Source organism: Kribbella sp. CA-293567 (genome assembly GCF_027627575.1).
In the GTDB taxonomy this organism is placed as follows: Bacteria; Actinomycetota; Actinomycetes; order Propionibacteriales; family Kribbellaceae; genus Kribbella.
Genome location: NZ_CP114065.1, coordinates 4,223,267 through 4,278,711, shown reverse-complemented (window position 1 = coordinate 4,278,711; position 55,445 = coordinate 4,223,267). Strand labels below are relative to the sequence as shown.

Here is a 55,445-nt window from a genome sequence, read left to right as displayed (position 1 = left end):
CCTCCAGCGACCCCAGGTCGACCACCAGGTGGATCGCCGGGTCGTAGCTCCAGATGTTCGGCCCGCGGTAGACGCGGGTCTCGATGATCTTCAGGTCGGGGCTCGGAGTTCCGAGGGTCTGGTCGGGGGCGGTGTCCGTCATGCGTTCCCACTGTCTGGTTGCGGCCCTGTTGCGGCATCGGTGTCTGGTCGGCTGAGTTCGGCGCCCGCGCTCAGAGGCTCGGTCGCCTCCGGTCTGGACTGACTCGCCGCCGACGATCTGGCCTTCTTGACGGCCGCCTTCCTCGGAGCCGCCGTCTTGCTGCCCGGTTCACCCGCCTTCGCCGTACGCCGGCCCGCCCGCCGCTTGCGCTCGGCGTAGTACGCGGGTGACACGCCCTCGGCGGCGATCTCCTTGGCCAGCTTGCGCAGATCGGCCTCGGCCGCCTCGATCGAGGCGATCTCCTCGGCCGGCGGCTGCGGACCGTAGGACAGCAGCACCCGGGCCTTGAGGTCGAAGGTCGCGGTCGCGGGCAGGACGTGCAGGACGACGCCGGAGGCGAGGATCGCCTCCGACCGGCTCGCGTAGTGCGCGTTGGAGGTGATCCGGCTGCCGTCGAAGATCGTCACGGCACCCCGGCCGACGACCTCCAGGTGGGAGCCGCGGACGACGGCCGCGGTGTCCTCGTCGACGCCGATGCCGAGTAGACCGGGGGACTGGGCCACCAGCGACAGCAGCCGGCCGTACCGGTTGCGCTGGGCGAAGTGCTGGTCGACGATCGCGCCCTGGACGAGTCCGAGCCCGCCGGCCAGTTGGCTCATCCGCTGGCGCGGGGTGGCGCCGGAGCGGCCGAACGCGATCATGTGCTCGGCCAGGATGCTCGCGCCCGCCGAGGTCCCACCGACGGCCGCGCCCCGGGCGTGGGCCGCGGTGACGGCCTGGCCGAACGCGGTACCGGTGACCACGCCGCTCAGCTTGAGCTGGTTTCCGCCGGTCATGAAGATGCCGGTGGCCTCGGTGAGCGGCTCGATGAAGGCCGGGTCGTCGGCGTCCTCGCGGTTCTCCGGCCGGACCCCGACCACGCTGGCCGCGCCCAGCGCGGCGAACAGGGCGGAGTACACGTCGATCACGTCCGGCCCGAGGGCGGACGCGGTCGGCACGATCACGATCCGTGCCTTCGGCCCACCCGCCGCCTCGACGAACTCCTGCAGAACCAGCCGCTTCTTCAGCTTGTCCTCGGCCCCACCGATGGCGAACAGGGCACCAGGCCCGCTCGTCGTCACCCCACCCTGCTGTTCAGACATAGCCGAAGAATAAGCGCTGGACCCCGCGCGGCCCGCTTCGGTCGCTCGGTGAGGCGTCCCATGGCCGGGGTGGCGCCGGGTCGGGACAGACCCGGCACCACTGCCGTCAATGACCGAAGGTGAACCAGTTGACGTTGACGAAGTCGGCCGGCTGGCCGCTGGTGAAGGTCAGGTAGACGTTGTGGACACCGGTCACCGCGCCGATGTTCGCGGGCACGCTGCGCCAGGACTGCCAGCCGCCGGTGTTGCCGATGGCGAAGCTGCCGATCGGGGCGTTGGATCTGCTGTCCAGGCGGACCTCGACCAGACCGCTGACTCCGCCCCCGGCTCCCGACGCCACCCGGGCGACGAACTGGCGGGCCGCGGAGCTACCGAAGTCGACGTTCGGGTAGAGCGCCCAGTCGCCGTTGCCGATCTGCCTGACGTTCTGCCCGCCACCGGAGTCGGTGGTCGTCTCGACGCTGACCCCACCCTGCTGGCTGTACGACTCGGCCTGGATAGTGCTGTACGCGCTGCCACCGGGCGGGTTGATCGGCGGGGTGGTGGGAGGCGTGGTGGGCGGGGTGGTCGGGTCGCCGCTACCGCCACGGGTGGAGACCGACACGTAGTCGACCACCATCGGATGACCGGGGACGGTCTCCGGGCGAGGCGTCGGGCCGTTGAGCGCGTCCGGGAAGGCGCCGCCGATGGCCAGGTTCAGCAGCAGGAAGTACCCCGAGTGCGAGGTCATGCTGTTCCAGGTGTCGGCCGGGAGCTGCGCCTGGCTGATGGAGTGGAACTGCTGACCGTCGACGTACCAGCGGAACTGGTTCGGCGAGATGCTGGTGTCCCACTCGAAGCGGTAGGTGTGGAAGCCGCTCTGGCAACTGCTGCCGGGGCAGGCGCGGCTGTTCGCCAGGCCGCTCGTCTCGTTGCAGGGACCGCCCGGGTTCACGCCGCAGTGCAGCACGCCCCAGACCGAGTTGATCCCGTTGACGTTCTCCATGATGTCGAACTCGCCGATCCCCGGCCAGTTCCAGTAGTTCCCCCGGTACGGCGAACCGAGCGCCCAGAACGCCGGCCAGTAGCCGAGGGCCGCGTTGCCGGTCACGTTCGGCATCTGGAGCCGGCTCTCCATCGCGACCACTCCGCCGGCCGGCGGCCTGAAGTTGCTGCGCTGGGTCTCGATCCGGGCCGAGGTCCAGTTGCCGGCACCGTCGCGCAGCGGCGTGATCCGCAGGTTGCCGGTGCCGTCGAGACGGAGATTGTTGGTGCTGTTGGTGTAGTTCTGGATCTCGCCGGTGCCCCAGTTGCCGGGGCCGCCCGGGTAGCCGTGGCCGGTGTCGATGATCCAGTTGGCGCTGGACGGCAGGGTGCCGTTGGCGCCGTCGAAGTCGTCGCTCCAGACCGTCGTCCAGCCGGCGGCCGGGGGCGGCACGCTGGCTTGAGCCGCGACCGTGAGTGCGGTGACGACCAGTACGGGGGCGAGCAGAGCGCTCAGGAGAGTTCGGCGGCGATTGGACGGTTTGGCGGGGCGGGAACGCATGGATGACCTCCACGGGCGGGCGGCGCCGTCACCAGAGCGGCACCGAGTGGGGTGAAGACTCCATGGGAGCGCTCTCATCGGTCAGTGTCAACCGCTCGCCGCCCTACCGGTCCGAGGGAACGTTCCCGCCAGTCAGAGATCGCGGCTGAAGACCGTCGTACTCCGGCGGACGCTCATCCCGAGCCGTTCGTACATCGCCAGCGCGCCGGTGCCCGAGTGGGTCCAGAGGGTGAGGTTGGGGCGCCCTTGCTGGAAGAAGCCGAATGAGGCGTGGGCGAGGACGGTCCGGGCGAGCCCCTTGCCCCGATGGTCCCGGCGTACGGCGAGTTGCTCGACGTGGCCCTCTTGGGAGTCGGGAAGCGCCAGACACATCGCAACCCCGACCAGCTCGCCGTCGGCGTACGCCACCTGCGACAGCTCCGGCGCGAAGCTCGAGCGGCCGATCGTCATCCGCGCCCACTCGTCGTACGGCCAGCGGCGCGGCTGCCACTCGTCGAAGGCGTCCTGAATCACCGTGTACGCCGCCGGCGCGTCCTCGGCGCCGAACGGGCGGATCGAGACATCAGCCGGCAGCGCAGCCAGGGCCGGTACGCCGGTCGCCCGCAGCTCGAGTTCCCAGTTGGTCGCGAGCACCTCGTAGCCGCGAGCGCGCAGGATCGCCGTACCGGCCAGGTCCTCGTCCTCGACGGTCTGCGCGAGCGTCGGGCTGCCGATCTCGATGGCTCTCTGCTCGGCCCATTCGACCAGCGCGGTGCCCAGCCCCAGCCCCCGGTACGCCGTACCGACGTCGACCTGCGAGCGGCGCCCACGGACCCACGCCCAGGCCGCGATCCCACCGGCAGGCTCCAGCACTACCAGGCTGTCGGCGGAGGCGTCCAGCCCAGGACGCTCCAGTGCAGCCTCGACCTCGTCGACCGCGAGTCCGGCCATCGGGCCGATCGCCGTGGCATCAGCGGTTTCGGCGGGGCGGCAGCGGAATCCGGCGGGCAACTCGGGGAAAGGAGGCACAAGGATCGATCCTCGACCCGGAACTCCGCGTGGGCAAGCAAATTTTGCCCAAGTTGTGGCGGTGAGCGGTACTCCGGGCTGGGGTGCCGTGCAACTATCTGCTGTGCACAGTGCCCTGCCGCGTCTGATCGCCCTGACCGCGGTCCTGCTGATCCCGGTTTCTTGTGGGCAGCAGCAGCCCGGCAGCACTCCGGCGGCGGTCACCAGCACCAGCCCGGCAGCGGTTCCCGTGCCGACAGCGCCCGCTACGACGCGGCAGCCGGCCGATCTCACGCAGGCCACCTTCGCGCCGAAGGTGCTCGGTGCGTTGACGGCCAGGGGAGGCTTCCGGGTGTCGGCGGCGGTCCAGGAGGGGCGGAAGGCGCCGAAGCTGACCAACGCGCTGGTCTACTTCAAAGGCCGCTCGGTCGACGTGGCGACGAAGGCGCAGGGTGGCGGCGGGCTGGTGAGGGTCGGCCGCTCGATCTACCTCCAGGACGCCAAGCTGACCGGTGACGCCCAGAAGCCGTGGGCCGAGCTTGATCTCGACAGCACCGCGGGCGAGGAGAAAGCCGCGGCGGCGGCCGCCGACTCCTGGGTCTCCGATCGCCTGGTCCACCAGCTGATCGGCGGGGCGCCGTACGCGACCTTGTTCCAGCCGGCCGGTGAGCAGGTGATCGACCACGTCACCACCCAGCAGTACACGATGCGGATCGACCTGCAGAAGGCCGTCGCCGCCGGAGCGCTGGGGGAGTACGTCGGGCGCGCCGACCTCAAGTCCCTTCCGAAGCAGCTCAGCGTCACGGTCTGGGTCGACCCCAACGCGCTGCCCCGCAAACTCGAGTTCAACCGCGCGGACACCGCGGCCGGCAGCGTGACCGTCTCGGCGCGGTTCGGTCAGTTCGGGCGGCGGTCGCTGGTGCTGCCGCCCAAACCGGCGAAGCTGGGCACGGCCGACTTCAGCTGAGGTCGGACGCCTCGTCGGCGGCCTCGACCTCTTCGCGGCTGATGCCGAGCAGGTAGAGGATCGTGTCGAGGTAGGGGACGCTCACGTGGGTGTCGGCTGCCGCACGGACGACAGGCTTGGCGTTGAAGGCGATGCCGAGGCCGGCCGCGGCCAGCATGTCGAGGTCGTTGGCACCGTCGCCGATCGCGACGGTCTGCGACAGCGGCGTACCGGAGGTCTTCGCGAAGCGGCGCAGCGCGACCGCCTTGCCGGCCCGGTCGACGATGTCGCCGATCACCTTGCCGGTGAGCTTGCCGTCGACGATCTCCAGCACGTTGGCGGCGGCGAAGTCGATCCCGAGATCGGCCGCTAGCTTGTCGGTGATCTGGCTGAAACCGCCGCTGACGATGGCGAACTGGTAGCCGAGCCGTTTCAGCGTGCGCACCAGTGTCCGTGCGCCCGGTGCCAGCTGGATCGCCTGGTAGACCTCGTCGAGCGCCGACGCCGGCAGTCCTTCGAGGGTCGCGACCCGGCTGCGCAGCGAGTCGGAGAAGTCCAGTTCGCCCCGCATCGCCTGCTCGGTGACGGCGGCGACCTCCTCCAGCCGCCCGGCGTGCGACGCCAGCATCTCGATCACCTCGCCCTGGATCAGGGTCGAGTCGACGTCCATCACGATCAGCCGCTTGGCCCGCCGGTACAGGCCACCGGGCTGGACCGCGACGTCCAGGCCCTGGACGACGCCCTCCAGCGCGAGCACCTTGCGCAGCGAGTCCGGGTCGGCGCCGGACACGGCGATCTCCATCGCGGTCACCGGATAGCGCGCCATCCGGCTGATCCGGTCGATGTTGGCACCGGTGTCGGCGATCCGGCCGGCGATCGCGGCGAAGCCCTGCGCGGTCAGCGGACTGCCGATCACGGTCACCTGGGTGCGGCCCTTGCGCCGCGGCTCGTTGTCGCCGAAGCCCTTCTTCAGGTCGATGTCGACCTCGAGGTTCTCGGCGAGGGCCTTGAGCTCCTTCTTGAGCTCCTTGTGGTCGCGGGGCGCCGACAGCAGGACGCCGAGCACCAGCCGGCCCCGCAGGACGACCTGTTCGGCGTCGATCACGTCGAGCCCGCGCAGCGCGAGGGTCGACAGTACGGCGGAAGTCAGACCCGGCCGATCCGTACCGGTCAAGGTGACCAGCAGGGTGGGGCGATCCAACATGGGCGTCTCGTGCTCAGCCTGTCCTGTCATCTCAAGGGCTCAGGCTACCGATCAACCCTCAACGAAGGACGGGCGGTCCACATGCCGCGACGAGAGCGCGCCGGGCGGCGGCGGCCAGGTCGGTCAGGGCCCGGCGACGGGCGTCGGCCTCGGCGCCGGTGACAGCGGCGCCGTCGTCGTCCAGGGCCGCGTCGGCGATCGCCAGGCAGCGCCGGGCGGTTGCCGCGGTCTTCACCGCACGGGCTTCGTAGCCGGGGGCGAGGTCGTCGCCCTGGCCCAATCCGATCCGGCGGATGTCGATCAGCGCGTCGGCCACCTCGGGCTTCCATTTGGCGACGTCAAGCGCGGCCAATGACTCCGCCGCCTCGATCAGCGCCGCGCGGAGCCCACGGTCGGCCTCGCCGATGTCGGCCGGCGGCGGACCGGTCGCGGGCAGGACGGTCCACTGCACCGCCGGCCCGACGTACGCCGGTACGAGTCCGAGGTCCACGCCGGTCAGTACGACGGCCTCGCCGCTCTCCAGTGCGGCCTCGTTGAACTTCGGCGGCCCGGCCAGCCCGATCGGGTCGCCCGGGATCGGCAGCGCGAGATGGGCCTGGGTGGCACCGGCCGCGCGCAACAGGTTGAGGGCCACCGGCAACGTGGTCGGCAGCGGATGCCCGGCCAGACCGGACACCTGGTGCCCGACGTCCGCACCGAGGATCTTCGCCGCGGCGGTGTCCGGGTCGCAGGCGCCGGTCAGCATCGCGTTGGTCCACACGGTGAAACGCACCGAGGCGGCAGTGGTCAGCACACCGGCGATTGTTCCATTCGCACGACCAGGACCCGAAACCAGCAGGGTCGGCGTACGCCGGTTCGGCCGGCACCACTAGGTTTTGGCCTATGACTGCGGTGGCGGAGCTGGCTGGTGTCTCGATCGTGCGCGGTGACGCGCGTCTCCTCGACGGTGTCGACTGGTCCGTCGAGGAGACCGACCGCTGGGTCGTGATCGGCCCGAACGGCGCCGGCAAGACCACCCTGCTGCAGATCCTCGCGGCCCAGATCCACCCGACGACCGGCGTGGTCGGCCTGCTCGGCGAGGTGCTCGGCGCGATCGACGTCTTCGAGCTGCGGCCGCGGATCGGGCTGACCAGCGCGGCGCTGGCCGACAAGCTGCCGAGGTCCGAGCGGGTCGCGGACGTGGTCGTCTCCGCGTCGTACGCCGTCGTCGGCCGGTGGCGCGAGGAGTACGACGAGCTGGATCACCAGCGGGCCAAGGAGTTGCTGTCCGAGCTGGGCATCGGCCACCTGAGCGAACGCACCTTCGGGACGTTGTCGGAGGGGGAGCGCAAGCGGGTGCAGATCGCGCGGGCGCTGATGACCGACCCCGAACTGATGCTGCTGGACGAGCCGGCCGCGGGGCTGGACCTCACGGGTCGCGAACAGCTGGTCCGGTCGCTGAGCGCGATCGCGGCCGCGGAGGGTTCGCCGGCGATGGTGCTGGTCACCCACCACGTCGAGGAGATCCCGCCCGGCTTCACTCACGCGATGCTGCTGAAACAGGGCCGCGTGGTCGCTGCCGGGCCGATCGAGCAGGCGCTGACGGCCGAGACCCTGAGTGACACCTTCGACCTGGCGCTGAGCCTGGATCACCACGACGGCCGGTACTTCGCCCGCGCTCTCTGAGTCCCGCGGCCGGTTCCGCGCGTCACACTGGTGCCTGGACCTGCCTGAGGTCCCTTCCGCGGATAGAGTTGTCAGATGATGGATTGGTTGCGCGAGAACATCTGGGCCGCTTGGGCGGGAATCGCTGTCGTGCTCGGTCTGGCGGAGCTCGCCTCACTGGACTTCACCTTGCTGATGCTGGCCGCCGGAGCTCTGACCGCGGCCGGCGTCGGGGCCTTCTTCCCGCACCTGCTCTGGTTGCAGATCGTCGTCGGCCTGGTCACCACCGCGGCGATGCTGGCCGCGATCCGCCCGCTGCTGGTCCGCAAGATCCACCACGGGGTCGAGCTGAAGACCGGCTCCGCCCACGTGATCGGCCGCAGCGGCGTCGTCGTCAAGGCGATCCATCCCGACGGCGGCGGCTCGATCAAGCTCAACGGCGAACTGTGGACCGCCCGGCCCTACGACGAGGTCTCCACCATCGAGCCCGGCACCCGCGTCGAGGTGATGTCGATCGACGGCGCCACCGCGGTGGTCTATCCGATCGGCCACCCGATCGACCACACCATGCCCGAGCTGCCGAAGGACTCCGAACCGCCCCGCTGATCGTGGTCAGCGCTCGACGTAGTCGCCGGGCAGCGGCGGCCGGACGTCGTCGATGGCCGCGTTCGGCTCGAACAGCGCAAGATCGGCAAGAGGGGCGGCACCCGGCAGTTCGGACGGGGGAAGTGGGATGGGCGAAGTACTGTCGGCAGTACGGCGTCGTGCCGTTGACGAGGTTCCTGGATCGTGAGGGAACCGTTGCCCACTGTGGCCCGTCGATAGGAAAGACTGTCCGTCCTGAGGTTCTGTCGAGTGGGAGGGTCATGTGACCGCGTTCCTTGTTGTGTTGGCATTGGTCGCCTTGCTGGTGGTCGTCACATTGATCAAGTCAGTCCGGGTCGTGCAGCAGCAGACCGTCGGCATCGTGGAGCGGTTCGGGAAGTTCAAGGTGGGGCTGCAGCCCGGCCTGAACCTGCTGACCCCGTTCGTGGACAAGGTCCGCTACACGATCGACATGCGTGAGCAGGTGGTCGCGTTCCCGCCGCAGGGCGTCATCACCGAGGACAACCTGATGGTGTCGATCGACTCCGTCATCTACTTCCAGGTCAACGACCCGGTCCGGGCGACCTACGAGATCTCGAACTACATCCAGGCGATCGAGCAGCTCACCATGACCACCCTGCGCAACATCATCGGTGGGATGGACCTCGAGCAGACGCTGACCAGCCGCGAGGAGATCAACGAGAAGCTCCGGTACGTGCTGGACGAGGCGACCGGCAAGTGGGGGATCCGGGTCAACCGGGTCGAGCTGCGCTCGATCGACCCGCCGCCGTCGATCCAGGACTCGATGGAGAAGCAGATGCGCGCGGACCGCGACAAGCGCGCGGCGATCCTGACCGCCGAAGGTATGCGCCAGTCGGCCGTGCTGTCGGCCGAGGGCCAGAAGCAGTCCGCGATCCTCACCGCGCAAGGTGACCGGGAGTCCCGCATCCTGCGGGCCCAGGCCGAGCGGGAGGCCCGCATCCTGAAGGCGCAGGGTGAGGCGCAGGCCATCACCACCGTCTTCAACGCGATCCACGCCGGCAAGCCCGACCAGGGTCTGCTCGCCTACCAGTACCTGCAGATGCTGCCGTCGCTGGCCCAGGGCGACTCGAACAAGCTCTGGATCATCCCGAGCGAGATCGGCAAGGCGATGGAAGGCCTCGGCAGCGCCGTCGGCCAGATCGCCGGCATCACCCAGAAGGCCGAGGGCCCGTTCCCGCAGCCTGAGCTGGGTGACTCCGCCGCCGTCCAGGTCGACAGCGGGATGGGCACGGCGGCGACGCCGGATGCCGCCGTCGCCGAGGCCGACAACGCGGTACAGGAAGCCATCGCTGCCGCCGAGAAGGCAGCAGTCGGCAACCGCGCCGCCCAGCAGGCGGCACCCCAGGCGGTCACCTCGGCTCCCGAGCAGACCTCCCCGGTGCAGGACGGCCCTCCGCAGGAGCGCTGACCACCAGTACGACGTAGTGCGCACGGCCCGGCTGCTTCAGCCGGGCCGTGTGACGTTTCCCGCTCGGGGGGCGGACGACTGCGCGTCTGCCGCGCGCGGTGCGTAGAGTCTTGCGACGATGACATGGTTCGAGGCGCTGTTCGTCCTGGTGGCGGGCCTGGGCGCGGGCACGATCAACGCGGTGGTGGGCTCCGGCACCTTGCTGACCTTCCCCGCGTTGCTGGCCGTCGGCCTGCCGCCGATCCTGGCCAACGTCTCCAACAACATCGGCCTCGCTCCCGGTACGGCGGCCGGCGCGATCGGCTACCGGCGAGAGCTCGAGGGCCAGCGCGGCCGGATGCTGCGGCTGATCCCAGCCTCCCTGCTCGGCGGAATCGTCGGTGCCGTACTGCTGCTCAAGCTCCCCGGCTCGGCCTTCAAAGCCGTCGTTCCTGGCCTGATCCTGCTCGGTTGTGTGCTGGTGGCGCTGCAACCGTGGCTCTCCAAGCGCATCGGCGCCCCCGAACACACCCACCGCGGCGCCTGGTGGGTGATCCCGGCCGTTTTCGCCACCGGCATCTACGGTGGCTACTTCGGTGCCGCCCAGGGCGTGCTGCTGATGGCCGTCCTCGGGATCGGCATGGACGCCGACCTGCAACGCATGAACGGTCTGAAGAACGTGCTCGCCACCGTCGTCAACTCGGTGGCCGCGGTGCTGTTCATCATCGTCGCGGACGTCGACTGGCTGGCGGCGGGACTGATCGCGGTCGGCTCGACGATCGGCGGCTTCGTCGGCGCCCGCTACGGCCGCAAGCTGCCGCCGACCGGGCTGCGGGTGCTGATCGTGGTGATCGGTGCGGTCGCCGTGGTCACGATGGTCTTCTGAGCTCCAGCCCGGCCAGCAACAGGTCGAGTCCGTAGTCGAACTGCTCGTCGCCACCCGTCGTCCGGGCCAGCTCCGGCGCGAGCTCGACGACGGTCGGGAACTGTGCCGACGGCAACGACTCCATCGTCGTCCGCAGCCGGCGCCACGCGTCCGGATCACGGCGCTCGGCCGCCATCTGGATCTCCCAGGACGTCGAGCCCAGCACGTAGGTGAACAAGGTGGTGTGGGTCCGGGCCGCCGTCTCGGCATCGAACCCGGCGGCCCGCAGTACGCCGAGCAGGCCTTCGGCCACCCGCGCGGTCTCGTGTCCGCTCAGCGGCCGGCTCGCGAGTAGTTGCGCAAGGCAAGGATGCTGCAGCATCAGCGCCCGCAGCCCACGGCAGACGGCGCGCACCTGGTCGGGCCACGCCACCTCCCGCGGTACGCCGGGGGCCAGCGCCATCAGGTGGTCGCGGACCGCGTCGTACAGATCGTCCTTGTTGCGGAAATAGGTATAGAGCGCCATCGGGCCGACACCCAGCTCGCCGGCCAGGCCGCGCAGGCTGAAGCCGTCCGTGCCCTTGGCCTCCATCAGGTCGAGCGCGGTCTGCACGATCAACGCGGAGCTGAGGGTGTTCCGCGGTGTCCGGGGTCTGGTGTCCGGCATCTCATCCACCTCCATAACGTACAGTGTATAGTACGGTGTAAGGAACCAACGAAGAAGGAGCGCGGACAAAGTGCGAGCCGTACAGATCAGCGAATTCGGTGGACCCGAGGTCCTCCAGGTGGTGGAGATCGACGAGCCGGTGGCCGGTGACGGGCAGGTGCTGATCACCGTCGATCGGGCCGGGGTCAACTACGCCGACACCCATCAGGTGGAGAACAGCTATCTGTCCAAGGCGAAGCTGCCGCTGATTCCGGGGGGCGAGGTCGTCGGCCACACCGCGGACGGGCGCCGCGTCGTCGCGCTGGTCGGAACCGGCGGCTATGCGGAGAAGGCGGTCGGCTACGCGCAGGCCGCGTTCGACGTACCCGAGGGGGTCAGTGACGCCGATGCGCTGGCGCTGATCGTCCAGGGCACGAGCGCTTGGCACCTCCTGAAGACCTCGACCCGCCTGCAGCCGGGGGAGTCGGTCCTGATCCACGCCGGTGCGGGTGGCGTCGGCTCGCTCGCGATCCAGCTCGCCAAACTGTGGGGTGCCGGCCGCGTGATCGCGACCGCCTCCACCGAGGAGAAGCGGCGGCAGATCCTCGACCTCGGCGCGGACGCCGCGATCGACGGCGATCCCGAGGGCCTGAAGGACCGGATCATCGAGGCGAACGACGGCAAGCCGGTCGACATCGTGCTCGAGATGGTCGGCGGCAGGACGCTGGACGAGTCGTTCGACGCGCTGGCCACCTTCGGCCGGCTGGCCACCTTCGGTGCCGCCTCGCGTCAGCAGGCCGAGCCGATCGCGCCGGGCCGGTTGATGAAGGGCTCGAAGACCATCGCCGGCTTCTGGCTGGCCGACTGCTTCAAGACCCCCGCGATGCTGGCCGACCCGCTGGCCGAGCTGTTCGCGCTGGTCCAGGACGGCAAGCTGCGCTCCATCCTCGGTGGCGACTACGCCCTGTCCGACATCGCCACCGCCCATGAGGACATGCGCGCTCGCCGTACCGTCGGCAAGCTCGTGCTCGACCCCACTCGCTGAACCGAACCACCACTTCCAGGAGACAGAGATGACCATCGCAGTCGAGAAGGTTCTGTACACCGCTCGCGCCACCGCCGAAGGCGCGCGGCAGGGCCACACCGCCAGTGACGACGGCAAGCTGGACGTCACCCTCGCCCCGCCGAAGGAGATGGGCGGCAGTGGCGAGGGCACGAACCCCGAGCAGCTGTTCGCGGCCGGTTACGCGTCCTGCTTCCACAGCGCGCTGAAGTCGGTGGCCCGGGTCACCAAGCAGGACACCGCCGACTCGACGGTGACCGCTGCCGTCGGCATCGGCCCGATCAACGGCGGCGCCGGCTACGGCCTCGAGGTCGAGTTGGTCGTCAGCCTGCCGAAGCTCGACCGCGAGGCGGCCGAGCAGCTCGTCGCCAAGGCGCACCAGGTCTGCCCGTACTCCAACGCGACCCGCGGCAACATCAAGGTCGACCTGTCGGTCGCCTGATCAGCAGCACCTGCCCGGTGCCGCTCAGGTCATCCGTTCGAGGGCTTCCGCGAGCAGATCCTGAGTGGCGCCGACCGGCGCCGCCGCGATCGTCAGGGCCTCCATGATCGCAGCGTACTCGTCGAGGTCCTCGAGCTTGTCCAGGTACAGCGCGCTGGCCGCGTGCTCGATGTAGACGACGTCCGGCAGGTCTCCCTCAGGGAACCGCAGGATGCTGAAGGCGCCACCCGCCCCCGGATAGCCCACACTGCTGAACGGCATGATCTGCAGCGTCACGTTGGGCTGTTGCGCCGCCTTGACCAGGTGTTCGATCTGCTCGCGCATCGTCGCCCGGCCACCGACCGGACGATGCAGCGCGGCCTCGTCGAGCACCACCCAGAGCCGGGCCGGATCCGGCCGGGTGAGGATCTGCTGCCGGGTCACCCGGAGCGACACCCGCTGGTCGATCTCCTCGGCCGGCAGATAGGCCTTGCCCAGCTGGACGACGGCGCGGGCGTAGTCCTCGGTCTGCAGCAGGCCGGGCACGAAGAGCACTTCGTAGGTGCGGATCAGCTTGGCCGCGACCTCGAGCCCGACGTAGTTGCCGAACCAGCTCGGCATCACGTCGCCGTACCGCGACCACCAGCCGGGGTTGTTCGCCGCCCGGGCCAGCTCCATCAGCCGCTCGCGTTCCTGCGGGTCCTTCATCGCGTACAGGTCGAGCAGGTCGTTCACGTCGCGTTCCTTGAACCCGACCCGGCCGAGCTCCATCCGGCTGACCTTCGACTCCGAGGCACGGATCTGCCAGCCGGCGTCGGCGCGGCTGATCCCCGCCGCCTCCCGCATCCGCCGCAGATGTCCACCGAGCATGATGCGCAGCGCGGTCGGCCCACCCTCACCACCGGCCACCGTCACCCGAGCATGTTAGCGGCAGTTCAGCCGGGCGTGCCCAGTTCGAGCGTCGTGGCGGACGGCAGCTTGGCGAGCTCGGCGCCGTCGATCAGCAGCTTGGAGCCGCGGATGCCGCTCCCGATCACGACCAGCCCTGCCTGAGCCACCGCGTCGTCCACCAGCACAGGCCAGGCCGCGGGCAGCCCGATCGGCGTGATGCCGCCGTACTCCATCCCGGTCGAACCGACGGCGTCGTCCTGCGCCGCGAAGGAGATCTTCCGGGCACCCAGGTGCTTGCGGACGACGCCGTTCACGTCGGCCCGGTGGGTGGCGAGCACCATCACCGCGGCGTACGTCGACTCGCCGGCCCGCTTGCCGTGGACGATCACGCAGTTCGCCGACGCGGCCATCGGCACGTCGTACTCCGCGCAGAACGCGGCCGTGTCCGCCAGCTCCGGATCGATCGCGACAGCCCAGGCCGGCACCTCGCCGAGCGCGGCGCGCACCGGCTCGGCCAGCAGCTCGGGCACCTCGTCGGCCGGCTTCCACTCGAGCCTGCCCAGCACCGGCGCGGTCACTTGGGCTCGTCCACCAGGTCGGCGTACTCGGGGTGCTTCTCGATGAACTGCTGGTAGTAGGGGCAGGCGGGACGAACCCGCAGCCCGGCGGCGCGGGCGTCGTCGAGCGACTTGGCCGCGATCCTCCCGGCCACTCCCTGCCCCCGGAACTCCGGCAGCGTCTCGGCGTGCCGGAAGGCGATCACCTCGCCGGAACGCTGGTAGTCGACGAAGCCCATCAGGTTGCCGGTGGCATCGCGAGCCTCGTACCGGTCGGCGTCCGCGGCGTCCGTGATCGCGATCTCGTTCTCCATGCCGACCACTGTATCCAGCCGCTGAACGGCCCGGAGCGACGGCCGTTTTCATTCGGTAGCCGCCGGGGTACCCGGGGCTGCGGACCAACTCGAGCCGGTCGGGAGGAGCGCGAATGAGCAGCGAGCACGCGTTGGACGAGGGCAAGGCGATACCGAGCCTGGTACCGGCCCGGATGGACCGATTGCCGTGGACGCGGTTCCACTGGATGATCGTCGTCGGGCTCGGCGTCTCCTGGATCCTCGACGGCTTGGAGATCCAGCTCGTCTCCCTGGTCGGCAACACCCTGAAGGAAGGCGCGACGCTCGGTCTGAGCACCCAGCAGATCGGCCTGCTCGCCTCCATCTACCTGGCCGGTGAAGTGGTCGGAGCGCTGTTCTTCGGGCGGATGACCGACCGGTTCGGCCGCAAGAACCTGTTCATCATCACGCTGGTCGTCTATCTGGCCGCGTCCGGCGCGGCCGGGCTGACCTGGGACTTCTGGTCACTGGCGCTGTGCCGGTTCGTGGCCGGGATGGGAATCGGCGGCGAGTACGCCGCGATCAACTCCGCGATCGACGAGCTGATCCCGTCGAAGTACCGTGGCCGGGTCGACATCGGCGTGAACGGGACCTACTGGGGCGGTGCCCTGATCGGTTCGGCGGTCGGGCTGGTCTTCCTCGACCAGGACCTGGTGCCGATCGAGTGGGGCTGGCGGCTGTGCTTCCTGGTCGGGCCGGTGATGGGCCTGGTGATCATCTACCTGCGCCGGCACATCCCCGAGAGCCCGCGCTGGCTGATGACGCACGGCCGGGTCGAGGAGGCCGAGCGGACCGTCGACGAGATCGAGCGCAAGGTGCGCGAGCAGGGCGGCGAGCTGCGCGAGGTGACCGACGACGAGGCGATCAACGTCGTCGACTACCCGCCGGTGACGTATCGCGAGATCGCCCGGGTGATGCTGCGCGACTACCGGAGCCGGTCGTTCCTCGGCTTCTCGATGATGGTCACCCAGGCCTTTCTCTACAACGCGATCTTCTTCACCTACGCCCTGGTGCTGAAGTCGTACTACGGCCTGGACGACTCCGGTATCGCCCTGTATTTCTTCCCGTTCGCGATCGGCAACCTGGCCGGGCCGCTGCTGCTCGGGCACTTCTTCGACACCATCGGCCGGCGCAAGATGATCCTCGGCACCTACGCCACCTCGGCCGTGGTGCTGTTCGTCACCGCGCTGCTGTTCAACGCCGGCGCGCTGAGCGCGTTCGGCCTGACCGCGTTGTGGTGCGTGGTCTTCTTCTTCGCCTCGGCGGGCGCGTCGTCGGCGTACCTGACCGTGAGCGAGATCTTCCCGATCGAGCTGCGTGGTCAGGCGATCTCGTTCTTCTTCGCGATCTCGCAGCTGACCGGTGGTGTGGTCGCGCCGTTCCTGTTCACCTCGCTGATCGGCGAAGGGGAGAACCCGGCGCGCGGTCCGCTGGCCGTGGGCTACGTCCTCGGTGCCGTGGTGATGCTGATCGGTGGTCTGATCGCCTGGTTCTTCGGCGTCGATGCCGAAGGTCAGTCGCTGGAGAACGTGGCGAAGCCGCTGTCGGCCCGGGAGCGCGCTTCGGCGACCCGCTTCCAGGGGACCGCGCCGCGGCTGCCGAGCACCGATGCGCAAGGGCGCCGGATCACTCCGGTTCTGCCGGAGCCGGAGCAGCCTCGTCCGGAGGACCCGGAGCCGCCGCCTGGCAGGGAGGACCGCTGACCTTCACTAGGATCACCTCGTGGGTTCTCTCCTGGTGGCCGGTACGACGTCCGACGCGGGCAAGACGACTGTCGTGACCGGGCTGTGCCGCTGGCTCGCGCGGCAGGGGATCCGGGTCGCGCCGTACAAGGCGCAGAACATGTCGAACAACTCGATGGTCTGCGCCGACGGGGCCGAGATCGGTCGCGCCCAGTGGATCCAGGCGGTCGCGGCCGGCGCCGAACCGGAGGCCGCGATGAACCCGGTGCTGCTCAAGCCCGGCAGCGACCGCCGGAGCCACGTCGTGCTGATGGGGGAGCCGTGGGGTGAGCTCACCGCCCGCGGGTTCCTGACCGAACGCGCCGAGCTGGCCAAGGCGGCTTTCGCGGCGTACGACGACCTGGCCGCCCGCTACGACGTGGTGATCAGCGAGGGCGCCGGCAGCCCGACCGAGATCAACCTGCGGCAGTCGGACTACGTGAACATGGGGCTCGCCCAGCACACCCGGTCGCCGGTGGTGGTGGTCGGTGACATCGACCGCGGTGGAGTGTTCGCGTCGATGTTCGGCACCGTCGCGCTGCTCGACGCTGCCGATCAACGGCTGATCAGCGGGTTCGTGATCAACAAGTTCCGCGGCGACGTGTCCTTGCTACAGCCCGGGATCGACATGCTCGGCGCCGTGACCGGGCGGCCGACGTACGGCGTACTGCCGTGGCTGCCGGGGCTGTGGCTCGATTCGGAGGACGCGCTCGACGTACCGGCTCGCCGCCTGTCGGAGGACTCGTCGGTGCTGACCATCGCCGTGGTGCGGTTCCCGCGGATCAGCAACTTCACCGATCTCGACGCGCTCGCCATCGAGCCGACCACGAGTGTCTTCTTCACCGCGAGCCCGGCCGAGGTCCGGGATGCCGATCTGGTCGTGCTGCCGGGCTCGCGCGCGACCACCGCGGACCTCGCCTGGCTTCGCTCGACCGGTCTGGCCGACGCGGTCTCCGCCCGAGTGGCTGCCGGGCGGCCGGTGCTGGGGATCTGCGGTGGATACCAGTTGCTCGGTGGAGCGATCTCGGACCCGGCGGGGGTCGAGGGTGGCGGGTCGGCCACCGGGCTGGAATTGTTGCCAATAGCAACTGAGTTCCAGGTGGCGAAGGTGCTGGCCCGGCCGGCGCCGACGGCGTACGAGATTCATCACGGGGTGGTGAGCGTGACCGGGACGGCGGCGGAGTTTCCGGGTGGGTGCCGCGCCGGGGTGGTCTGGGGGACGATCTGGCACGGGCTGTTCGACGACGACGTGGCCAGACAGGCCTTCCTGAGCGAGATCGCGGCGCTGACCGGAAAGCCTGCTCCCGACGGGACGGTGTCCTTCGCGGCTCAGCGGGAGGCGCGGTTGGAGCTGCTCGCCGACGCCATCGACGAGCACCTCGACACCGCGGCGCTGCTGAGCCTGATCGAGGCGGGGGCCGGCGCCGAGGTGCCGTTCGTCCCGCCGGGTGCGCCGAAACTGTCGACGCCCTGATCTAGCGTCTGCCGGGTGGACCTCAAAGCAGAACTACATCGGCAGCTGCAGCAGTCGCGCGCCGTGATGCTGGCCAAGCTCGACGGCCTGAGCGAATACGATCGGCGCCGGCCGCTGGTGCCCTCGGCCACCAACCTGCTCGGCCTGGTCAAGCACCTGGCCGGGTTGGAGTACAGCTATCTCGGCGAGTGCTTCGGGCGGCTCCCGCCGGAGAAGCTCGCCTGGGTCGAGGACGAGACGATCTGGGAGGGCGCCGACATGTGGGCGCTGCCGTCGGAGTCCAGCGAGTACCTGATCGGCCTGTACCAGCGCGCCTGCGCCTTCGCCGACGAGACCATCACGACGCTCGACCTCGATGCGCCCGGCTCGGTCGCGCACTGGCCCGAGGACCGCCGCGCCACCACCCTCGGTGTCCTGCTGATCCGGATGGTCGGCGAGACGGCCCACCACTCCGGCCACGCCGACATCATCCGCGAACTCATCGACGGCACCGGCGGGCCGGATGCCGACGTACTGGACGAAGCCGGGTGGACGAAGTACTTCAGCACCCTCCAACGCGCCGCGGAAGCCTTCAAGTAGCCCCACCTGGCCCGTGCACAAGCCGGCGTACGGCGGACTAGGGGGCAGTGGGGTCTTCGGGGGTGAGTTCGATACCGCGGGTGGTGAGGATCTTGCGGAGTTTCGTGCTGGGTTCGCTGTTCTCCAGGCCGCTGATCCGGGTGAGGTTGGGCAGCAGATCCAGGTCGGCGACGGCCTTGGTGGTCACCGGGATCGCCTCGTCGCCGCTGCCCGGATCCCAGAACGGGAACAGGTGCCTGAAGAACTCTGAACCGCCGTCCAGCCCGCTCGACTGATGCAACGTCTCGACCCGGGCCAGCAGCTCGTCGGGGATGGCGAGATTGCGGAAATAGCGCTGAACCTCGGGGATGATCGCGTAGCCGTCCTGCTCGACCGAGATCTCGCGCTTGTCGTACTCCTGCGCGAACTCATGGACGTCGAAGCGGGGTTCGAGCACGCGCTGCCGATACATGAGTTCCTCGATCACCAGGAGCTTGAGACCGAAGTCCTTGAACCGGTTCTCCCGGGGAGCCGGCAGGGGGAAGCGCTTGGGGCGTGATCGATAGTCGGCCGCCTCCTCCAGGAGCGCCTTGACTCGCGCGCCTTGGGCCTCGGGAAGCTGCCGCGCCGCGGTGGTGAGGGTCTTGCGCGTGCTGGGTGAGACGGCGATCCGCTGCACTGCGGCCGTTCGACGCTCCGCCTCGGCGGCATCGGCCTGGGTGACGTCCTCGATTCTCAGTGGGTAGTAGACAAACCTTTCGACGAACGCACTCGTCGTCGCCTCCGGCCACTCGCCGACATCGCGTAGTACCTGGGCGAAGATCTCCGCGCTGCGTGTGTGCAGGACAGCACCCTTGCGCGCGGAGAATCCGAGCATGTCGAGTGCGAGGCTCTTCATCGGCCCGCCGTCGGCCTGGCCGCGATCGATGAGGTAGAAGCGGATCAGCTCACCGGTCTCGCGCACCACCTCAGGATGAGCCGCGAGCAACCTCAGGAGCACGAACCGATCCTGCGCCGGAAAGGCCCGGAAGTGTGCTGGTACGAGGCCCGCGATCTCGGCTTGGTACTGCTCGGTCTCCCCGGTGTAGGAGGCGTGCCAGCTGTAGAGCTCCAGCATGGCGCCCGCGATGTCACCCCAGGTGCCGGTGTCGAGGCGCATCGGAGTCTGGGTGAAGCGGTCGTCGGGATGCTGCTGCGCTGCTTCGATGAGCGCGCGATGCTCGGAGTGGCGCTGCTGCAACAGGTTCCAGGCATCTCGCCGGGCCGCACCGAGGTAGCGTCCGGTCGCGAACGTCAGGATGAAGCGGTAGGCGTCGAGCCCCTCCAGAGCCGACTCCGGCGCCGGCCGGCCGAGCAGCCGCGCGACGCTGGCGAAGTACAGGTCGTACAAGCGGGTGAGGTTGCCGCGATCCGCCTTGACGAGCAGGCCCCATGCCTCCGACACCGCCTTGTGGCCGTCGCGATCATCCGCGGCGAGCGTTGCGAGGTGGGCGAGGCTGCCTTCGAGCGAGGTGATGCCGGCATCAGTCACGACCGCACGGTACCAACGCGAGGTACAGCCTGGTCGAAGGCCGGTTGGTGGATCTGTGAGGATGGGTGGGTGAGTGAACAGCTGGAGGTGTTCCAGCAGCAGCGGGGGCGGATGTTCGGGATCGCCTATCGGCTGCTCGGGTCCGCGGCCGAGGCTGACGAGGTGTTGCAGGATGCGTGGTTGCGGTGGCAGTCGGTCGACCATCGCGCTGTCCGGGAGCCCGCGGCCTTCCTCGCGAAGACCGTCACCAACCTCTGTCTCAACCAGCTGACCTCGGCCCGGTCGCGGCGGGAGACGTACGTCGGTGAGTGGCTGCCCGAGCCGGTTCTCACCGGTGCGGGCCTCGACGACCTCGGGCCGCTCGACGAGGTCGCGCAGCGGGAGTCGGTCTCGTTCGCGTTGCTGACGGTGCTCGAGAAGCTCAGCCCGGCCGAGCGGGCGGCGTACGTGCTGCGTGAGGCGTTCGCGTACTCGCATCGTGAGGTCGCCGAGCTGATCGGTACGACGGAGGCCAACGCGCGCCAGCTCCACGCCCGGGCCCGGAAGCGCGTTGCGGCCGACCGGCCGGACCCCGAGCCGGATCAGGCTGTTCGCGGTCGGCAGCCGGAACGGGTGGATCCCGGTCACTGGCGCACGCTGGTCGAGCGCTTCCTCGCGGCCGCTCAGCTGGGCGACCTGGCCGGACTCGAGTCGATGCTGGCCGCCGACGTGGTCTCCCGGGCCGACGGTGGCGGCAAGGTCAACGCGGCTCGCAGGCCGGTGCTGGGTCGCGAGCGCGTCGCGCGCTATCTGATCGGCGTACTGGAACGGTTCGGCGCCGGGATCACGCCGTACTTCGGCCAGGCGAACGGCGAGCCCGTGCTCGTTGCCGTCGGCCCCGAAGGTCTGCGCGCGGTGATCTTCCTCGGCTTCGACGGCGAGCAGGTCAGCAGCCTCGAACTCGCGCTGAATCCGGACAAACTCGCCCGGGCCGAAGCGCAGTTGTCACGAATCGGCGGGGTGTCCGGTCTGGGCTGGTGACCGAAAGGACCTCACCCATGCGAACCATCCTCGTCACCGGCGGCACCGGCACTCTGGGCCGTCCGACGGTGGCCGCCCTGCGAGCTGCCGGCCACGACGTCCGTGTTCTGAGCCGGCGCCGCGGAGCCGGCCTGACCACCGGCAACCTGACCGAAGGCACCGGCCTGCGGGAGGCGGTGAACGGCGTCGACACGGTCCTTCACCTGGCCACCAGCCTCGGCCGCGCCGACGTCACCCAGACCCGGAACCTGGTCGAGAGCCTCCGCCCCACCGGCGTCGAACACCTGATCTTCGTCTCGATCGTCGGCATCGACCGCATCCCCTTGCCCTACTACCGGCACAAACTCGAGTCCGAGCGCCTGGTCGCCGAGTCCTCGATCCCGTACTCCGTACTGCGCGCCACCCAGTTCCACCATCTCGTCGACCGGCTGTTCAGCGCCCAGCGCTTCCTGCCGTTCCTGCTCGCCCCCGCGATCCGCCTCCAGCCCATCGCGATCGAAGACGTCGCCGCCCGGCTCGCCGCCTTGGCCGCCGGCCCACCAGCAGGCCGGGCCGCCGACATCGGGGGCCCGGAGCAACGACCGGTTCCCGGCCTGGCGCGAGTCTGGAAGCAGGCCGCCGGCTCCGGCCGGCCGGTGATCTCCGTCCGGCTGCCAGGCAAGACTTTTCGGGCCTTCGCCTCCGGCGCCGCGCTGGCCGGTACCACGCCGTACGGGCAGAAGACCTTCGCCGATCATCTCGGTGAGCGCTTCGCGGTGGAGGGGAAGCAGTGAGCCGGCTGCTACGCCCCGGGCTGATCGTCCTGGGAGTCATCCAGCTCGTCGTCGGAACCTGGACGTTGTTCTTCCCGGCCAGCTTCTACAACGACGTGCCGACGGTGGACTGGACTCCGCCGTACAGCGAGCATCTGTTCCGTGACTTCGGCAGCACCACATTGGGGATCGGGATCGTGGTGGCCGCCGCCGCGATCTGGCTGGAGCGGCGGCTGGTGATCGTCGCGCTACTCGCCTACCTGAGCTACTCGGTGACCCACTTCGCCTTCCATGCGCATCATCTGAACAGCGACTCGCCCGGGCTCTCGGGACTGCTGCTGGCGTTCACGATCCTGTCGGTGCTGATCCCGGCCGCCCTGCTGCCGGCCGCACTGAGGATCAGGGTGACTTGACGACTGTGACAGTACTGCTGTCACAATGGACGGCATGGGGCCACTGAGTGGGGTCAAGGTCGTCGAGCTGGCCGGGATCGGGCCGGCGCCGTTCGGCTGCATGATGCTGGCCGAGCTGGGCGCCGAGGTGTTGCGGATCGAGCGGCCGGGCGGCGGGCTCGCGATGGGCCCGCCCGAGCTGGAGCTGCTCAATCGTGGCCGCCGCAACGTCGCGCTCGATCTGAAAAACCCGGCGGCGGTCAAGACCGTTCTGCAGTTGGTGGCGGGAGCCGACGTGCTGATCGAGGGCTTCCGGCCGGGGGTCGCCGAGCGGCTCGGGCTCGGTCCCGACGACTGCCAGGCGGTGAATCCCCGCCTCGTCTACGGCCGGATGACGGGCTGGGGGCAGGACGGTCCGCTGGCCCAGTCCGCCGGACACGACATCGACTATCTCGCGCTGTCCGGCGCGCTGCACCTGATCGGTCGCGCGGGCGGCCCGCCGCAGGTCCCGGTGAACCTGCTCGGCGACTTCGCCGGTGGGTCGCTCTACCTCGTGGTGGGCATTCTTGCCGCGTTGTTCGAAGCGCGGGGGAGCGGCCGGGGCCAGGTCGTCGACGCGGCGATCGTCGACGGCTCCGCGCACCTCACCACGATCGTTCACGGCGCTTTGGCCGGCGGCAACTGGAAGCTGGAGCGGGGGACCAACCTGCTCGACACCGGAGCACCGTTCTACGACGTCTACGAGACCTCGGACGGCGAGTTCATGGCGGTCGGCGCGATCGAACCGCAGTTCTACCACCAGCTGATCCAGCTGCTCGGCGTCGAGGCCCCCGACCGGTACGACGTGGCCAACTGGCCGGCGCTGCACAAGCTGCTCACCGAGACCTTCGCCCAGCGCACCCAGGCCGAGTGGACCGGGATCTTCGACGGCACCGACGCCTGCGTCTCGCCGGTACTCCGGCCGGCCGCCGAGCATCCCCATCTAGTTGCCCGCGGCATCTTCGTCGACCGGGACGGGGTCCGGCAGCCGGCCCCCGCGCCGCGCTTCTCGCGAACCCCCTCGCAGCTCGACCAGCCTCCGGCCCGCCCTGGCCAGCACACCCGCGAAGCCCTGGCCGACTGGGGAGTCGCCGGCGTCGATGCCCTGCTGGCCTCGGGGGCCGCGGTGCAGGCCGACTGATCTCAGCACCTGAGCTCGCGGCCGCGACCCGGCCGACGACCCGCAGTACCAGGATCCCGACAGGAGACCGCCCGTGGAACGTCACCTCTTCGACGCCGATCACGATGCCTTCCGCGAGACCGCGCGCGCGTTCTGCGAGAAGGAGATCGTGCCGCACCACGACAGCTGGGAGGAGGCCGGCATCGTCCCGCGGGAGCTCTGGACCGCGGCCGGCGCGGCGGGGCTGCTCGGCTTCATGATTCCCGAGCAGTACGGCGGCGGTGGCGCGCGCGACTTCCGCTTCAACGCGGTGGTGATCGAGGAGGTGACCAAGGCCCGCGCGAGCGGCCCCGGCTTCACGATCCACGCCGACCTCGTGTCGGCGTACCTGCTGGACTACGCGACCGACGAGCAGAAGGACCGCTGGCTGCCGGGATTCTGCTCGGGTGAACTGATCACCGCGATCGCGATGACCGAACCGGGCGCGGGCAGCGACCTGCAGGGCATCACCACCACGGCCGTCCGCGACGGCGACGACTACGTCCTCAACGGCCAGAAGACCTTCATCTCCAACGGCATCCTGGCCGACCTCGTGATCGTGGTCGTGAAGACCGACCCGGAGGCCGGCTACCAGGGCATCTCGCTGCTGGTGGTCGAGCGCGGGATGGCGGGGTTCGAACGCGGCCGCAACCTGGAGAAGATCGGGCTGAAGGCGCAGGACACCGCGGAACTGTTCTTCGACGACGTCCGGGTGCCGGCCACCAATCTGCTCGGCGAGGAGGGGCAGGGCTTCGTCTACCTGATGCAGAAGCTCCCGCAGGAACGGCTCGCCATCGCCGTGGTCGCGGCCGCCGCCTGCGAGAACGTGCTCGCCACCACCCTGCAGTACGTGAAGGACCGCAAGGCCTTCGGCCGCCCGATCGGCTCCTTCCAGAACAGCCGGTTCGTACTGGCCGAGCTCGCCACCGAGACCCAGATCGCCCGCGTCTTCGTCGACCGCTGCATCGAGGAACTCAACGCCGGCAAGCTCACCGTCTCCGACGCCGCGATGGCCAAGTGGTGGACCACCGAACTGCAGAAGAAGGTGGTCGACAAGTGCCTCCAGTTGCACGGCGGCTACGGCTACATGACCGAGTACCCGATCGCCAAGGCCTACCTCGACACCCGGATCCAGACCATCTACGGCGGCACCACCGAGATCATGAAGGAGATCATCGGCCGGACCCTGGGGATCTGAGCGCGCTGCTCGGTGATCCGGTGGTTTCGTGGTTGACTGCCGGGAGCGGTTTCGGTGCGGAGGAGGGTCTTCGATGGGGATTGTGTCGCCGGGGTTCACCGGCCGTCGCGGTGCTGGCAGCGACCTGCCGCCGGGGCAGTACCTGACGCACGAGTTTCCGGTGCTGTCGGCCGGGCCGACTCCGCACGTCCGCCATGAGCACTGGGAGCTGACGGTCGCCAACGAGACCGGCGAGGTCACTCGCTGGGACTGGAAGGCGCTCACCGCGCTGCCGAGCGAGAAGATCACCAAGGATCTGCACTGTGTCACCCGGTGGTCGAAGCTGGGCACGGAGTGGAAGGGCGTCTCGCTGGACGTCCTGCTCGCCGATGTGGAGACCGGCGCCGACTTCGTGATGGTGCACAGCTATGGCGGCTACACCACCAACCTGCCGCTCGAGGACCTGCTCGACGGTCAGGCCTGGATCGCCTACGAGTACGACGGCGAGCCGCTGCACCCGGAGCACGGTGGGCCGGCCCGGCTGCTGGTGCCGCACCTGTATCTGTGGAAGAGCGCCAAATGGGTGCGCGGTCTGGTGCTCTCCGACTCCGAGGATCTGGGTTTCTGGGAGACGGCCGGCTATCACGAGTACGGAGACCCATGGAAAGAACAGCGATACGCCGGCGACTGACCTGGCAGGCCGGCACCGTCACGGAGGTGCGGGCCGAGACGGCGAGCGCCCGCACGGTGGTCCTCGACGTACCGGACTGGCCTGGGCATCTGGCCGGTCAGCACCTCGACGTCCGGCTGACCGCGCCGGATGGGTACCAAGCCTCCCGGTCGTACTCGATCGCCTCGGCCTGGAGCGGCTCCGGCACGGGTCCCGGGATCGGGACGACGGTCGAGTTGACCGTCGAGCAGGTGCCCGGCGGCGAGGTCTCGCCGTACCTGGTCGACGTGATCCGGCCCGGCGACCCGCTGGAGGTGCGCGGTCCGGTCGGCGGCTGGTTCGTCTGGAAGCCCGAGCAGGAAGGCCCGATCCAGCTCATCGGCGGCGGTTCAGGCGTGGTGCCGCTGATGGCGATGCTGCGCGCGCACGCCGCCGCGGCCAGCACCACCCCGGCCCGTCTCCTGTACTCCGTACGCCGGCCGGAGGCGGTGATCTATGTGAGCGACCTCAAGGAGCTCGCGGCCTCCGACGACATCGAGGTCACCTTCGCCTACACCCGTGAGGCGCCGCCGGGGGAGCAGCGCGCCCCGGCCCGCATCGACGCCGGCCTGCTGGCCTCGGTGACCTTCCAGCCGGAGGACGCGCCGACCACCTATGTCTGCGGGCCGACTCCCTTCGTGGAGACGGTCGCCGACCTGCTCGTCGCGGCCGGGCACGACCCGGCCCGGATCAGAACCGAACGCTTCGGATGACAGGAGAACCGCGATGACGGTGGAAGTTCCGACGTACCTGGACGGCAATGCGGCAGCCGGTGTGCTCCGCGAGATCTTCGCCGTCGACATCACCGCCGCCATCGGCCGCTGCGCGGGCTGCGGGCAGACGGGCGTCTTCGCCGAGACGCGGGTCTACCTGGACGCGCCCGGTCTGGTGGCGCGCTGCCAGGGATGCGACGAAGTGCTGCTCCGGGTCGTCACCACCCCGGCCGACACCTATCTCGATCTTCGCGGGCTGACCTACCTTCGCGTGCCGAACCCGGCCTGACGGCGAGTCGCCCGCGGGTGCGGCTGAGGTCGAGAGTCTGTCAGCGTCGCGGCGGCTTGGTGCGGGAACGGCGAACGGTGTCGCGCTGGGTCTCGCCGACGGCCCGTTCGTAGGCGATCACCAGTCCCTGGATGGTGACCGGCTTGAACCGCTCGACCAGTTGCTGGATGTGCTCCGGCGGGCCGCCCGAGTCGCGGTAGTGCGGCCACACCTTGGTCCGGAACACCTCGGTCAGCTCCTCGGCCAGCGCGCGGCCGTGCTCGGTGAAGATCCGCCCGACGTCGAGCACCGCGTCGACCGGCAGGTCGAGCTCGAGCAACTCGACCCCCAGGCTGAGATGCGCCGTCGCGACCTGGAAGACGTCCTCGTCCGGCGTCGGCTCGACGACGCCGAGCGCGATCAGCATCTCGATCTCGTCGTCGGTCAGCTCACGGCCGGTCCGCCGGACCAGGGCCGGGCGGTCGAGCGTCTCGGGCAGGTCCCGCATCCACGGCGTCAGCAGGGTCCGGTGCAGCGCGATGTCCTGCGGCGTCGCGTCGGCGGGGATGCGCTCGAGATAGCCCTCGATCGCCGACAGGTTGAACCCGTGCGCCTGCAGCTCGCGCACCAGGTCCAGCCGGGCGATGTGCTCCGGGCCGTAGTACCCGACCCGGCCGCGACGTACCGGCGGTGGGACCAGGCCGCGGCCGGCGTAGAAGCGCAGCGTGCGTACGGTCATCCCGACCCGCGCGGACAGCTCGTCGACCGTGAGGGTCGCCTCGTCCGCGGTGGTGTCCGGCTTTGTGTGCGGTCCTGCATCCGACCTTGCGTCCGACCTTGCATCCGACATGGCCGAGATCATAACGACCCCCTCTTGACGACCATGACACCAGAACTGTCACAATCGGACCGACGACTCGACCGACGGGATCCCCATGAGCACTGAAGCCTTTCTCTACGATGCGATCCGGACACCGCGAGGCAAGGGCAAAGCGGCCGGCGCGCTGCACGAGGTGAAGCCGATCCAGCTGGTCACCGGACTGCTCGAGGAGCTGCGCACCCGGCACCCGGAGCTGGACGAGGAGGCGATCGACGACCTGGTCCTCGGCGTGGTCTCGCCGATCGGCGACCAGGGCATGGACATCGCCCGGACCGCGATCCTCGCGGCGGGCTACCCGGAGACCACCGGCGGCGTCCAGCTGAACCGCTTCTGCGCCTCCGGCCTGGAGGCGGTGAACCAGGCAGCGCAGCGGATCCGCTCCGGCTGGGAGGACTTCATCCTGGCCGGCGGCGTCGAGTCGATGTCGCGGGTGAAGATGGGCTCCGACGGCGGCGCCTGGGCGATGGACCCGGAGACCGCGATCGACACCAACTTCATCCCGCAGGGCATCAGCGCCGACCTGATCGCCACCCTGGACGGCTTCTCCCGGACCGACGTCGACACGTACGCCGCCGAGTCGCACGCGCGGGCCGCCAAGGCGTGGGCCAACGGGTACTTCGCCCGCTCGGTCGTGCCGGTGACGGATCGCAACGGCCTGCAGATCCTCGACCACGACCAGTTGGTCCGCCCCGGTACGACGGTGGAGACGCTGGCCGGGTTGCCGGCCTCCTTCGCCGCGATCGGTGAGCACGGCGGCTTCGACTCGGTCGCGCTGGAGAAGTATGTGACGGTCGAGCGGATCGACCACGTGCACCACGCCGGCAACTCCTCCGGCATCGTGGACGGCGCCGCATTGGTTGCCGTTGGCAACGAGAAGGCCGGCGAGGCGCTCGGCCAGGCACCTCGGGGCCGGGTGGTCGCCGCGGCGGTCAGCGGTACCGACCCGACGATCATGCTGACCGGTCCGGCGCCGGCCGCCCGCAAGGCGCTGGCCAAGGCCGGGCTCGAGGTCTCCGACATCGATCTGTTCGAGATGAACGAGGCGTTCGCGGCCGCGGTACTGCACTTCATGAGGGACCTGGACATCCCGCACGAGAAGGTGAACGTGAACGGCGGCGCGATCGCGCTCGGCCACCCGCTCGGCGCCACCGGCGCGATCCTGATCGGCACCCTGCTGGACGAGCTGGAGCGCCGTGAGCTCCGCTACGGTCTGGCCACCCTGTGCGTCGGCGGCGGTATGGGCGTCGCGACCATCATCGAGAGGTTTGCGGCATGATCGACTGGAAGAACACCGACGGCGTCATCACGCTGACGATGGATGATCCGGCCGCCTCGGCGAACACGATGAACGACGCGTACATCGCCGCGATGGCCTCGACGGTCGAGCGGTTGCAGGCCGAGAAGGACTCGCTCAAGGGCGTGGTGATCACCAGCGCGAAGTCGACCTTCTTCGCCGGTGGCAACCTGCAGATGCTGTCCCGGATCCAGCCCGAGAACGCGGCCGAGGTCTTCGAGACGATCGAGGAGGTCAAGCGTCAGCTCCGCGTACTGGAGACGCTCGGCGTGCCGGTCGTCGCCGCGATCAACGGTGCCGCGTTGGGCGGCGGGCTGGAGATCGCGCTCGCCTGCCACCACCGGATAGTTGCCGATGACAACCGGATTGAGCTCGGCGTTCCCGAGGTGACGCTCGGCCTGCTGCCGGGCGGCGGCGGTGTCACCCGTACGGTCCGGATGCTCGGCCTGCAGGACGCGTTGATGAAGGTGCTGCTGCAGGGGCAGCGGATGAAGCCGGCACACGCGCAGTCGGTCGGTATCGTCGACGAGGTGGTCCCCGCCGACGAGCTGCTCGCGGCGGCGTACCGGTGGATCGACGGGTACGACGGCGACGCCAAGCAGCCGTGGGACCGTGACGGCTACAAGATCCCCGGCGGTACGCCGTCCTCGCCGAAGCTGGCCGCGTTCCTGCCGGCCTTCCCGGCGAACCTGCGCAAGCAACTCAAGGGCGCGCCGTACCCGGCGCCGAAGGCGATCATGAGCGCCGCCGTCGAGGGCAGCCAGGTCGACTTCGACACCGCCAGCCGGATCGAGTCCCGGTACTTCGTCTCGCTGGCGACCGGACAGATCGCCAAGAACATGATCAACGCGTTCTTCTTCGAGCTGCAGGCGATCAACGCCGGAGCGTCGCGGCCGGACGGCGTACCGGAGTACCGGGCTCGCAAGGTCGGCGTGCTCGGCGCGGGCATGATGGGCGCCGGAATCGCCTACGTGTGCGCCAAGGTGGGCATCGAGGTGGTGCTCAAAGACGTCACCCTGGAGGCGGCCGAGAAGGGCAAGGCGTACTCGGAGAAGCTGCTGGCCAAGCAGGTGCAGAAGGGCCGCAGTACGCCGGAGAAGGCGGCGGCGTTCCTGAGCCTGATCACGCCGACCGCGGAGCCGAACGACCTGGCCGGCTGCGACCTGGTGATCGAGGCGGTGTTCGAGAGCGAGGAGCTGAAGCAGAAGGTCTTCGCCGAGATCGCCGGCGTGGTCGAGCCGGACGCGCTGCTGTGCTCGAACACCTCGACCCTGCCGATCACCTCGCTGGCCGAGGGGATCGACCGGCCGGACGACTTCGTCGGGATGCACTTCTTCTCGCCGGTCGACCGGATGCCGCTGGTGGAGCTGATCGTGGGGGAGAAGACCTCGGAGCGCGCGCTGGCGCAGGCCTACGACGTGGTGCGGCAGATCAAGAAGACGCCGATCGTGGTGAACGACAGCCGCGGCTTCTTCACCTCGCGGGTGTTCGGCACGCTGGTGATGGAGGGCGCCGCGATGATCGCCGAGGGCGTCAACCCGGTGACGGTCGAGCGGGCCGCCACCCAGATGGGCTTCCCGGCGCCGCCGCTGGCGATGATCGACGAGGTCACGCTGACGCTGCCGATGAAGATTCGCGACGCGGCCCGGGCGGCCGGCGGCAGTGCGGGCGCCTTCGACGACCACCCGGGAATGGCGGTGGCCGAGCGGCTGGTGACGGAGTTCGACCGGAAAGGCAAGGCGGCCGGTGCCGGCTTCTACGACTATCCAGCGGACGGGCCGAAGCACCTGTGGCCAGGGTTGTGGGAGCACTTCGTTCGCGACGGCGTCGACGTACCGCTGATCGACCTGCAGGAGCGGATGGCGTTCGCGATGTCGCTGGAGACGGTGAAGTGTGTCGAGGAGGGCGTCCTGCGCTCGACCGCCGACGCCAACATCGGCTCGATCTTCGGGATCGGCTTCCCGCCGCTGCACGGTGGCGCGTTGCAGTACATCAACGCCTATGCCGGCGGGCCGGCCGGTTTCGTCGCCCGGTCGCGTGAGCTCGCACAGCGCTACGGCAGCCGCTTCGAGCCCCCGGCTCTGCTGGTCAGCAAGGCAGAGGCCGGCGAGCAGTTCGTCTGACCGCAGCACGCTTCGCTGAGGAGCGCGGTACCGGCACCGTCCGGTACCGCGCTCTTTTGTGCAGAAATGTGTGACCGAGGCGTCACAGCCTGTTGACAGCGCGAACGCGATGCAGGATGTTTACAACGATTCACCGGAAGGTGACGCCCTGGCACAGAACGCTGCTTTCGGAGGTGGTTCAGATGCCCGCTCGAATTCCGCCGGCCGGTCTGTCCCGGCGCGATCTGCTCCAGCGGACCGGAGGACTGGCCGCGCTGGCCGCGTTCACCGCCGCGTGCGGCAGCAACACCGGCCGGCCACCCACGGGCGGGGCAGACGGCGGCAGCAAAGCCGCTCTGTCGCAGTGGTTCCACCAGTACGGCGAACCCGGCACGAGAGAGGCCGCGCTCAAGTATGCGAAGGCGTACCAGGACGCGACCGTCGGCGTGCAGTGGACGCCGGGGGACTACGGCAGCAAGCTCTCGGCCGGGTTGCTGTCCAGCAAAGGCCCGGACGTCTTCGAGAGCCAGCTCAACATCGCGATGGTGAAGAGCGGCCAGGTGGTCGCGCTGGACGAGCTGATCGCCGATGTCAAGGACGACTTCACCGAGGGCGACCTGGCGACCAACACCGTGGACGGCAAGGTCTACGGCATCCGGATGATCGTCGACCCCCAGGTCGTCTACTACCGCAAAAGCCTGCTGGACAAGGCCGGGATCAAGCCGCCGGAGACCGTCGACGACCTGATCAGCGCCGCCAAGGCGCTCACCACCGACAAGATGAAGGGAATCTTCGTCGGCAACGACGGTGGCGTCGCGCTCGGCGGACCGGCGTTGTGGTCGTCCGGCGGGGCGTACCTGACCGCGGACAACAAGGCGGGTTTCGGCAACGACCGGGCAGCGCAGGCCTTCGGCAAGCTGCACGAGCTCTATGCGAGCAAGAGCGTGCTGCTCGGCGCTCCGACCGACTGGACCGATCCCAGCGCGATCGTGCAGGGCCTGGCCGCGATGCAGTGGATCGGCATGTGGGCACTGCCCGCGATGCAGAAGGCGCTGGGCGACGACCTTGGCGTCATCCCGTTCCCCAAGCTCGACGCGCAGGGCACCGCCGCGGTGTACTCCGGCGGCTGGACCCAGTTCGTCTCGGCCAAGAGCCAGAACGTCGACGCGGCGAAGAAGTTCGTCAAGTGGCTGTGGGTGGACCAGTCCGAGTTCCAGGAGGACTGGTGCCTGAACTACGGGTTCCACATCCCGCCCCGCAAGAGCCTCGCGGCCAAGGCCGCCAAGCTGCAGACCGGAGCCGCCGCCGAGACGGTGAAGCTCACCCAGGAGTTCGGCCGGACCGACAACCCGGCCTGGACCCCGAAGATGGGGACGGCGTTCGGTGACATGCTGACCAACATCATCCGGAAGGGGGCCGACCCGGGCGGGGAGATCGGGAAAGCCGAGAAGATCGTCACCACCGAGCTGTCGCGGCTCTTCGGGTGAGCAGCCGGTCCGCCACCCGGAACAACGCGCTGTGGTTCTGGCTGTTCACCGGGCCGTTCGTGCTGGGCCTGCTGATCTTCAGTTATCTGCCGATCCTGTGGAGCCTGGTGCTGAGCTTCTTCGAGGCCCAGAACACCGTCACGCCGTCGAAGTTCGTCGGGCTGCGCAACTACGCCGACATGCTGACCGACGCCAACTTCGTCTCCAGCCTGGGCACCTTCACCGTCTTCGCGCTGTTCATCGTGCCGCTGACCTTCGTACTGTCGCTCGCGCTGGCGCTGCTGGTGAACCAGGTCGAGATCGCCCGGGCGTTCTTCCGGTCGGTCTTCTTCCTGCCGACCGCCTGCTCGTACGTGGTGGCGTCGCTGATCTGGAAGCTGTCGATCTTCAACGGCGTCCGGTTCGGCCTGGCCAACACCGTGCTGGGCTGGTTCGGCGCCGACCAGATTGCCTGGCTGTCGACCGTCGATCCGCCCTGGTTCTGGCTCCCGATCGTCACGGTGCGGCTCTGGCTGCAGCTCGGCTTCTACCTGATCCTGTTCATCGCCGGACTGCAACGGATCTCGCCGACGCTGTACGAGGCGGCGTACGTCGACGGCGCGAAGCCGGGCTGGCAGACCTTCCGGTTCATCACCTGGCCACAACTGCGGGCCACCTCGGTCGCGGTCCTGCTGCTGAACCTGATCGCGGCGTACCAGGCCTTCGACGAGTTCTACAACCTCCTCGGCAACGTGAACTTCGCCCGGCCGCCACTGGTCTACCTCTACGGCATCTCGCTCGGGTCGATCCAGGATCTCGGGCGGGGCAGCGCCGGCGCGATGATCCTGGCCGTGGTGATCATCGTGCTCACCCTGCTGCAGAACAAGATCTTCGGCTTCGGGAAGGCGAACGACTGATGACCGCCACCGGCCGAACCGCCGGAACGCCCCAGCCGATCGGCTACGGCCGCAGCCCGCTGGGCCGGGCCGGCGCCGTACTGCGCTGGATCGCGCTCCTGGTCGCGACAGTCTTGTTCGTGATCCCGTTCTACCTGGTGCTGCGCAACGCGTTGGCGACCGAGGCCGACATCACCGGCGTGGACTGGAAGTTCTTCCCCACCGAGCTGCAGTGGGGCAACTTCGGGGAGCTGTTCGCCGACGAGAACGTGCCGATGGCACGGGCGCTCTACAACTCCGCCGTGGTCGGCGTCCTGGGCACCGGCGGACAGTTGCTGCTGGCATCGATGGCCGGCTACGGCCTGGCCAGGATCCCGTACAAGCACGCCGGCAAGGTGTTCTACGCGGTGATGGCGACGCTGATGATCCCGGCCGCGGTGAGCTTCATCCCGAGCTTCGTCGTGGTCTCGTCGCTGGGCTGGGTCAGCACGTTGCGTGGGCTGATCATCCCGACGCTGTTCAGTGGGTTCGCGGCGTTCCTGTTCCGGCAGTACTTCCTCGGCTTCCCCAGGGAAATGGAGGAGGCCGCGCGGGTCGACGGTGCCGGGTACTTCGCGACCTTCTGGCGGATCGTGGTGCCGAACTCGCTGCCGTTCTTCGCGGCGATCGCGGCGATCACCTTCATCGGCAACTGGAACTCGTTCCTGTGGCCGCTGGTGATCGGTCAGGACCCGAACTCGTGGACCGTGCAGGTGGCGTTGTCGACCTTCGTCACCGCGCAGACCATCAACATCCATCAGCTCTTCATGGCGGCAGCGGTGTCGATCCTGCCGCTGGTGCTGATCTTCGCGTTCCTGCAGCGGTACCTGATCCAGGGCGTCACCCAGTCCGGGATCAAGGACTGACCGGCGGGAGCCGAGGGTGGCTCCCGCCGATTCGGGCCTAGCTGTCGGACTGCACCTGGTACGTCGGGGTGATGACGGCCCGCGCCAGGGTGTGGAAGGCCAGGTTGAAGCTGACCACGGCCGCGCTCGCGTCGTGGTCGATGTCCAGGGCCTCGACGTCGATCGCGTGCACCACGAAGTAGTAGCGGTGCACCTGGTCACCGGCGGGCGGTGCGGCACCGCCGTACGACCTGGTGCTGAAGTCGTTGCGGATGTGGAAGGCGCCGCTCTCCAGGCGCTCGGTGGTGCCCGCGCCGGTCGGCAGTTCGGTCACCGTGGCCGGCAGGCCGACCAGGATCCAGTGCCAGAAACCAGACGGGGTGGGCGCGTCCGGGTCGAAACAGGTGACGACGAAGCCCTTGGTCTCCTCGGGGAAGCCCTCCCAGCTGAGCTGCGGTGACTTGTTGCCCCCGGTGAAGGCGTAGTCGTCGCCGAGCGGCTCGCCGTCGGTGACGTCGGTACTGGTGACCGTGAACGAACCGGCCGCGGGCAGCAACTGGTACGGGTCCGGTGCGACAGGCCTGTCGAGCGACATCTGATGATCCTCCCGGGATCTGCGACGTGTGGTGAATCCGACATTACTGGCTCAAATGACGCTTATCCCGCCCCACCGCCCCGGTCATCTCACCGTGCATGGCCGGGGCACCCGGCCGGAGATGCGAAGATCGGACCTGGCCGCGTCCGGGCGGCGTCCCGACCGGGGCGGTGAAGCGTGGAGGGTGTCGACGTGGAGGGTGCAGCGGTGGAGGAGTATCTGGCCAGGATCGGTCCGGCCGACGAGGCCGCGATGCGAGCGGCCACGGAGCGTCAGCTCAAGCTGACGAAACCGGCCGGTTCCCTCGGGGTGCTGGAGGAGCTGTCGGTCCGGGTCGCCGGGATCACCGGAAGCTGCCCACCGCCGGTTCCGGCCGCTGCCGTCGTGACGGTCTTCGCCGCCGACCACGGCGTCCACGCCCAGGGTGTGTCGCCCTGGCCGCAGGAAGTGACCGCGGCGATGCTCGCGAACTTCGCGGCCGGCGGTGCGGCGGTGAACGCCTTCGCGGTGAACAACGGCGTGGACGTGCGAGTGGTCGACATCGGCGTGGCCACCGACGTCGACGCCCTGGATATCGTGCACGCGAAAGTGCGCCCGGGGACCCGGGATCTCTCGGTGCAGAAGGCGCTCACCGAGGAAGAGGTCCGTGCGGCGCTGGCGGTCGGCTTCGAACTGGCCGATCAGCTGGTGCGCGACGGCTACCAGTGCCTGCTGACCGGCGACATGGGCATCGCCAACACGACCGCTTCCGCTGCGCTGATCGCGACCTTCAGCGGCGGGACTGCCGAGGAGGTGACCGGTCGCGGGACCGGCATCGACGACGCGACGCTGGCACGCAAGACCGAGGTGGTCCGGGCCGCGCTGGCGTTGCACGAAGTACCGGCCTCGGCGCCGCTGGCTGCGCTCGCGGCGTACGGCGGACTGGAGCATGCGGCGCTGGCCGGGTACATCCTCGGAGCTGCTGCCAACAAGGTGCCGGTGATCCTGGACGGCGTGATCGCCGGGGCTGCGGCGCTGGTCGCGCAAGCTCTCTCGCCGGCCGTGATCGACTATTGCATCGCGGGCCACCGCTCGGCCGAGGCCGGTCACGCGGTAGCGCTGAAGACGCTGGGGCTGCAGCCGTTGGTGGATCTCGACCTGCGGCTGGGGGAGGGGACAGGCGCGGTGCTGGCCTATCCGATCCTGACCTGCGCGGTGCGGGCGCTGGCCGAGATGGCGACCTTCGACTCGGCGGGGATCGACGCGTGAACGCGCCGTACCTCTCCGGGCTGGTGCTCACCGGACGGCGCGTGGTGGTCGTGGGCGGTGGCGGGGTCGCGCAGCGGCGACTGCCGCGACTGCTCGAGACCGGCGCGCAGATCGACCTGATCTCGCCGGTAATCACGCCGACGATCGAGGGGTTGCTGACCAACCCCGATCTGCGGTGGGTCGAGCGCGGGTACGCCGAAGGCGATCTGGACGGCGCCTGGTACGTCGTCGTCGCGACGGACGATGCCGCGGTCAACGACCAGGTCTCAGCCGAGGCCGAGTCGCGACGGATCTTCTGCGTCCGCTCGGACGACCGGTCCGCGGCGACGGCGTGGACGCCGGCTTCCGGGCAGCACGACCAGGTGACGATCGGCGTCCTGGGTGGCGGCGATCATCGACGGTCGGCTGCTGTGCGGGACGCGATCCTGGAGGAGCTGCGCGAAGGCGCGCTCGGAGCAAGGGACTCGCTGGCCAAGCAGCCGGGCGTGTATCTGGTCGGCGGCGGTCCTGGTGACCCGGATCTGATCACGGTCCGCGGCCGGCGGTTGCTGGCCGAGGCGGACGTCGTCGTGGCCGATCGGCTGGCCCCGCAGCAGTTGCTGGAAGAGCTGCATCCTGAGGTGGAACTGATCGACGCCGCGAAGCTGCCGCGAGGGCGGTCGGCGATGCAGGAGGAGATCAACCGGATCCTGGTCGATCGGGCGCTGCAGGGCAAGGTCGTCGTCCGGCTCAAGGGGGGTGACCCCTATGTGTTCGGCCGTGGTTTCGAAGAGGCGCTGGCGTGTGCTGAGGCCGGTGTGGCATGGAGCGTCGTACCGGGGATCACCAGCTCGATCGCGGTGCCCGCCGTCGCGGGCATCCCGGTGACGCATCGCGGGGTGACGCACGAGTTCACCGTGGTGTCCGGCCACATCCCGCCGGGGCATCAGGATTCGTTGATCAACTGGGAGGCACTGGCCCAGCTGCGCGGCACGCTGGTCCTGCTGATGGCGGTGGAGAACCTACCGGTCATCGCCGCGACTCTCATTGCCCATGGCAAGGACCCTGCGACACCGGCGGCCGCGATCGCCGACGGCACGCTGCCCGGTCAGCACCAGGTGACGTCCACCTTGGCCGAGATCGCCGACGCGATGTCGGCGGCCGGGGTCGGCGCGCCGGCGATCGTTGTGGTGGGCAACGTCGTGGAGGTCGCTACCGGGATGGCTGCCGCTGCGGGGGTTGCGCCGGGCGAGGTCGTCGGTGAGGACCAGTTCGTGGGCCACGAGGCGGACCACCGGTCGTGAGCCCGCTCGTTACGATCGAGGACGCGGCGGACGAGCGCCTGGGGGACTACGTCCAGCTGCGCGAGGTGAACCTGCGGCGGATGCTCGAGGAGGAGCACGGGCTGTTCATCGCCGAGGGCGACAAGGTGATCCGGCGGGCGGCCGACGCGGGGTACGAGCCGCGGTCGTTCCTGCTGGCACCGCGGTGGCTGGACTCGCTGGCCGACGTGCTGGAGAAGTGGCCCGAGGCGCCGGTCTACGTGGTGACCGAGGAGCTGGCCGAGCAGGTCACCGGCTTCCACGTCCACCGCGGCGCGCTGGCGTCGTACCGGCGGCAGCCCGCGGTCGAGCTGGCCGGTCTGCTGACCGGCCGGCGGATCGCGATCTTCGACGACATCGTCGACCACACGAACGTCGGCGCCGGTTTCCGCGCGGCCGCGGCGATGGGCGTCAACGCGGTACTGATCACGCCGACCTGCGCCGACCCGCTCTACCGCCGCTCGATCAAGGTCTCGATGGGGACCGTCTTCCAGATCCCGTGGACCCGGCTGTCGTCCTGGCCGGGCGCCCTGGAGGTGCTGAAGGCCCACGGTTTCGTCACCGCGGCGCTGGCGCTCACCGACGACTCGATCACCCTCGACGAGCTGACCGCCCGCCATGACGAGAAGCTGGCCCTGCTCTTCGGTACCGAGGGCCACGGCCTGAAACCGCACGTGCTCGAGCAGGCCGACCTGACCGTGAAGATCCCGATGTCGGGCGGCGTCGACTCCCTCAACGTCGCGTCCTCAGCCGCGGTGGCCTTCTACGCCACTCGCCCCTAGCCGCCCACCTCGCGGAGACCTCTGATGCGGACCACCGAACGTTTGCTCCTTCGCCCGTTCCGCGAGGAGGACCTCCCGACCTGGGCGGCGATGAACGCCGACCCCGCAGTGATGGAGTACCTCGGCTCCCCGCTCACCCGCGCACAGTCCGACGAGATCGCGACCGCGGTCAACCGCCGGCACGCCCTCGACGGCACCGGCTTCCTCGCCATCGAACGCCGCTCCGACGGCGCCTTCCTCGGAGCAGGCGGCCTGCAGCACGAGCCGTGGTACCCCGACGACATGGAGCTCGGCTGGCGGCTGGCCCGCGAGTACTGGGGAAACGGCTACGCCACCGAGGCAGCGACCTCCTGGCTCGAGTACGCCTTCACCGACCTCGACCTCGCCAAGGTCATCTCCATCACCGACGCCCCCAACGCCAGAAGCGTCGCCGTGATGCAGCGCCTCGGCATGACCTTCGACCACGCCGCGGAGTTGGAGGAGGACGGCACCACCTTCAGCGCCGTCATCTACTCCATCACCCAGGAAGCCTGGCGCGGCGGGCGGTAGCCTCATCGATCGTGGACCCTCTCGAAGCGGCAGGTGCTCAACTCCTGCGGATCGTCGGCTCGATACCGGCGACGGACTGGGAGGCACCGACACCGGCTGACCTCACGATTCGCGAGGTTGCCGATCACCTCGTGGCCGGCAACGTCTTCGCGGTACGCCTGCTCTCGGGCGCCTCGGCGGCAGTCGCCACCGCCGACCTGGACCGCGACCACCTCGGTGACGATCCACTCGGAGCAATAGCCGGCTCATGCGAGGAGCAGCGGGCAGCCTTCGCCACTGCGAACCGGTCAGCCGCGTTGCACCACCCGAGCGGCGACATCTCGTACGAAACCTTCCTGCGCTTCCGGCTCGGAGACCTGGTGGTTCACGCCTGGGACCTCGCAGTCGGCGCAGGCCTCGACCCGACCCTGGACACCCGGCTCGTCGACCGGCTGTGGGTGATGGTCGAGCCGCATCTCGACGAGATGCGCGCCAGAGGCACCTTCGGCACGGGCGCGAGCGCAAGCCTCGCCAGCGACGTACCTCCGCAGACCCGTCTCCTGGACGCCTTCGGCCGCCGCCCGCCGGGTTGACCCCCGCCGCCTGCGGCGGAAGCATGCGGGGGTGGACTCTGACGACGCACTCGTGCCGCCTCGATTGCAGCCGGGGGACCGAGTGCGATTGGTGTCGCCGGCCAGCTTTCCGACGGTCGCGGGCATCGAGGAAGCGAGGCAGATCCTGAGTAGCTGGGGGCTGCGGGTGGAGGCCGGTGAACATGCGCTGGACCAGTTCGGGTTCATGGCCGGTACCGACGTCGACCGGCTCGCGGACCTGAACGACGCGTTGCGCGACCCGGGGGTCCGCGCGGTCGTCACCACTCGCGGTGGGGCCGGCGCGTATCGGATCGTCGACGGTATCGACTTCGAGGCAGCTCGCCGGGATCCCAAGCCGGTGGTCGGTTTCAGCGACATCACCAACATTCACCTGGCTTTGTGGCAGCACAGCCGGGTGGTCGGGCTGCACGGGATGGTGTTCGGCGTCACCGGCGAGGCGACGCGGCGGGCCTTGATGACGACGGAGCCGATCGTCCTGCACCGCGACCCGGCGGCACGGTCAGCGGCGGTCGCGGTGGACGGGGTCGCGTCGGGCTTCCTGATCGGCGGCAACCTGGGTGCGATCGCAGGCCAGGTCGGTGCGGGAATGCCCAGTCTGGATGGTGGGATTCTGTTCTTCGAATCTCTCGCCGGCGATGTGGCCTCACTCGACCAAGTGCTGTTCCAGTTGACCGCTTCGGGCGCTCTCGACGGCGTCCGCGGGATCGTGATCGGCCACCTGACGCCCATCTCCGGTGCTGTGGAGGACAGCCCTCCCGCGGAGATCGTCGAGTTGCTCCAAGAGCGGCTCGGCCGGCTCGGCGTACCGATTCTCGGAGGTTTGCCGCTGGGACACGACCCGGACCCACTGGTCGTCCCGCTCGGTACGACGGCGTTCGTAGACACCGCCGCCGGAACTCTCACCGTCGCCCCGGGCGTTCGCTGATGGTCGAGCCAGTCCACCCGGTGCGGTCGATCACCTCGACGGCTGACGAGAGCCAACTCAACGACGCCTTCCGCGATCCCGCGGTCAGAGCGATCTTCGTCGGGCCCGGCAACGGCGCTCACCGGATCGCGGACCGCCTCGACTTCGACGCCGTCCGCCGTGATCCGAAGCCCGTCATCGGGCGGGGACAAGCGACGTACCTTCAGCTGGCGTTGTGGAGAGAGTGCGGCCTTCCCTGCATCCATGGTTCGCTCGCCGAGCACGCGCTGACGACCGAGCCCACCACCCTGGCCAGCGATCCCGGCGAGATCTCGGCGCAGGTGTTGGTCGAAGGCCGAGCCGAGGGCGTCCTGCTCGGCGGGACGCTCAATGCGATCACCAGATCGATCGGCGCCGGCCTGCCCAGCCTCGACAGCACGATTCTGTTGCTCGAGGACACCCGCATGATCGGTCTGGGGGTCATCGATCGCTCGCTCACCCAGCTGATCCGGTCCGGCGTACTGCGCGGTGTCCGCGGCATCGCCCTCGGGCGGTTCACCGGCTTCGACGGGTACGCCGATCGCGACTGGACTCTGGTCGACGTACTGAGCGACCGCCTCGCCAACCTGGGAATCCCAGTTCTCGGTGGACTGCCCGTTGGCGACGGCGCGGAGTCGCGAGCCACCCCGATCGGCACCAGAGCTACCTTGGACACCTCCGCGGGGACGCTCATTGTCGGCGCTGCGGTGAACGGGTAGGTCGCGGACCGATGAGTTTGCGCGGTTGTGGCGGTCTTACCTGTGACATCTCATCGCAAGGAGCCTCGTAATGAACGACGTCACCGCCACCTGGACTCTGGTCCATGCCGAGCGTGCCGCGCTGGCCGCTGATCTGCTTGACCTCACCGAGGAGCAGTGGCGTGCCACGTCGCTGTGCACGGAGCTCAGCGTGCGGGAGGTGCTGGCGCATCTCACGGCGGGTGCGACGTTGTCCTTTCCGCGGTGGTTCGCCGGAGTACTGCGGCATCGGTTCGACTTTGATGCTCAGGTGTTGATGCGTCTCCGTGAGCAGCTTGGTGATTCCTCTGCCGCCACGCTCACGCGCTTCCGTGCTGCGGCCGGCCGGTCCACCACACCACTCGGCCGCCGGGGTGGTCCGGTGTTTGCGTTGGCCGAGACGGTCGCGCATGCCGAGGACATCCGCAGGCCGTTGGGGATCAAGCGGGACTATCCGGCGCAGGTGCTGACAACCGTTGCGGAGTACTACGCCGGGACGGATCTCACGGTGCCTGCTCAGAGCCGGATCACCGGGTTGCGACTGGTTGCCACGGACACCGAGTTCAGTGCTGGAGCGGGGGAGCTGGTGACGGGCCCGACGATCGCGCTGGTGATGGCGATGATCGGGCGAGGCGTCTGCTGCGAAGAGCTCGAAGGCGAAGGCGTCCCGACGCTGCGGGGGCGCTGCTGAGGCCGCCGGCACCAAGCTTCAGCCACGCTCGAAGTACTTGGCGGTGTCCGCGTCCGCCGGGTAGTAGGACTCCACCGCGAGGTCGTCGAGGGTGAGGTCGAGCGGGGTGCCGAAGGTCGTGATCGTCGAGAACATCCAAAGCTCCACTCCGTCGATGCGGATGATCATCGGGATCACGACGTCGGACTCGACGGCCTCCCCGGTCTCACCAGCTGCCAACAGCTCCTGGTAGAGCGCACTCAGCCGGGCGTCCGGCGCTGCCGCCAGCTGACGTCGAACCCGGGAGCGGAACACGGACCGCACGTCGGCATGGTTGACGACGAGAGCCGCCAGGCCGCGCGGGTCGAGGCCGAGGCGGAGCAGGTTCATCGGTGGCCGCAGCAGTTCGGGTGCCACGCCGGCGAGGAACGGATCGACGGCCCGATTCGTCAGAACGATGTTCCAATGGCGGTCGAAGGCGAGCGCGGGGTAGGGCTCGTGCGCGCGCAGTACTCGCTCGACCGCAGCCCGCGCCGCCGCCAACGCCGTGCTGCCGAGTGGGCGTTCGGCGTACCGGGGTGCGAAGCCGGCTGCGAGCAGCAGCGCGTTGCGCTCACGCAGCGGTACGTCGAGTTGCTCGGCCAGCCGCAGCACCATCTCGGCGCTCGGCTGCGACTTGCCGGTCTCGACCAGACTGACGTGACGGGCGGAGACGTCGGCGGCGAGGGCGAGATCAAGCTGGCTGAGCTGTCGCCGGTGCCGCCAGTGCCGGAGAAGTTCGCCAACCGTTGCCATGGTCATCGATCCTAGTCAGCTCGAGCCCTTGGAGGCCATGAAACCCGACTTCATCGACAGCCGCGGGAGACGCCGCAACACTGCTCAGCATGAGCTTACAGAACAAGCAACTGGTCCAGCAGGCGCTGGGACAACTCGTCGGCGGCGGCGGAGTCACCGCCCTGGACCCCTTGCTGAGCAACGATTTTCGGCACCACCGTCCCGACGGCGGAATCAGGACCAAGACCGAGTGGCTCGCCGATGTCGGAACCGCCCTGACCCGGCTCGCGGGTCTGGAGGTCGAGATCCTGCACCTGCTGTCCGACGGGGATCATGTCGTCGTCCACACCCGGCGAAACCTTCCCGGCAGCGGACCGGTGATCGCGGTCGTCGACGTCCTGCGGATCGCCGACGGCCGGATCGCAGAAGCTTGGGAGCTCATCGAACCGGTGGCCGAGGCCGAGGCGCACTTGACCTGGTGGGAGCTATGACGACAACGGTGGGGTGCTGGCGCGGATGACCGGATAGGCGGGGACGGTACGCCGCAGTACCTCGGTGTCCGTAGTGGTGGCCCGGTAGACGGCTTCCTGGGCCACGGCGTTCAGGGCGACGTGGACGGTGGTCAGTTTCGGGACCACATCGCGCAGGGTGGAGATGTCGTCGAAGCCGGCGACGCCGATGTCCTCGGGGATGCGGAGGCCTCGTTCGCGCAGGCCGGCCAGGGCGCCGAGGGCCATGTCGTCGGTGACGGCGAAGACGAGCTGGAGGTCGTGGAGTTCGGCGTCGCTGAGGCCGAGGACGAACTCGCGGGCGCCGGCCCAGCTGAAGCTGGGGTAGTGCGCCCGGGTGGCGGCATCGGCGACACCGGACTCGACCAGACCGGCGACGAAACCCTCGACGCGCTGGCTCATCGACAGCAGGGGAGTGCCGCTGCCGAGGACGAGGCAGCGCTGGTAGCCGAGACCGGCCAGCTCGCGGGCAAGCTGCCGGGCTCCTTCGTGGTTGTCGAAGTCGACGGTCTCGAAGGGAAGATCCGAGCGGCTGATCAGCACCACCCGGCCGCCGGTCTCCTGGTACCGGCGGAGCTCCTCGACGAGTTGCTGCTCGCACGGCGGATCGACGTACCCGGTGCCGGCCAGGATGATCGCCCGGGGCTGCTGGCCGCGCAGCTCACGGATCAGGTCGAGTTCGCGGTCGGCCTGGCGGTCGGTGACGGCGATCGAGACGTGCAGGCCGATCGCCTCGGCCCGCTTCATGATCTCGGCGGCCATCGCGGAGAAGTAGGGATCGGAGATCAGGCTGATCACCAGCGCGATCGTCCGCGAGGTGCCGCGGGCCATCGCCTGGGCCGGCAGGTTGGGGGTGTAGCCGAGTTCGCGCGCTGCTTCGATCACGCGTTCGCGATAGCTCTCGGCGACCTTGCGGGAGCTTCCGTTCAGCACCCGGGAGGCGGTCGGCTGCGAGACGCCGGCGGCCCGCGCGACGTCGTCGAGCGTGACAGGGCGCCTCATCCCCGAGTCGGCCGGCATCCCGTTCACCTGCGCAGCTTATCGGCGCGAACGGTGATCCTGCTGGAGAAAACAGAGCTGCCGGCTGTCGGAAACCCGCCAATCGGCCGGCCGAAAACCGCTGGACGGGCGTGATGGGATGGCCGGTATGCGGAAAGTCGTGCTGATCACCGGGATGCAGGCCGCGGGAAAATCGACGGTCGCGCCGCTGCTCGCGAGCCGGCTCGGACCACCGGCGGCGACGGTCGACGGAGACGTCTACTACCGCGCGATCGTCTCCGGAGCTGTGGGAATGACACCCGATCCGGAGCCTGAGGCGATCCGCCAGCTCCAGCTCCGGTACGACGCGAGCGCGCTGGTCGCCCGGCACTATCTGCAGGCCGGGTTCGACTTCGTCTGCTCCGACATCATGCTCGGCGAACACGTCGCCCGCTGGCTCGACTCGTTCGACGGCATCGCCGAGCCACACCTCGTCGTCCTGGTGCCTTCGGTCGAGTCGATCGTCGAGCGCGAGCTCGGCCGCGGATCGAACGCCTACCGGGCCTGGCAGGGTCCGGGCATGACGCTGGCCGACGCCGTCATCGCCCTCCAGCAAGGACTGCAAGGGATCCCGGGCCGCGGCCTTTGGCTCGACAGCACCGGCCAAACCCCCGAGGAGACGGTCGAAGCGATCCTGCGCGACGACCTCAGTTCATCGGCCTGGTAGCGAAAGCGGCTTCATCAGCATCGCGGCGACCGAAAGGGCGAGATCGTCCCGGCCGTGCGGTGCCACCACCTGAGCGCCCACCGGCAGCCCGTCGACCAACCCGACCGGCACGCTCACGGCAGGATGCCCGGTGACGTTGAAGCCCCAGCACAGATCACCCACGATGATGTTCTCCTCGTGCTGGTCGTACCCGTGCGCCACGCTCAACGTCGTCGGCGTCACCAGCACGTCGACCGCACCGAAGAGATCCGCCAACGCCGTGCTGTTCCGGCTCCGGACGTCGACCGCGGCACTCACCGCCGCGGGCGCAACCGGCTGTCCCGCGTCGAGATCCCGGAGAGCCTGCCAAGCATCGTCGACCGGGAGCCAGTCGAAAGCAGAGTCCTGTACGACGATGCCGGCCGTCGCAAGGCTCGCGCGGACCACCGCATCGACCGCCGAATCCGCGGGTTTCGGGCTCAATGCGCTGCGATAGGCCACCTTCCACGGACCGGCCCCGAATTCCGGCTCCGGCCAAGCCGGCAAGGAACCCGGATCGAGTCGGTCCGGCCCACTGACCACGCTGGTCGCGGTCACGACATCACGCAGCGAGCCACCGATGAATCCGCCGATCGTGAGACCGGCCAACGATCGCCCATCGGGTCGCGGCACCCGGCCGGCGGTTCCCTTGAAGCCGACCACGCCGCAGAAGGACGCCGGAATCCGCAGCGATCCGGCACTGTCGCCACCAGTGGCAATCGGTACGACGCCCGCGGCCACTGCCGCCGCGGCGCCGGCTGACGAACCTCCCGGTGAGCGCGACAGGTCCCACGGGTTGCGGGTGTAGTCGGTCCCGTTCCAGCCGAACGTCTGCGACACCGCCCCCGGTCGCGCGCGGGTCGACGTACCGAGCGGGATCGCGCCGGCTGCCAGCAATCTGGTGATGATCGGCGACCGGACCGGCGTACGGGCCTTGATCAGGAACGGTACGCCGGCCAGCGGCAGCCGGAGATCGACGCGGGCAGCCCGAGCCCGCGCGCCGTCGGCGTCCAGGGTGTCGATGAAATGCAGTACCGGATCCCAGTGGGCGACCCGGTCGAGAGCTTCTTCGACCATCGACAGCGCCGTACGCCGACCCGCGCGCAGGTCGGCGACCAGCTCCGCGATCAGGCGTTGAGCCCTTCGTCGCTGTGGTCGTGCTCGTCCTGGTTGAGCATCGGCGAGATCGGCCAGTCGGCCGGATAGTCGGGAGCGAACTCCTCGGCCTCGGCGAACAGGCGCTTCTTGTACTTGCGCGACAACCGGTCCCCGAACACCATGCCCTGGGTGTGGTCGGTCTCGTGCTGCAGGCAGCGGGCCAGCAGGCCGTCGCCCTCGTAGGCCACCGGCTCGCCGAACTGGTCGACCCCGGTGACCCGGGCGAAGTCGGGCCGGGCGCACTTGGTGAAGGCGCCGGGCAGCGACAGGCAGCCCTCGTCGCCTTCGTCGAGCTTGCGGTCCTTGCCCTCCGGCAGGTCGAGCACCGGGTTGCAGACGACGCCGTGCTGGTAGACGCCGTTCTTGTCCGGGCAGCTGAAGACGAACAGCTGCAGGTCGACGCCGACCTGGTTGGCGGCGAGCCCGACCCCCTCGGCGGCGTTCATCGTCGCGACCATGTCCGCGACGAGCCGGTGCAGGTCGTCACCGAACTCGGTGACCGGCTGGTTCACGTGGTGCATGACGTCCTCGCCCCACCGGGTGATGGGTCGCACCGAACCGTCAGTAGGCAGCGTAGACATGGCGGAAATCCTAGCGAAGCCCGGCATCGCGCCGACGCGCGCGTCCGGAGTACCGGCCCGGCCTCGGCGCGGTCCCGGTACTCCGGACGGGCGGCGGGTCAGGCCTGGTTGACCTCGTCGCGCCAGCTGATCCAGTCGCGGAGCAGCCCGAGGTCGTAGTCCGGGCCGGAGGTGCTGACCGTGAAGAGCCGGGTGCCGATGTCGAACATCGACTTGCCGAGCTCCTCGGGGCTCTTGTCGCCGACGGCGGCCGAGCGCTCGATCTCGCCCGGGTCGCGGCCGATGGTGGCGCAGTGCGCGTCGAGGACCTCGTGCTTGTGCGCGATGGTCTCCGCGTCGCCGAAGCCGTGCCAGATGGTGGCGTGCTTGGCGACCAGCTTGAGGGTCTTCTTCTCGCCGCCGCCGCCGATCAGGACGGGGATGTCCCGGGTCGGCTCGGGGTTGAGCTTGGCCCAGCGCTGCTCGATCCGCGGCAGCGCCTCGCCGAGCGCGTCGAGCCGGCCGCCCGCCGTACCGAACTCGTAGCCGTACTCGTCGTAGTCGCGCTCGAACCAGCCCGAGCCGATGCCGAAGATCAGCCGACCGTCGCTGATGTGGTCGACCGTACGGGCCATGTCGGCCAGCAGGTCGGGGTTGCGGTAGGAGTTGCAGGTCACCAGGGCACCGAACTCGATCCGCTCGGTCGCTTCGGCCCAGGCCGCGAGCATCGTCCAGGCCTCGAAGTGCAGGCCGTCCGGCTCACCCGACAACGGGTAGAAGTGGTCCCAGTTGAACGCCACGTCGACGCCGAGCTCCTCGGCGGCGGCGACGGTCCGCCGGATGGCGGCGTACTCGGCGTGCTGGGGCTGCACCTGGAGGCCGATCCGGACCGGGTACTTGCTGTACGGACGAGGGGAGTCAGTCGAAGTCATGCCGACCAGCGTACGCCGTTTCGGAGGGGCCTCCGGATCAGGTCACCCTAATCCGGACGGCCGGCTCCTGACTGGGCTCGGCGGACTGTCGGTGGCAGCCGATAGGTTCGCCAGATGGACCTCAACGGCAGACCTGACCCGCCGACCGAAGCCGGCGAGAAGGAGACCCTGGTCGCCTTCCTCGACTTCCAGCGCGCCACCCTCCGCTGGAAGTGCGAGGGCCTGACGCCCGAGCAACTCGGCACAGCCGCGATCGACCCGTCGCCGCTGACCCTGCACGGACTGATCCGGCACCTGACCGAGGTCGAGGTCGGCTGGTTCGTCGGCACGTTCACCGACGAGCCGGTGATCGAGCCCTACTCCGGCCCCGGCGGTCCGGGCGCGGACTGGAAAGACCTCGAACCAGGTCAGTACTCCGCCGACCTGCAACGGTACGACGAGGCCGTCGCGCGAGCCCGGGCCGTGATCACGGATCTCGAGCCTGACCACGTGGGTGAGGACGAGGGCACTCGGTACACCCTGCGCTGGGTGCTCACCCACATGATCGAGGAGTACGCCCGTCACAACGGTCACGCCGACCTGCTCCGCGAGCGCCTGGACGGCTCAACGGGGGAGTAGCCAGGCGCTGCCGGCTCCGCCGATCAGCAGAAAGCGACACCCGGGAACGGGTCTTGCGGAGTCCACACGTCCACCGCCGGCACGTAGCCCCACGCGCCGTGGTCGTCGCCGTATGTGCGGTACCAGATGCTGTTGCCGCCTCCGTGGGACTGACCGATCGTGTAGCACTGGAAGTAGCTGAAGCCGGAGCGCAGGGTGTCGACGATCTCGACCGGGTTGCCGGTGGGGGTGTCGTAGCGCGGGCTCTTCCAGATAGACGCGTTGACCTTGTTGCCGCAGTACAGGTTGCCGCTGCTGGCGTAGCAGCTCGCGGCGGTGACCGCGGGCGCGGCCGAGACGGCCGATGCGGCGGACGCCGTCGTACCGGCGACTGTTCCCAGGACTGCGACGGCACCGGCGACCGCTACTGCGCTTCCGCTACGAAATGCCACGGTGTGCTCCTCTCGTCGTGTGCTGGAAACCCCAGCCTGCAACGAGTATCGGCAGCATTCGGGGCAGGCCGGGCATACTTCGACGACGCTGAAAACGCTTGACCCGCTACTGTCACCCCATGAGTCCGAAGTCGAGCATCTCCCCAGTTCGGTGGACCCCGCCGCCCGTACCGCCGGTTCGGCAACCCGAGCACCTCGAGGTTCAGACGGTCGCGGTCCCCGGGCATGGTCCGGAGGACGCGCTGATCGACGCCGACGGCAGCGTCCTGACCGGTCTGCTCGACGGGCGCATCCTGCGCGTCAGCGCCGACGGTACGTCGATCAAGGTGCTCGCCGACACCGGTGGCCGGCCGCTCGGCCTGGAATGGCTGCCGGACGGCAAAGTGCTGATCTGCGACGCTCACCGCGGGCTGCTGACCCTCGACCAGGACAACCGGATCGACACCCTGCTGGGTGAGATCGACGGCCGGCCGATGCGCTTCTGCAACAACGCCGACGTCCTGCCGGACGGCACCGTCTACTTCACCGACTCGTCCACCCGCTTCGGCGTCGACGAATGGATGGCCGACCTGCTCGAGCACTCCAGTACCGGCAGCATCTACCGGCTCACCCCTGACGGCGAGCTGACTCGGCTGGCGACGAACCGGCCGTTCCCCAACGGGGTCGCGCTGAGCGGCGACCAGAAGACGCTGTTCTACGCCGAGACCGCCGGCTACGGCCTCTTCAAACTCGACCTCACCACCGCCGGCGCCGAGCCGGAACTGGTCGCGATGATCCCCGGCCTGCCGGACAACATCGCTCGCGGGTCGGACGGTTTGATCTGGGTCGCGATCGGCTCACCGCGCAACGCGTTGCTCGACCTCCTGCTGCCCAAGCAGCCGGTCCTGCGCAGGGTGGTCTGGGCGTTGCCGGAGGCCTTCAAACCGAAGGCCGCCGACATCATCGAGGTCCAGGCGTACGACGACGACGGCAACCTGGTGCACGATCTGCGCGGCAAGCACCCGGACTTCCGGATGCCGACCGGGGTGCGCGAGCGGGACGGAAAGGTGTGGCTGAGCAGCATCGGCACCAACCACCTGGCCACCTTCCCGACCCCGGCCCGGTAGGTCCTGCTCAGCCGAGCTGCCAGGAGCGCTTCGACAGGCCGTACCAGAAACCGTCGACCACGGTCTCCGCGGTGCCGAGGGAGCTCTCGGAGGCACCGAGCGAGACGAACAGCGGCGCGAAGTGCTCGGTCCGCGGATGCGCGATCCTCGCGGCCGGCGCTTTGTGCAGGAAGTCGATCAGCGAGTCGACGTCCTGCTGCGCCAGCGCGCGCCTGGCCCAGTCGTCGAACTCGACCGACCAGCTCGGCGCCGCCGCGTCGGACGGTCCGCCGAGGTTCACCGCGCTGAGGTTGTGCGTGGTGAAACCGCTGCCGACGATGAGCACACCCTGGTCGCGCAACGGCGCGAGCTTGCGGCCGATGGCGAAGAGTTCGGCCGGATCGAGCGTCGGCATCGAGACCTGGAGCACGGGGACGTCCGCGTCCGGGTACATCTCCTTGAGCGGCACGTAGGCGCCGTGGTCGAGCCCGCGAGCCGGGTCGTCGTACACGGGCGTCGCGGGGGAGTGCAGCAACTTGCGCACCTGATCGGCGAGTTCGGGCGCGCCGGGAGCGGCGTACTGGACCTGGTAGTACCGGTCGGGGAAGCCCCAGAAGTCGTAGAGGAGCGGCACCGTCCGAGTCGCCGCCAGCGTGAGCGGCGCGGCCTCCCAGTGCGCGGAGACGATCAGGATCGCCTTCGGCTTGGTGATTCCGGCGGAGACCGCGGCAAGCTCCGCCGTCCACTGGCGGTCGTCAGCCAGCGGGGGAGCGCCGTGGCTCAGGTACAGCACAGGCAGGGCGTCACTCATCGGAGAGGTCCTTTCAGGAGTCTTACCTCTCTCAATGTAATTGAACACTCAACTTATTCCAAGGTTCCGCGAACTGAGCTCACTGGCTGCTGACGGTCGGGGTCTGTGCCGGCGCTGCCCAGGAGGCGAGCAGGCGGAGTCGTTCTGCGGATGGTGAGCCGGGTTCGGCGGTGTAGACGAGCAACACCAGCCCTGGTTCGGCGGTGACGGCGAGTTCTTCGTAGACGAGGGTGAGTTCGCCGACGACGGGGTGGTTGAACCGCTTGGTGCCTGCTCCGTGGGTGCGGACGTCGTGGTCGGCCCAGAGGCGGCGGAAGACCTCGCTGCGGGTGGACAGTTCACCGACCAGGTCCTGCAGTCCACGGTCGTGCGGATCGCGGCCGGCTTCGGCGCGCATGATGCCGACGCACATCTGAGCGAACACGTCCCAGTCCGGATAGAAGTCCCGCGAAGCGGGATCGAGGAACTGGAAGCGGGCCAGGTTCGGCGTACGGCCGCTGTCGCCGATCACGGGTGAGTAGAACGCGCGGCCCAGGGTGTTCGTGGCGAGCAGGTTCTGATGCGGGTCGCGGACGAACGCGACGCCGTCCTTGATCGCGTCCAGTGCCCACTGCAAGCTGAGCCGCGATACTGCCTTGCCCGGCGACCGGCGGCGGGGACGCCCTGACGTGGGGATTCCGTCGGCGGCCCGGGCGAGGTCGAACAGATGGGCTCGCTCGGTCTCGTCCAGTTGCAGCGCCCGCGCAAGCGCTTCCAGTACGCCGGTGGAGGCACCGGCGATCTGGCCGCGCTCCAGCCGCGCGTAGTACTCGACGCTGAGACCGGCGATCGTCGCGACCTCGCTGCGGCGCAGACCGGGAACGCGGCGGGTACCGGTGACGGGGAGCCCGGCCTGGTCCGGAGTGATGCGGGCGCGGCGAGTCGTGAGGAACTCGCGTACCTCTTGACGGTTGTCCACCACTACGACAGTAGCCGGAGCGAAGGGTTCGCGGGCCGAGGAAGGGTGCCCTGCCAGTACACCCATCGACAGGGACTTCTCCGGGTCTCCGCGGCCCGGTTGACTCGGAGTCGAGACAGTCGCGAAGAAGGAGCACGCCATGCGCCAGGTAGTCATGCACAGCCCCGGGAACGTCCAGGTCGAGGACCGTCAGGACCCGAGGATCCTCGAACCGACGGACGCGATCATCCGCTTGTCGGCGACCTGCATCTGCGGCAGCGACCTGTGGCCCTACCGTGGCGCCGAGCCTGTCGACCACCAAGTGATGGGACACGAGTACGTCGGTGTCGTCGAGGAGCTCGGCGCGGACGTGCGGACGGTCAAGGTCGGTGACTTCGTCGTCGGCTCGTTCTGGGCCTCGGACAACACCTGTGAGATCTGCCAGGCCGGGTATCAGGCGTACTGCGTGCACCGCGTCCTGATGGGCACCATCGGTACGCAGTCGGAGCTCGCCCGGATCCCGCTGGCCGACGGCACCTTGGTCGCCACCCCGGGGATGCCCGATCCGGACTTGATCCCATCGCTGATGGCAGCGTCCGACGTACTCGGCACCGGCTGGTTCGCCGCTGTCGCTGCCCAGGCCGGCCCGGGCAGGACGGTCGCGGTCGTCGGTGACGGCGCCGTCGGGCTGCTCGGCATTCTCGCCGCCGAACAACTCGGCGCCGAGCGGATCATCGCCTTCAGCCGGCATGCCGACCGCCAGGCCCTGGCCAAGGAGTTCGGCGCCACCGACATCGTCGAGGAACGTGGCGCAGCAGGCGTTGCCCGGGTCAAGGAACTCACCGGTGGGCTCGGAGCCCACTCGGTGATCGAGGCGGTCGGCACGCAGGAGGCGATGATGCAGGCGATCCACTCCACCCGACCGGGCGGCCACGTCGGTTTCGTCGGCGTCTCCCACGACGTCGCGATCCCCGGTGACGAGCTGTTCATGGCCGGTGTCCACCTCCACGGCGGTCCCGCCCCGGTCCGGCAGTACCTGCCCGAACTGATCCAGCTCATCTGGGACCGCAAGATCAACCCTGGCAGGGTTTTCGACCTCACCCTGCCCCTCGACCGTGCCGCCGAGGGCTACCGGGCCATGGACGAGCGCACCGCCATCAAGGTCCTTCTCACCGTCTGACCGGACCGCCATGTCTCGACAAAAGGGATCGATGGACCAGCTTTCGTGCTGCCACTCTGTGGTGCTGGCCTCCGTCTCCAGCGCTGACACCACTTCCAACACTGGAGACGGGCTGCGACAGGCCTCGCTACTGCTGAGGAGTCACTCGGGGCGCTTCGGAGGTTCGTCGGTGCCGGTGACCACCAGCGAGAAGTCGTCGCCGTGGGTGGTGACGCCTTCGATCACGGCGGCCTCGACCGCCTCGGTGCCGATCGCCTTACGCAGCATCAACGGATCCGTACGCAGGTCCTTCGCGAGCGCCACCGCCAGGCCGACCATCACGATCGCGAACGGGAGTGCCGCGACGATCGTCAGGTTCTGCAGGCCTTGCAAGGCCTTCGCGCCGCCTCCGCCGACCAGCAGCATCACCGCGGCGACCGCGCCGGTCAGTACGCCCCAGAAGACGACCACCGGTTTGCGCGGCTCGATCGCGCCACGCGAGGACAGCGTGCCCATCACGATGGACGCCGCGTCGGCGCCGGAGACGAAGAAGATCGCGACCAGGACGACGACCAGGATCGTGGTCACCGACGCCAGCGGATAGTGGTTCAGCAGCCCGAACAGCTGCCCCTCGCTGGTGGACTGGCCGGCGATGTCGACTCCGTCGCGCTGGGTGTCGATCGCGGCGCCGCCGAAGATGCAGAACCAGACCAGGCTGACCATCGACGGCACCAGCAGGACGCCGGTGACGAACTGCCGGATCGTCCGGCCGCGGCTGATCCGCGCGATGAACATGCCGACGAACGGCGTCCAGGAGATCCACCAGGCCCAGTAGAAGACCGTCCAGGACGACAGCCAGGTGGCCATCTCGTCGCCACCGCTGGCCTCGGTCCGGGCCGCCATCTCGGCCAGGTCGCGCAGGTAGTCCCCGATCGCGGTCGGCACCAGGTTGAGGATCAGCACGGTCGGGCCGATGACGAAGACGAACGCGGCCAGCACGACGGCGAGCACCATGTTGATGTTCGACAGCCATTGGATGCCCTTGGCAACACCGGAGACGGCGGAGGCGACGAAGGCCGCGGTCAGCACGGCGATCACCCCGACCAGGACGGCGTTGCCGGTCTCGTCCAGCCAGCCCAGGATCCGGACGCCGGACCCGATCTGCAGCGCGCCGAGCCCGAGCGACGCGGCCGAACCGAACAGTGTCGCGAAGATCGCCAGGCTGTCGATCACCTTGCCGATCGGGCCCTCGGTGCGCTTGCCGAGCAGCGGCGCGAACGCCGAGCTGATCAGCGACGAGCGGCCCCGGCGAAAGGTGCCGTAGGCAATCGCTATGCCGACCACGGCGTAGATCGCCCACGGGTGCAGGGTCCAGTGGAACAGGGTGGTCGCCATCGCCGTCTGCAGGGCCGCGTCGCTGCCGGCCTCCACGGTGGCCGGCGGCGGTGACATGAAGTGCGACAGCGGTTCGCTCACGCCGTAGAACATCAGGCCGATGCCCATCCCGGCGCTGAACATCATCGCGACCCAGGAGACCGTCTTGAACTCCGGCTGCTCGTCGTCCCCACCGAGCGGGATGTTCCCGTACCGGCCGGCCGCGAGCCAGAGCACGTACACGACGAAGCCGGACGCCAGCAGGACGAACAGCCAGCCGGTGTTGGTCTCCACCCAGGTCAGCGCCGAGGTGGACGCCGTACCGAGGCTGTTCGCGCTGGCGAAACCCCAGGCCACGAAGGCCAGTGCGATCACCGCGGTGACCCCGAAGACGATCCGGTCGAGCCCGGAGCCCGTACTTCGGCTGCCCGGTGGCGGTGGCGCCGCGAGCGCCGGGTGCTCGTTGGCGTGGTCGGGATCCGCTTGCTGGCTGTCGAAATCGATCGCCACAGCTGTTTCACGCCTCGCTTCGGCGCGCCTCCGCTTCCTGTTTGCTAGGGGGACTGCCTGACGACCATTCCGAAAATCGTGGCGAAACGCAACTATCGTGGCCTCGACCACACCGGCGAGTCCTCGGACCGGAGCGATCCGCGGCAGCAGTTAGTGTGCGGAGCATGCGATTCGGAATCACCATCCTGCCGGAGTACCGCTGGTCCGAGGCGGAGCCGAAGTGGCGGCGCGCGGAGCAGCTGGGCTTCGACCACGCCTGGACCTACGACCACCTGACCTGGGGCGGTCTGCAGGACTCGCCCTGGTACGGCACCACCCCGACGCTGACCGCGGCGGCGATGGTCACCTCGACGATCAAGCTCGGCACCTTCGTCACCTCGCCGAACTTCCGGCATCCGCTGACGCTGACCCGCGACGTCCTGGCGCTCGACGACGTCTCGGCCGGCCGGTTCCTCTGCGGGATCGGCTCGGGCGGCGGGATCGACTCCACCATCCTCGGCGGCGACGAGCTGACTCCCCGGCAGAAGGTCGACCGGCTGGAGGAGTTCGTCGATCTGCTCGACCGGCTGCTGACCACCGACCAGGTCGACTTCAAGGGCGAGTACTTCGCCACCCGCAACGCCCGCACCCTGCCCGGTTGCGTCCAGCAACCCCGCGTGCCGTTCGTGATGGCCGCGAACGGACCCCGCTCGCTCCGCCTGGCCACCCGGTACGGCGCCGGCTGGGTGACGACCGGTCTCAAGTCGGACGACTTCGAGACCTGGTTCGGCTCGGTCCGCGACCTGAGCCACCGGCTGGACGACGTACTCCAGGGCCGTCCCTTCGACCGGTACCTCGCCCTCGACTCGGCCCGCTACTCACTGAGCAGTGCCGACGCCTTCGAAGAGGTCGTCACCCGCGCCGCGGACCTCGGTTTCACCGACGTGATCACCCACTGGCCCCGTGCCGCTGGGGTCTACGCCGGCTCCGAGGACGTGCTCGAACAGATCGCCGCCGAGGTCATTCCTCGGCTTCGCCAGTACGCCGGACGTAGACCGGCAGGAGATACCAGAAGGAGATGAACCAGGTGACGATCACCGCGACGGTGACGAGCGCGATCGTCCGGGACAGGACGACGTCGATCGCGAGCAGGACTCCACCACAGATCGCGATCAGCAGAAAGACCAGGCCGGCCGTGGCCAGGTGATGGGCGATCGGGATCATCCGGTCCCGCAGCCGCCGTTGGAAGACGATCCGGTGGAACGACACCGGGGCCAGGAAAAGGCCCATCGCCAGGGCCGAGGCGATCAGAGTGGCTGCGTACACGTCGTGGGTGAACACGTCCGCATCCTGGAAGCGGTCGGTGAAAGCGATGCTGAGCAGGAAGGCGAACAAGATCTGCGTCCCGGTCTGGGCGAGCCGCAGTTCCTGCAGCAGTTCGTTCCAGTGACGGTCGAGACGCTCACGTTCGTCTTCTTGGTCGCGACTGTACTTACCGTCGCGGGGGTCGTCCGACATGTGTCTCCTCACGGTCTGACCGTCAAGGTACCCCGCCGAAAACAGCCGGGAAACAGTCGGCGAACGCGGAAGAGGGCCGCACACCCGAAGGTGCACGGCCCTCTCGTCGCTCAGTTCAAGAAGGGTTGATCCGAGGATCAGATCGGGCGGATGTTCTCCGCCTGCAGGCCCTTCTGGCCCTGGGTGATCTCGAACTCGACGCGCTGGTTCTCGTCCAGCGAGCGGAAGCCCGAGGTCTGGATGGCGGAGTAGTGCGCGAACACGTCCGCGCCACCGTCATCCGGGGTGATGAAGCCGAAGCCCTTGTCAGCGTTGAACCACTTAACGGTACCGACAGCCATTGTTGTCTATCTCCTTGATGGCTTGTAACAAGACGCGATCCACACCTCATGAACCGCGTGTCGCCGAAAGGCCCCAGACGACGAAACCGGCCGTACAGCACAGCAAAAGTCAGTGGGAGTCCAAAACTGCAACGCGATAACTGTAGCCGATCCCGGGGCTCGTGTGGGGGGTGATCGGGAACACGTGTCGCGGA

Annotated in this window: 61 protein-coding genes (1 of these 61 cut by a window edge); 37 read left to right on the top strand and 24 right to left on the bottom strand. The window is 69.1% G+C overall.

Annotated features, from left to right (window positions below):
* From cphA to OX958_RS19625, 4 genes are all read right to left on the bottom strand, one after another.
* Positions 1–142: the start of a cyanophycin synthetase gene (gene cphA, locus OX958_RS19640; RefSeq protein WP_270130370.1), read on the bottom strand. The gene continues 2,672 nt to the left of window position 1, outside the view; only the first 142 of its 2,814 coding nucleotides appear in the window; the start codon lies at positions 140–142; its stop codon lies off the left edge, out of view.
* A complete protein-coding gene (locus tag OX958_RS19635) occupies positions 139–1,284 on the bottom strand; it encodes a cyanophycinase (protein ID WP_270130369.1) in 1,146 nt (381 codons plus the stop codon). Before OX958_RS19635 ends, cphA begins: the two co-directional genes overlap by 4 nt.
* A 106-nt stretch (positions 1,285–1,390) precedes the next feature.
* Entirely contained in the window at positions 1,391–2,809 is a 1,419-nt protein-coding gene (locus tag OX958_RS19630; RefSeq protein ID WP_270130368.1) for a glycoside hydrolase family 16 protein, read from the bottom strand.
* A 132-nt stretch (positions 2,810–2,941) separates the two neighbouring features.
* Positions 2,942–3,817 carry a GNAT family N-acetyltransferase gene (locus OX958_RS19625; protein ID WP_270130366.1) on the bottom strand — a complete coding sequence of 292 codons (876 nt, stop codon included), beginning with the start codon at positions 3,815–3,817 and terminating at the stop codon, positions 2,942–2,944.
* A gap of 61 nt (positions 3,818–3,878) precedes the next feature.
* Here OX958_RS19625 and OX958_RS19620 point away from each other — a divergent pair, with 61 nt between their 5' ends.
* A complete protein-coding gene (locus OX958_RS19620; RefSeq protein ID WP_270130364.1) occupies positions 3,879–4,763 on the top strand; it encodes a hypothetical protein in 885 nt (294 codons plus the stop codon).
* On the opposite strand, the gene serB is transcribed toward OX958_RS19620, so the two are convergent.
* Positions 4,756–5,976: a phosphoserine phosphatase SerB gene (serB, locus tag OX958_RS19615; RefSeq protein ID WP_270130362.1), complete on the bottom strand. Its 1,221-nt coding sequence runs from the start codon at positions 5,974–5,976 to the stop codon at positions 4,756–4,758. The genes OX958_RS19620 and serB overlap by 8 nt on opposite strands.
* Positions 5,977–6,004: 28 nt before the next feature.
* Positions 6,005–6,739: a hypothetical protein gene (locus OX958_RS19610; RefSeq protein ID WP_270130361.1), complete on the bottom strand. Its 735-nt coding sequence runs from the start codon at positions 6,737–6,739 to the stop codon at positions 6,005–6,007.
* An 89-nt stretch (positions 6,740–6,828) separates the two neighbouring features.
* Between OX958_RS19610 and OX958_RS19605 the strand changes: the two genes are divergently transcribed.
* The 4 genes from OX958_RS19605 to OX958_RS19590 all read left to right on the top strand — a co-directional run bounded on the left by OX958_RS19605 (position 6,829) and on the right by OX958_RS19590 (position 10,490).
* A complete protein-coding gene (locus OX958_RS19605) occupies positions 6,829–7,611 on the top strand; it encodes an ABC transporter ATP-binding protein (RefSeq protein WP_270130360.1) in 783 nt (260 codons plus the stop codon).
* A 75-nt stretch (positions 7,612–7,686) separates the two neighbouring features.
* Positions 7,687–8,196, top strand: a complete 510-nt coding sequence (locus OX958_RS19600; RefSeq protein WP_270130359.1) for an NfeD family protein — start codon at positions 7,687–7,689, stop codon at positions 8,194–8,196.
* Positions 8,197–8,458: 262 nt separating this feature from the next.
* Positions 8,459–9,625: an SPFH domain-containing protein gene (locus OX958_RS19595; protein WP_270130358.1), complete on the top strand. Its 1,167-nt coding sequence runs from the start codon at positions 8,459–8,461 to the stop codon at positions 9,623–9,625.
* Between the two features lie 118 nt (positions 9,626–9,743).
* Positions 9,744–10,490, top strand: a complete 747-nt coding sequence (locus OX958_RS19590) for a sulfite exporter TauE/SafE family protein (protein ID WP_270130356.1) — start codon at positions 9,744–9,746, stop codon at positions 10,488–10,490.
* On the opposite strand, the gene OX958_RS19585 is transcribed toward OX958_RS19590, so the two are convergent.
* Positions 10,474–11,151, bottom strand: a complete 678-nt coding sequence (locus OX958_RS19585) for a TetR/AcrR family transcriptional regulator (RefSeq protein ID WP_270130354.1) — start codon at positions 11,149–11,151, stop codon at positions 10,474–10,476. The genes OX958_RS19590 and OX958_RS19585 overlap by 17 nt on opposite strands.
* A 55-nt stretch (positions 11,152–11,206) precedes the next feature.
* On the opposite strand from OX958_RS19585, the gene OX958_RS19580 reads away from it, so the two are divergent.
* On the top strand, positions 11,207–12,160 hold the full coding sequence (locus tag OX958_RS19580) for a quinone oxidoreductase family protein (protein ID WP_270130352.1): 954 nt from the start codon (positions 11,207–11,209) through the stop codon (positions 12,158–12,160).
* 28 nt (positions 12,161–12,188) lie between these two features.
* On the top strand, positions 12,189–12,620 hold the full coding sequence (locus OX958_RS19575; protein WP_270130351.1) for an organic hydroperoxide resistance protein: 432 nt from the start codon (positions 12,189–12,191) through the stop codon (positions 12,618–12,620).
* Between the two features lie 24 nt (positions 12,621–12,644).
* Here the strand turns inward: OX958_RS19575 and OX958_RS19570 are convergent, their stop codons facing one another.
* The 3 genes from OX958_RS19570 to OX958_RS19560 all read right to left on the bottom strand — a co-directional run bounded on the left by OX958_RS19570 (position 12,645) and on the right by OX958_RS19560 (position 14,361).
* Positions 12,645–13,469, bottom strand: a complete 825-nt coding sequence (locus OX958_RS19570) for a helix-turn-helix domain-containing protein (protein ID WP_270139102.1) — start codon at positions 13,467–13,469, stop codon at positions 12,645–12,647.
* A 65-nt stretch (positions 13,470–13,534) separates the two neighbouring features.
* On the bottom strand, positions 13,535–14,068 hold the full coding sequence (locus OX958_RS19565; RefSeq protein WP_270130349.1) for a YbaK/EbsC family protein: 534 nt from the start codon (positions 14,066–14,068) through the stop codon (positions 13,535–13,537).
* On the bottom strand, positions 14,065–14,361 hold the full coding sequence (locus tag OX958_RS19560) for a GNAT family N-acetyltransferase (RefSeq protein WP_270130347.1): 297 nt from the start codon (positions 14,359–14,361) through the stop codon (positions 14,065–14,067). The genes OX958_RS19565 and OX958_RS19560 overlap by 4 nt, the downstream gene beginning before the upstream one ends.
* Before the next feature lie 113 nt (positions 14,362–14,474).
* Between OX958_RS19560 and OX958_RS19555 the strand changes: the two genes are divergently transcribed.
* Genes OX958_RS19555 through OX958_RS19545 form a run of 3 tightly spaced genes read left to right on the top strand, consistent with a single transcriptional unit; the run spans position 14,475 to position 18,153 of the window.
* Entirely contained in the window at positions 14,475–16,082 is a 1,608-nt protein-coding gene (locus OX958_RS19555) for an MFS transporter (protein WP_270130346.1), read from the top strand.
* Positions 16,083–16,101: 19 nt separating this feature from the next.
* The gene (locus OX958_RS19550; RefSeq protein WP_270130344.1) at positions 16,102–17,574 is read left to right on the top strand and encodes a cobyric acid synthase; all 1,473 of its coding nucleotides are present in this window, start codon (positions 16,102–16,104) and stop codon (positions 17,572–17,574) included.
* Positions 17,575–17,589: 15 nt separating this feature from the next.
* On the top strand, positions 17,590–18,153 hold the full coding sequence (locus OX958_RS19545; protein ID WP_270130342.1) for a DinB family protein: 564 nt from the start codon (positions 17,590–17,592) through the stop codon (positions 18,151–18,153).
* A gap of 37 nt (positions 18,154–18,190) precedes the next feature.
* Here OX958_RS19545 and OX958_RS19540 read toward each other — a convergent pair whose 3' ends face one another.
* A complete protein-coding gene (locus OX958_RS19540) occupies positions 18,191–19,663 on the bottom strand; it encodes a DUF6892 domain-containing protein (RefSeq protein WP_270130340.1) in 1,473 nt (490 codons plus the stop codon).
* Positions 19,664–19,732: 69 nt separating this feature from the next.
* Between OX958_RS19540 and sigJ the strand changes: the two genes are divergently transcribed.
* The 8 genes from sigJ (at position 19,733) to OX958_RS19500 (ending at position 25,913) form a co-directional block, all read left to right on the top strand.
* Positions 19,733–20,683 carry an RNA polymerase sigma factor SigJ gene (gene sigJ / locus OX958_RS19535; protein WP_270130339.1) on the top strand — a complete coding sequence of 317 codons (951 nt, stop codon included), beginning with the start codon at positions 19,733–19,735 and terminating at the stop codon, positions 20,681–20,683.
* Between the two features lie 17 nt (positions 20,684–20,700).
* Entirely contained in the window at positions 20,701–21,456 is a 756-nt protein-coding gene (locus tag OX958_RS19530) for an SDR family oxidoreductase (RefSeq protein WP_270130337.1), read from the top strand.
* Entirely contained in the window at positions 21,453–21,848 is a 396-nt protein-coding gene (locus OX958_RS19525; protein ID WP_270130335.1) for a DUF4345 family protein, read from the top strand. The genes OX958_RS19530 and OX958_RS19525 overlap by 4 nt, the downstream gene beginning before the upstream one ends.
* 34 nt (positions 21,849–21,882) lie before the next feature.
* A complete protein-coding gene (locus OX958_RS19520; RefSeq protein WP_270130333.1) occupies positions 21,883–23,007 on the top strand; it encodes a CaiB/BaiF CoA transferase family protein in 1,125 nt (374 codons plus the stop codon).
* Between the two features lie 73 nt (positions 23,008–23,080).
* A complete protein-coding gene (locus tag OX958_RS19515; protein WP_270130331.1) occupies positions 23,081–24,223 on the top strand; it encodes an acyl-CoA dehydrogenase family protein in 1,143 nt (380 codons plus the stop codon).
* A gap of 73 nt (positions 24,224–24,296) precedes the next feature.
* Entirely contained in the window at positions 24,297–24,893 is a 597-nt protein-coding gene (locus tag OX958_RS19510) for a sulfite oxidase-like oxidoreductase (RefSeq protein WP_270130329.1), read from the top strand.
* On the top strand, positions 24,863–25,624 hold the full coding sequence (locus tag OX958_RS19505) for a ferredoxin reductase (protein ID WP_270130328.1): 762 nt from the start codon (positions 24,863–24,865) through the stop codon (positions 25,622–25,624). Before OX958_RS19510 ends, OX958_RS19505 begins: the two co-directional genes overlap by 31 nt.
* Positions 25,625–25,637: 13 nt before the next feature.
* Positions 25,638–25,913 carry a DUF6510 family protein gene (locus tag OX958_RS19500; RefSeq protein WP_270130326.1) on the top strand — a complete coding sequence of 92 codons (276 nt, stop codon included), beginning with the start codon at positions 25,638–25,640 and terminating at the stop codon, positions 25,911–25,913.
* A gap of 40 nt (positions 25,914–25,953) precedes the next feature.
* Here the strand turns inward: OX958_RS19500 and OX958_RS19495 are convergent, their stop codons facing one another.
* Complete coding sequence (locus OX958_RS19495) at positions 25,954–26,742, bottom strand: MerR family transcriptional regulator (protein WP_270130325.1); 789 nt, start codon at positions 26,740–26,742, stop codon at positions 25,954–25,956.
* A gap of 85 nt (positions 26,743–26,827) precedes the next feature.
* On the opposite strand from OX958_RS19495, the gene OX958_RS19490 reads away from it, so the two are divergent.
* From OX958_RS19490 to OX958_RS19470, 5 genes are all read left to right on the top strand, one after another.
* Positions 26,828–28,048, top strand: coding sequence for an acetyl-CoA C-acetyltransferase (locus tag OX958_RS19490; RefSeq protein WP_270130323.1), 1,221 nt, complete (start codon positions 26,828–26,830; stop codon positions 28,046–28,048).
* Positions 28,045–30,189, top strand: a complete 2,145-nt coding sequence (locus OX958_RS19485) for a 3-hydroxyacyl-CoA dehydrogenase NAD-binding domain-containing protein (protein ID WP_270130321.1) — start codon at positions 28,045–28,047, stop codon at positions 30,187–30,189. The genes OX958_RS19490 and OX958_RS19485 overlap by 4 nt, the downstream gene beginning before the upstream one ends.
* 182 nt (positions 30,190–30,371) lie before the next feature.
* The gene (locus OX958_RS19480) at positions 30,372–31,655 is read left to right on the top strand and encodes an ABC transporter substrate-binding protein (RefSeq protein WP_270130319.1); all 1,284 of its coding nucleotides are present in this window, start codon (positions 30,372–30,374) and stop codon (positions 31,653–31,655) included.
* Positions 31,652–32,551 carry a carbohydrate ABC transporter permease gene (locus tag OX958_RS19475; RefSeq protein WP_270130317.1) on the top strand — a complete coding sequence of 300 codons (900 nt, stop codon included), beginning with the start codon at positions 31,652–31,654 and terminating at the stop codon, positions 32,549–32,551. The genes OX958_RS19480 and OX958_RS19475 overlap by 4 nt, the downstream gene beginning before the upstream one ends.
* Positions 32,551–33,435: a carbohydrate ABC transporter permease gene (locus tag OX958_RS19470; RefSeq protein WP_270130316.1), complete on the top strand. Its 885-nt coding sequence runs from the start codon at positions 32,551–32,553 to the stop codon at positions 33,433–33,435. Before OX958_RS19475 ends, OX958_RS19470 begins: the two co-directional genes overlap by 1 nt.
* A 37-nt stretch (positions 33,436–33,472) precedes the next feature.
* On the opposite strand, the gene OX958_RS19465 is transcribed toward OX958_RS19470, so the two are convergent.
* A complete protein-coding gene (locus tag OX958_RS19465) occupies positions 33,473–34,009 on the bottom strand; it encodes a YbhB/YbcL family Raf kinase inhibitor-like protein (protein ID WP_270130314.1) in 537 nt (178 codons plus the stop codon).
* Positions 34,010–34,201: 192 nt separating this feature from the next.
* On the opposite strand from OX958_RS19465, the gene cobT reads away from it, so the two are divergent.
* The 8 genes from cobT to OX958_RS19425 all read left to right on the top strand — a co-directional run bounded on the left by cobT (position 34,202) and on the right by OX958_RS19425 (position 40,853).
* The gene (gene cobT, locus OX958_RS19460; protein WP_270130313.1) at positions 34,202–35,257 is read left to right on the top strand and encodes a nicotinate-nucleotide--dimethylbenzimidazole phosphoribosyltransferase; all 1,056 of its coding nucleotides are present in this window, start codon (positions 34,202–34,204) and stop codon (positions 35,255–35,257) included.
* The gene (gene cobA / locus OX958_RS19455; RefSeq protein ID WP_270130312.1) at positions 35,254–36,540 is read left to right on the top strand and encodes a uroporphyrinogen-III C-methyltransferase; all 1,287 of its coding nucleotides are present in this window, start codon (positions 35,254–35,256) and stop codon (positions 36,538–36,540) included. The genes cobT and cobA overlap by 4 nt, the downstream gene beginning before the upstream one ends.
* Positions 36,537–37,340 carry a TrmH family RNA methyltransferase gene (locus OX958_RS19450; protein ID WP_270130311.1) on the top strand — a complete coding sequence of 268 codons (804 nt, stop codon included), beginning with the start codon at positions 36,537–36,539 and terminating at the stop codon, positions 37,338–37,340. Before cobA ends, OX958_RS19450 begins: the two co-directional genes overlap by 4 nt.
* Before the next feature lie 24 nt (positions 37,341–37,364).
* Positions 37,365–37,889 carry a GNAT family N-acetyltransferase gene (locus OX958_RS19445; RefSeq protein WP_270130310.1) on the top strand — a complete coding sequence of 175 codons (525 nt, stop codon included), beginning with the start codon at positions 37,365–37,367 and terminating at the stop codon, positions 37,887–37,889.
* An 11-nt stretch (positions 37,890–37,900) separates the two neighbouring features.
* Positions 37,901–38,461, top strand: coding sequence for a TIGR03086 family metal-binding protein (locus tag OX958_RS19440; RefSeq protein WP_270130308.1), 561 nt, complete (start codon positions 37,901–37,903; stop codon positions 38,459–38,461).
* A gap of 31 nt (positions 38,462–38,492) precedes the next feature.
* Positions 38,493–39,407: a S66 peptidase family protein gene (locus OX958_RS19435; RefSeq protein WP_270130307.1), complete on the top strand. Its 915-nt coding sequence runs from the start codon at positions 38,493–38,495 to the stop codon at positions 39,405–39,407.
* Complete coding sequence (locus tag OX958_RS19430) at positions 39,407–40,144, top strand: S66 peptidase family protein (RefSeq protein WP_270130306.1); 738 nt, start codon at positions 39,407–39,409, stop codon at positions 40,142–40,144. Before OX958_RS19435 ends, OX958_RS19430 begins: the two co-directional genes overlap by 1 nt.
* A gap of 70 nt (positions 40,145–40,214) precedes the next feature.
* Positions 40,215–40,853, top strand: coding sequence for a maleylpyruvate isomerase family mycothiol-dependent enzyme (locus OX958_RS19425; protein ID WP_270130305.1), 639 nt, complete (start codon positions 40,215–40,217; stop codon positions 40,851–40,853).
* Positions 40,854–40,871: 18 nt separating this feature from the next.
* Here the strand turns inward: OX958_RS19425 and OX958_RS19420 are convergent, their stop codons facing one another.
* Positions 40,872–41,627: a helix-turn-helix domain-containing protein gene (locus OX958_RS19420; RefSeq protein ID WP_270130303.1), complete on the bottom strand. Its 756-nt coding sequence runs from the start codon at positions 41,625–41,627 to the stop codon at positions 40,872–40,874.
* An 89-nt stretch (positions 41,628–41,716) separates the two neighbouring features.
* On the opposite strand from OX958_RS19420, the gene OX958_RS19415 reads away from it, so the two are divergent.
* Positions 41,717–42,097, top strand: a complete 381-nt coding sequence (locus OX958_RS19415; protein ID WP_270130301.1) for a nuclear transport factor 2 family protein — start codon at positions 41,717–41,719, stop codon at positions 42,095–42,097.
* On the opposite strand, the gene OX958_RS19410 is transcribed toward OX958_RS19415, so the two are convergent.
* Positions 42,092–43,135, bottom strand: coding sequence for a LacI family DNA-binding transcriptional regulator (locus OX958_RS19410; RefSeq protein ID WP_270139100.1), 1,044 nt, complete (start codon positions 43,133–43,135; stop codon positions 42,092–42,094). The two genes, OX958_RS19415 and OX958_RS19410, sit on opposite strands and share 6 nt — an antisense overlap.
* A gap of 127 nt (positions 43,136–43,262) precedes the next feature.
* Here OX958_RS19410 and OX958_RS19405 point away from each other — a divergent pair, with 127 nt between their 5' ends.
* A complete protein-coding gene (locus OX958_RS19405; RefSeq protein ID WP_270130300.1) occupies positions 43,263–43,820 on the top strand; it encodes an AAA family ATPase in 558 nt (185 codons plus the stop codon).
* Here the strand turns inward: OX958_RS19405 and OX958_RS19400 are convergent.
* The 3 genes from OX958_RS19400 to OX958_RS19390 form a co-directional block, all read right to left on the bottom strand.
* Positions 43,806–44,915, bottom strand: coding sequence for an amidase family protein (locus OX958_RS19400; protein WP_270130298.1), 1,110 nt, complete (start codon positions 44,913–44,915; stop codon positions 43,806–43,808). The two genes, OX958_RS19405 and OX958_RS19400, sit on opposite strands and share 15 nt — an antisense overlap.
* Before the next feature lie 50 nt (positions 44,916–44,965).
* On the bottom strand, positions 44,966–45,577 hold the full coding sequence (def, locus tag OX958_RS19395) for a peptide deformylase (protein ID WP_270130297.1): 612 nt from the start codon (positions 45,575–45,577) through the stop codon (positions 44,966–44,968).
* A gap of 98 nt (positions 45,578–45,675) precedes the next feature.
* On the bottom strand, positions 45,676–46,488 hold the full coding sequence (locus OX958_RS19390; RefSeq protein ID WP_270130295.1) for an LLM class F420-dependent oxidoreductase: 813 nt from the start codon (positions 46,486–46,488) through the stop codon (positions 45,676–45,678).
* 114 nt (positions 46,489–46,602) lie between these two features.
* Here OX958_RS19390 and OX958_RS19385 point away from each other — a divergent pair, with 114 nt between their 5' ends.
* Positions 46,603–47,106 (top strand): DinB family protein, encoded by a 504-nt coding sequence (locus OX958_RS19385; protein ID WP_270130293.1) that lies wholly within the window; start codon positions 46,603–46,605, stop codon positions 47,104–47,106.
* Between the two features lie 23 nt (positions 47,107–47,129).
* Here the strand turns inward: OX958_RS19385 and OX958_RS19380 are convergent, their stop codons facing one another.
* Positions 47,130–47,537, bottom strand: coding sequence for a hypothetical protein (locus tag OX958_RS19380; protein WP_270130292.1), 408 nt, complete (start codon positions 47,535–47,537; stop codon positions 47,130–47,132).
* A gap of 119 nt (positions 47,538–47,656) precedes the next feature.
* On the opposite strand from OX958_RS19380, the gene OX958_RS19375 reads away from it, so the two are divergent.
* Entirely contained in the window at positions 47,657–48,643 is a 987-nt protein-coding gene (locus tag OX958_RS19375; protein ID WP_270130291.1) for an SMP-30/gluconolactonase/LRE family protein, read from the top strand.
* 7 nt (positions 48,644–48,650) lie between these two features.
* Here OX958_RS19375 and OX958_RS19370 read toward each other — a convergent pair whose 3' ends face one another.
* On the bottom strand, positions 48,651–49,433 hold the full coding sequence (locus OX958_RS19370) for a dioxygenase family protein (protein WP_270130290.1): 783 nt from the start codon (positions 49,431–49,433) through the stop codon (positions 48,651–48,653).
* A 79-nt stretch (positions 49,434–49,512) separates the two neighbouring features.
* Complete coding sequence (locus tag OX958_RS19365) at positions 49,513–50,391, bottom strand: helix-turn-helix transcriptional regulator (RefSeq protein ID WP_270130289.1); 879 nt, start codon at positions 50,389–50,391, stop codon at positions 49,513–49,515.
* 139 nt (positions 50,392–50,530) lie between these two features.
* Between OX958_RS19365 and OX958_RS19360 the strand changes: the two genes are divergently transcribed.
* Entirely contained in the window at positions 50,531–51,550 is a 1,020-nt protein-coding gene (locus OX958_RS19360; protein WP_270130288.1) for a zinc-dependent alcohol dehydrogenase family protein, read from the top strand.
* Positions 51,551–51,691: 141 nt separating this feature from the next.
* On the opposite strand, the gene OX958_RS19355 is transcribed toward OX958_RS19360, so the two are convergent.
* Complete coding sequence (locus OX958_RS19355; RefSeq protein ID WP_270130287.1) at positions 51,692–53,413, bottom strand: BCCT family transporter; 1,722 nt, start codon at positions 53,411–53,413, stop codon at positions 51,692–51,694.
* Positions 53,414–53,577: 164 nt separating this feature from the next.
* Between OX958_RS19355 and OX958_RS19350 the strand changes: the two genes are divergently transcribed.
* On the top strand, positions 53,578–54,474 hold the full coding sequence (locus tag OX958_RS19350; protein ID WP_270130286.1) for an LLM class flavin-dependent oxidoreductase: 897 nt from the start codon (positions 53,578–53,580) through the stop codon (positions 54,472–54,474).
* Here OX958_RS19350 and OX958_RS19345 read toward each other — a convergent pair.
* Positions 54,413–54,910, bottom strand: coding sequence for a DUF6328 family protein (locus OX958_RS19345; protein WP_270130285.1), 498 nt, complete (start codon positions 54,908–54,910; stop codon positions 54,413–54,415). The two genes, OX958_RS19350 and OX958_RS19345, sit on opposite strands and share 62 nt — an antisense overlap.
* A 137-nt stretch (positions 54,911–55,047) precedes the next feature.
* Complete coding sequence (locus OX958_RS19340; protein ID WP_012921273.1) at positions 55,048–55,251, bottom strand: cold-shock protein; 204 nt, start codon at positions 55,249–55,251, stop codon at positions 55,048–55,050.
* Positions 55,252–55,445: the final 194 nt, after the last annotated feature.

Coding starts and splice junctions, on each gene's coding strand:
- OX958_RS19635 (WP_270130369.1), bottom strand. CDS start 1,284: ATGTCTGAACAGCAGGGTGGGGTGACGACGAGCGGGCCTGGTGCCCTG.
- OX958_RS19630 (WP_270130368.1), bottom strand. CDS start 2,809: ATGCGTTCCCGCCCCGCCAAACCGTCCAATCGCCGCCGAACTCTCCTG.
- serB (WP_270130362.1), bottom strand. CDS start 5,976: ATGACAGGACAGGCTGAGCACGAGACGCCCATGTTGGATCGCCCCACC.
- OX958_RS19605 (WP_270130360.1), top strand. CDS start 6,829: ATGACTGCGGTGGCGGAGCTGGCTGGTGTCTCGATCGTGCGCGGTGAC.
- OX958_RS19600 (WP_270130359.1), top strand. CDS start 7,687: ATGATGGATTGGTTGCGCGAGAACATCTGGGCCGCTTGGGCGGGAATC.
- OX958_RS19590 (WP_270130356.1), top strand. CDS start 9,744: ATGACATGGTTCGAGGCGCTGTTCGTCCTGGTGGCGGGCCTGGGCGCG.
- OX958_RS19585 (WP_270130354.1), bottom strand. CDS start 11,151: ATGGAGGTGGATGAGATGCCGGACACCAGACCCCGGACACCGCGGAAC.
- OX958_RS19575 (WP_270130351.1), top strand. CDS start 12,189: ATGACCATCGCAGTCGAGAAGGTTCTGTACACCGCTCGCGCCACCGCC.
- OX958_RS19570 (WP_270139102.1), bottom strand. CDS start 13,469: ATGCTCGGTGGACATCTGCGGCGGATGCGGGAGGCGGCGGGGATCAGC.
- OX958_RS19560 (WP_270130347.1), bottom strand. CDS start 14,361: ATGGAGAACGAGATCGCGATCACGGACGCCGCGGACGCCGACCGGTAC.
- OX958_RS19555 (WP_270130346.1), top strand. CDS start 14,475: ATGAGCAGCGAGCACGCGTTGGACGAGGGCAAGGCGATACCGAGCCTG.
- OX958_RS19530 (WP_270130337.1), top strand. CDS start 20,701: ATGCGAACCATCCTCGTCACCGGCGGCACCGGCACTCTGGGCCGTCCG.
- OX958_RS19520 (WP_270130333.1), top strand. CDS start 21,883: ATGGGGCCACTGAGTGGGGTCAAGGTCGTCGAGCTGGCCGGGATCGGG.
- OX958_RS19510 (WP_270130329.1), top strand. CDS start 24,297: ATGGGGATTGTGTCGCCGGGGTTCACCGGCCGTCGCGGTGCTGGCAGC.
- OX958_RS19505 (WP_270130328.1), top strand. CDS start 24,863: ATGGAAAGAACAGCGATACGCCGGCGACTGACCTGGCAGGCCGGCACC.
- OX958_RS19500 (WP_270130326.1), top strand. CDS start 25,638: ATGACGGTGGAAGTTCCGACGTACCTGGACGGCAATGCGGCAGCCGGT.
- OX958_RS19495 (WP_270130325.1), bottom strand. CDS start 26,742: ATGTCGGATGCAAGGTCGGACGCAAGGTCGGATGCAGGACCGCACACA.
- OX958_RS19490 (WP_270130323.1), top strand. CDS start 26,828: ATGAGCACTGAAGCCTTTCTCTACGATGCGATCCGGACACCGCGAGGC.
- OX958_RS19485 (WP_270130321.1), top strand. CDS start 28,045: ATGATCGACTGGAAGAACACCGACGGCGTCATCACGCTGACGATGGAT.
- OX958_RS19480 (WP_270130319.1), top strand. CDS start 30,372: ATGCCCGCTCGAATTCCGCCGGCCGGTCTGTCCCGGCGCGATCTGCTC.
- OX958_RS19470 (WP_270130316.1), top strand. CDS start 32,551: ATGACCGCCACCGGCCGAACCGCCGGAACGCCCCAGCCGATCGGCTAC.
- OX958_RS19465 (WP_270130314.1), bottom strand. CDS start 34,009: ATGTCGCTCGACAGGCCTGTCGCACCGGACCCGTACCAGTTGCTGCCC.
- OX958_RS19445 (WP_270130310.1), top strand. CDS start 37,365: ATGCGGACCACCGAACGTTTGCTCCTTCGCCCGTTCCGCGAGGAGGAC.
- OX958_RS19430 (WP_270130306.1), top strand. CDS start 39,407: ATGGTCGAGCCAGTCCACCCGGTGCGGTCGATCACCTCGACGGCTGAC.
- OX958_RS19425 (WP_270130305.1), top strand. CDS start 40,215: ATGAACGACGTCACCGCCACCTGGACTCTGGTCCATGCCGAGCGTGCC.
- OX958_RS19420 (WP_270130303.1), bottom strand. CDS start 41,627: ATGGCAACGGTTGGCGAACTTCTCCGGCACTGGCGGCACCGGCGACAG.
- OX958_RS19415 (WP_270130301.1), top strand. CDS start 41,717: ATGAGCTTACAGAACAAGCAACTGGTCCAGCAGGCGCTGGGACAACTC.
- OX958_RS19410 (WP_270139100.1), bottom strand. CDS start 43,135: ATGCCGGCCGACTCGGGGATGAGGCGCCCTGTCACGCTCGACGACGTC.
- OX958_RS19405 (WP_270130300.1), top strand. CDS start 43,263: ATGCGGAAAGTCGTGCTGATCACCGGGATGCAGGCCGCGGGAAAATCG.
- OX958_RS19400 (WP_270130298.1), bottom strand. CDS start 44,915: ATGGTCGAAGAAGCTCTCGACCGGGTCGCCCACTGGGATCCGGTACTG.
- def (WP_270130297.1), bottom strand. CDS start 45,577: ATGTCTACGCTGCCTACTGACGGTTCGGTGCGACCCATCACCCGGTGG.
- OX958_RS19390 (WP_270130295.1), bottom strand. CDS start 46,488: ATGACTTCGACTGACTCCCCTCGTCCGTACAGCAAGTACCCGGTCCGG.
- OX958_RS19385 (WP_270130293.1), top strand. CDS start 46,603: ATGGACCTCAACGGCAGACCTGACCCGCCGACCGAAGCCGGCGAGAAG.
- OX958_RS19375 (WP_270130291.1), top strand. CDS start 47,657: ATGAGTCCGAAGTCGAGCATCTCCCCAGTTCGGTGGACCCCGCCGCCC.
- OX958_RS19370 (WP_270130290.1), bottom strand. CDS start 49,433: ATGAGTGACGCCCTGCCTGTGCTGTACCTGAGCCACGGCGCTCCCCCG.
- OX958_RS19360 (WP_270130288.1), top strand. CDS start 50,531: ATGCGCCAGGTAGTCATGCACAGCCCCGGGAACGTCCAGGTCGAGGAC.
- OX958_RS19350 (WP_270130286.1), top strand. CDS start 53,578: ATGCGATTCGGAATCACCATCCTGCCGGAGTACCGCTGGTCCGAGGCG.
- OX958_RS19345 (WP_270130285.1), bottom strand. CDS start 54,910: ATGTCGGACGACCCCCGCGACGGTAAGTACAGTCGCGACCAAGAAGAC.
- OX958_RS19340 (WP_012921273.1), bottom strand. CDS start 55,251: ATGGCTGTCGGTACCGTTAAGTGGTTCAACGCTGACAAGGGCTTCGGC.